This is a genomic window from Pseudomonas segetis (assembly GCF_900188155.1).
GTDB classification, from domain to species: domain Bacteria; phylum Pseudomonadota; class Gammaproteobacteria; order Pseudomonadales; family Pseudomonadaceae; genus Aquipseudomonas; species Aquipseudomonas segetis.
The window spans coordinates 115,004-172,674 of sequence record NZ_FZOG01000004.1; the positions used below are offsets into that span (position 1 = coordinate 115,004).

Here is a 57,671-nt window from a genome sequence, read left to right on the forward strand (position 1 = left end):
GTGCGCGCGCCTTCGGCGTTTTCAATAACTTTAGCTTTGCCGTTTTCAAGAACGGAGACGCAGGAGTTGGTTGTCCCCAGGTCAATACCGATAATTTTACCCATGTTTACTCTCCCGAAACTTTGATAATTGCGCACTGGCTCTAAGACAGTTGCGCTAGCACTAAAACGCTTGGTTGTTTAATGGGGGCTTAAAAATTAATTTCAAGCCTTTTCATCGATTGATGGTGTCGGAGCGGCGGGCGCCTTGCTCACTACAACCATCGCTGGACGCAACAAACGACCGTGCAACTGGTAACCCTTCTGGAACACCTGGATCACACTGTTTGGCTCCAGGGTCTCGCTTTCCTGCATCGCCATTGCCTGGTGCAACTCCGGGTTGAACGGCTGGCCATGCGGATCAATCGCTTCCAACTGGTAGCGCGACAGCGTGTCACGGAACAACTTGAGGGTTAACTCCATGCCTTCACGCACTGCCTTGATCGCCTCATCGTCCGGGCTCGACAGCTCAAGGCCGCGTTCCAGACTGTCGACAACCGGTAGCAGGTCGTTGGCAAACTTCTCCAAGGCAAACTTGTGTGCCTTCTCAACATCCTGATCTGCACGACGGCGTACGTTTTGCAAATCAGCAGCCATGCGCAGCGATTGATCCTGCGCAGTAGCCAACTGCTCTTCCAGCGTTTGCACGCGAGCAGCCAACTCATCACCCGGCGTGGCATCCACTGCTGCTTCTGCCTCGGGAATCTGCGTATCCAGGGTCTGTTCGTCAGCCATGCCTCATTTCTCCTCTAAATAACCGGCGTAAGTCTTAATTCACGCTTCTGCCCCTTATATGGGGGCGGTTTTTACTGCTTCAAGGGCAAAACGCCCGCAAATACCAAGATTAAACACAGGCCGCACAAGGATATTGCCAGCAACGAAAAAACTACTGTATAAATAACCATATCAAACACCTCGGAGACCTCACCATGCTGGTGCACCTGTCCGTACACAATTACGCAATCGTTGAGCATCTCGATCTAGAGCTGGAGCGCGGCATGAGCGTAATCAGCGGCGAGACAGGTGCAGGCAAGTCGATCATGCTCGACGCACTCGGCCTGACCCTGGGCGACCGTGCAGACAGCGGCGTCGTGCGTCCCGGCGCAGACAAGGCCGACATCCTCGCCAGCTTCGACCTTGATGACATCCCCGAGGCCCGCGCCTGGCTGGCAGAGCGCGACCTGGACAATGACGGCCCCTGCATTTTACGCCGGGTGATCACCGCAGAAGGCCGCTCACGTGGCTACATCAATGGATCACCCTGCCCCCAGGCCGACCTGAAGGCCCTTGGCGAGCTACTGATTGATATTCACAGCCAACACGAGCATCAATCACTGCTCAAGGCTGAAACCCATCGCCGCCTGCTCGATGAGTTTGCCGGCAGCCAGGAACTGGCTCGCCAGGTATCACTGGCAGCACAACGCTGGAAACAAACCCGGAACGAGCTGGAACGCATTTCCAGCATCGGCGATGAACAACGCGCGCGCCACCAGTTGCTCAGCTACCAACTCGAAGAACTGGACAACCTGGGCCTGGTCGACAACGAACTGGAGCAACTTGAGCAGGAGCACAAGAACCTGACCAACGCCGAAAGCCTGCTCAGCGCCTGCCGCCAGGTATTGGAGCTTTGCAGCGAGAGCGACGCAGGCAACGTACTGTCAGCCCTCACAGGCAGCCTCAACCGTCTGAGCAGTTTCCAGGGCCAGCCCGGGGCGCTGACAGAAGCCAGTAATATGCTCGCCAATGCCCAGATTCAAGTCGAAGAAGCCGTTGGCGAACTCAATCGCTTTATTGATCATTTCGATGCCGACCCGGAGCGCCTGCAAACCCTCGAAGAACGCCTCGATGCTATCTATACACTGGCGCGCAAACACCGGATCCAGCCCGACCAGCTGCCGCACATGCAGCAACAGCTGTTCGATGAAATCGAAACCCTCAACGCCGACGACCAGGCAGCAGAGCGCCTGAGCGAGGAACTCAGCGCATTCGAGCGCCATTATCAGGAAAAAGCCGCAGAGCTCAGCCGCCTGCGCAACAAAGGTGCCGACAAGCTCGGCAAGGCGGTCCAAAAGGAAATGCAAACCCTCGGCATGCCCGGTGGACGCTTTAGCATCCAGCTGCATGCCAGCAGCAGCCCCGAACCGCAGGTCAACGGTTTGGAGCAGGTTGAGTTTCTGGTCAGCGCCAACCCGGGCCAGCCACTCAAGGCCCTGGCCAAAGTAGCTTCGGGCGGCGAGCTCTCCCGTATCAGCCTGGCCATCCAAGTCATCACCGCGCAAACGTCACGGGTACCAACCCTGGTATTCGACGAAGTTGACGTGGGCATTGGCGGCCCGACTGCCGAGGTCGTCGGCCAGCTACTGCGCCGCCTGGGCGATCGCGGGCAAGTTCTGACCGTCACCCATCTGCCACAGGTTGCGGCGCAGGGGCACCAGCATCTGTTCGTGCACAAGGCGCGTGGCAATGACGCCACTCGCACCGCAGTGAGCAAATTGAGCAACGATCAACGTATTGAAGAGATCGCCCGGATGCTCGGCGGCGTCGACCTGACCGATGAATCCATCGCACACGCCCGACAAATGGTCAGCAGCGCCCAAGCCTGAGTGCACTCAGTCCATAAAAAAGGCGACCAACGGGTCGCCTTTTTTGCATCACGACGCGAACAAATCGCACCAGGCAAGGAGCTTCAGGGTTGCCCCGGAAGATCTATCAACGTTTTTTACGTACGTAGAGCACTAGATTGTGGTCTACGAGCTCAAAGCCATGCTCGCTTACAATTTCTTTTTGACGCTTTTCAATCTCGGAGTCGACAAACTCGATCACCTCGCCAGAATCCACACAAACCATATGGTCATGGTGGCCGCCATCGGCTAGTTCAAACACTGCATGGCCGCCATCGAAGTTATGACGAACAACCAGGCCTGCGGCCTCAAATTGCGTCAACACCCGGTAAACAGTGGCCAAACCAACGTCCTCACCCGCCTCCATCAGCGATTTGTAGACATCCTCTGCACTCATGTGGCGCTGACCTGCAGAATCCAGCATTTGCAGGATTTTCACCCGTGGTAGGGTTACTTTCAGGCCAACCTTGCGTAGTTCGTTATTTTCAACCATGGTCTGCTTTCTCGAGGAAGCGGTTTCGCAGCTTCCCTTATTACGGGTATGATCGGGGTTTACGTTGCCCAGCCAAGATAGTGGAAGTCACGCACCGATGCAAAAAACCAAGCTCCTGCTGACCAGCCTCACCTTTACGGGGCTCATCGCACTCGCCGGTTGTTCATTCCCCGGGGTTTATAAAATCGACATTCAACAGGGCAATGTCGTCACACAAGACATGATAGACCAGTTGCGCCCAGGAATGACCCGCAAACAAGTGCGGTTTATCATGGGCAACCCGCTGATCACAGATACCTTCCATGCAAATCGCTGGGATTACCTGTACAGCATGCAACCGGGTGGTCGTCAGCGCTTGCAAGAACGCGTGAGTCTGATGTTTGACGACAACGACCAGCTTATAGGCTTAGCCGGCGACTTTATGCCAGGCGTCAGCCGTGACCAGGAAATCATGGGCGACGAGCCTGCGACGACAGTCACGCCTGCTGACGGCAGCGAAGAGCAGCCGCAAAAGGACACGCCGCAAGTTGACGAAGCGCCACCGGCACCTGGCTCGCTCCTGGAGCAGATCCAGAATGACGTCGACAGTGCGGAGCCTGCTGCCGTGCCGACACCTGAGCCACTGGATACCGAATAAGGGTCTCCAGCTGCCAGCAATAAAAAAACCGGTGAAAACCGGTTTTTTTATTGCTGGGCACACAGGCAAGACTTTTATCATCTCCCCAGGGGCCTGCGTGTCGAGCGCTGACAGGTGATGCCGTACCTAGTCCCTGGTCTTGGCCTTGGCTGCTTTGGCGGCACGCTGCTTGCGCACCTCCTTGGGGTCGGCAATAAGCGGGCGGTAGATTTCAACTCGCTCCCCCTCCTCCATCACACGCTCTTCAGGCTTGGCCACGGCCTTGCCAAAGATGCCCAATGGGCTATTGGCTAGATCGAGGCCCGGAAAATGCGCCTGCATACCCGACATCTCCGCTGCCTGGCGCATGGTGGTGCCGTACGGCAGGCTCAATCTCAGCAGCTTTTGCTTATCAGCCAGGGCATACACCACTTCGACCGCAATGGTTTTGCTATCCATGGGACGGATTATCCATATAAGTTCTTGGCCCGCTGGCAGAACGCATCGACCAGGGTGTTGGCGGCCTGGTTGAACAGCGGTCCAAGGGTTGCGCGGACAATGGAGCCGGCGTAGTCAAAGGTCAGATCAAGACTGATTTTACAGGCCTTGTCGCCCAGAGCCTTGAACTCCCAACGTCCATGAAAATGGTTGAACGGGCCATCTTCAAGGTTCAACTCGATCGACTGCCCCGGGATCAGGGTATTGCGCGTGACAAAGCGCTGGCTGAAGCCGGCCTTGGCCACTTCAAGACTGGCGACCATCAGCTCGTCGGTGACTTCAAGCACCTCACTGGCGGAGCACCAGGGCAGGAACTCTGGGTAGCTCGCCACGTCATTGACCAAGTCGTACAGCGCCCCTGCCGGATAAGGCAACAACGCCGAACGTTGAATATGCGTACTCATAAATCTGCGACTTCATGCAACACGAACATAATTCTCACTTAGTCAGTTCAGCAACAAACACAATCAAAACACCAATAGGTGCCACGACGCGAATCAACCACAAGGCCATGTTGAACAGCAGCGGGCTTTTGATCGATAACTCATCGCGCACCGAGTCGCGAGTCATGACCCAGCCTGCAAACATGGCGAACGCCAGGCCACCGATGGGCAGCAAGATACGGCTGGTCAGGTAATCGATGCCCTCGAAGAAGTTCTTGCCACCTTCTGCGCCCCACTGGAACAGGTGGAAGCCGTCATTGGCAAATACAAAGAACTTGGCATCGGCGCCGATATTGAACGATAGCACTGTCCCCATGCCCACAACCCAGCAGAACACAGCCAGCATGCTGGTCACCGCCGTGCGACTGCGCCCGGTACGCTCGACAAAGTAGGCAACTGCCGGCTCGAGCATGGAAATAGACGAACTCCAGGCAGCCAGGGTGACCAATACAAAAAACACCAGACCCATGACCTGTCCGAACGCCACATTGCCAAAGGCAATCGGCAAGGTGACGAACATCAGCCCCGGCCCACCACCCGGCTCAAGCCCGGCGGCAAACACTATAGGGAAAAGCGCCAGGCCAGCGGTGAGCGCGACCAGGGTATCAAGCAACCCGACCGTGAGCACCGTTGCTCCAATCGAAGACTTTTTCGGCATGTACGAGCCGTACACCATGATCGAACCCACACCCACGCTGAGCGTGAAGAAGGCATGCCCCATCGCGGCAAGAATCCCGCCCTGGACCTTGCTGGGATCAAAGTGAAACAGGAAGTGGAAGCCTTGCATGAAATGCCCGGTGGTAAAGCTGTAGACGAGCAGGATCAGCAGCAATACAAACAGCATAGGCATCATGATCCGCAAGCTGCGCTCAAGCCCGGCCACAACGCCCTTGGCGATGACAAAGCCAGTGCCAAGCATAAACAGCGTATGCCACAGCGTCAGGCGCCACGGGTTATCCGTCAGGCCGCCAAATGCAGCGCCAGCCCCCTCAGCGCTGATGCCGGAGAAATTACCCTGCCCCATGCCAATGATGTAATCCAGCGACCAGCCTGCAACCACGCTGTAGAACGACAGGATCAGTAACGCCGCAACCATGCCGATCACCGCTGCGACTGACCAATAACGCGAACCGCCAGACTCTTTGGCCAGGCTGCGCATGGAATTGACCGGGCTTTGCCGGCCACGACGACCGATCAGGGTTTCAGCCAGCATGATTGGCAGTCCAACCAGGGCGATGCACACCAGATACATGGCCACAAAGGCACCGCCACCGTAAAGGCCGGTCATGTAGGGGAATTTCCAGATATTGCCCAATCCAACCGCCGACCCGGTGGCGGCCAGAATAAACACCCAGCGGCTGGCCCAGGCGCCGTGAATCGAGACTTTATCGTTTGCCATGTGCGGCTAGCCTGTTGTGCGGATTAAAAAAGATCGCGCATTGTCCGAGATAACGCGGGGCGGCTCAAGCTCACATGGCACGCGCGCCGAGGAATGGATGCAATGCGAGGCAATCAATTAATCAATTGTCATGCATCAGCAGATAGCGCGAGCGCGTGTGACTCCCTATAATGCGCCGCCTATGGCTAAACAAAAGAAACAGAGCGAAAACACCATCGCGCTTAACAAAAAAGCGCTGCATGACTATTTCATCGAAACCAAGTTCGAAGCCGGGCTCGCGCTCGCTGGCTGGGAAGTGAAAAGCATGCGTGCCGGCAAAGCCCAGTTGACCGACAGCTATGTGCTGTTGAAAAACGATGAAGCTTGGCTGATGGGTTGCCACATCACCCCGCTGACCACTGCAAGCACCCATGTGATTGCAGACCCGACACGCACCCGCAAGCTATTGCTCAACAAGCGCGAGCTGGAGAAGCTGTTCGGCGCGGTCAACCAGAAGGGCTATACCTGCGTTGCCTTGTCGATCCAGTGGAAGGCCCATCTGGTCAAGTGCACCATTGCGCTGGTGAAGGGCAAGAAAGACTTCGACAAGCGGCACACCGAGAAAGCACGTGATGCCGACCGTGAAGTTCAGCGCGCCATGCGCACCAAGGGCAAAGAGTAAAACGCGGCTCTCAATGACCGCGACTTGCCCGGCTCGGCGCCGGTCTAGGGATGGCGCGTCGAACGGCGCTGCGCCCTGGCCTCGCGCTGAACTTGCTGCTGCACCTCGGCAAGGACTTCCTGCACGTAATCAATGTGCTGATTGGACAACGCCCGCGCATCATCCGCACGCCCGCCAATAATCGCCTCATACAACGCCCGGTGCTGGTTGATCAGCATGTCCCGGGTTTCGCTGCGCTGCTCATACATTCCGCCGATATTGGTCACAACGTTGCGCTTGAGCAAATCAAACAGGCCGCGAATGGTATGCAGCAGCACCGCATTGTGACTGGCTTCGGCGATAGCCAGGTGAAACTGCGCATCGGCAGCCCCCTCTTCGGCTCGGGTCACCTTGCCACTGCGGTTATAGCAATCCTGTAGAGCATCGAAGGCACTCTTCAAGCGTTCAAGGTCGAGCTCGGTCGCGCGTAGCGCGGCGTAATAGGCACAGGAACCTTCCAGGGTATGGCGAAACTCAAGCAGGTCGCGCTGCGCCTCGGGATTGCTCTCCATCAGCAGCAGCAATGGATCACTGAAGGTCGAGCCCAGTGTTTGCGCCACATAGTTACCGCCGCCTTGACGACTGACCAGCAACCCCTTGGCAACCAGCTTCTGGATAGCCTCACGCAGGGACGGCCGCGAGACACCGAACCGCTCGGCCAGCACGCGCTCAGCCGGAAGACGCTCGCCAACCTTCAGCGATCCTTCAAGAATCATGGTTTCCAGTTGCGCCACGATGTCGTCGCTGAGGCGACGCTGGCGCAAAGGCCCAACTTCCATAACTAACCCTCAATGGTTTGACCATTCGTCACTTGGAACAGTGCGAAGAAACAAGCCTATATCCTGGCCCACAGCCGCACAACAGCAGGCCATCCGACCAAAGTCTTAATCTCGCGGTTTGACAGCCAAGCCTACTACTTTTAACCTGAGCGCTACATTTTGTAAATTGGTATTACCAATTTATCGAATTTTTAATAACAATAACTTTTGAGGTTCGTCATGTTTTGCTGCTCTGAACAGCCAGCTTCGCTCGCACCTCCATGTCACACCTACGCGCTACTGAGCGGAGATTACAGATGACTTCCGGTGTACTCGCTTTACTCGCTTTCTCGCCTATTTTGCTCGCTGCCATTTTGCTGATCGGCCTGCGCTGGCCAGCTAAACGGGCCATGCCTTTGGTTTACCTGCTGACTGCCGCGGTCGGTTTGCTGGCCTGGGACATGAGCTTCACCCGCATCCTGGCCTCAACCCTGCAAGGCCTGCTGATCACTCTTGGCCTGCTGTGGATCATCTTCGGCGCGATCTTGCTGCTCAACACACTCAAGCATTCTGGCGGCATCACCGCGATCCGCGCCGGGTTTGCCACCATCAGCCCCGACCGCCGCATTCAGGCGATCATCATCGCCTGGCTGTTTGGCTGCTTTATCGAAGGCGCATCAGGCTTTGGCACGCCGGCGGCGATTGCCGCGCCACTGCTGGTTGCCATTGGGTTCCCAGCCATGGCCGCTGTGCTGATGGGCATGCTGGTGCAAAGCACACCCGTGTCATTCGGTGCCGTCGGCACGCCGATTATTGTCGGTGTCAGCACCGGGTTGGACAGCCATGCGATTGGCGCACAACTGCTGGAGCAAGGCTCATCCTGGGCGCAGTTCCTGCAGTTGATCACCAGCGAAGTGGCAATCATCCATGCCATTGTCGGCACTGTGATGCCGCTCTTTATGGCGATGATGCTGACCCGCTTCTTCGGTCGGGAAAAAAGCTGGAAAGCCGGCTTGGAAGTACTGCCGTTTGCGATTTTCGCCGGCCTGGCCTTCACCATCCCCTACGCCTTGACCGGTGTATTCCTCGGCCCTGAATTCCCATCGCTGATTGGTGGCCTTACCGGCTTGGCGATTGTTACCAGCGCTGCGCGCATGGGTTTTCTGGTGCCGAAAACAAGCTGGGATTTTGCCCCGGCCAAAGACTGGCCTGCCGAGTGGATCGGCACGGTCGAAATGAAACTTGATGAACTGGCCAGCAAGCCAATGAGCTCGCTGCGCGCCTGGTTGCCTTATGTGCTGGTTGGCGTATTGCTGGTGATCAGCCGCATATTCCCCGAGGTTGGCAACGCGCTTAAGGCCGTGGTGATCAACTTCCCGGACTTGCTGGGCGAAGCCGGCGTCAGCGCTAACTTCCAGCCACTGTACCTGCCGGGCGGAATCCTGGTTACCGTGGTATTGGCAACCTTCTTCCTGCACGGCATGAAAGTACGCGAACTGACGGCTGCGGTAAAAGAGTCCAGCTCGGTATTGCTCAGCGCGGGTTTTGTCCTGCTGTTCACAGTGCCGATGGTGCGTATCCTCATCAACTCAGGGGTTAACGGCGCGGAACTGGGCAGCATGCCAATCGTCATGGCGCGCTGGGTGGCAGATAGCGTTGGCGGGATTTACCCATTGCTCGCACCAAGCATCGGCGCCCTGGGCGCATTTATTGCTGGCTCCAACACCGTCAGCAATATGATGTTCAGCCAGTTCCAGTTCGGCGTGGCCAGCAGCCTTGGTTTTTCCAGCGCATTGATTGTTGCCGTGCAAGCCATAGGCGCCGCCGCCGGTAACATGGTGGCTATCCATAACGTCGTGGCAGCATCGGCTACCGTTGGCCTGCTCGGCCGCGAAGGCAATACGCTGCGCAAAACCATCTGGCCTACGCTGTACTACGTGCTATTGACCGGCATCATTGCCATGATTGCCATCTATGGCCTGGGTATCAGTGATCCATTGTTGGCCACGCATTAACAGTTGCCATGCGACATGCCCGGTATTTCCGGGCATGTCGCTGCCAGCAACCCCTATATTCCAGAGCGCGCGCAAGGCTGTGCACGCATCGTTGAGGACAGCGCCCGCCTGGCAAGCTCCTCATAATCAACATCACAGGGTGCTTTATTGATGATTATCTCTGCCTCTACTGATTACCGCGCTGCTGCCCAACGCAAGCTTCCACCATTTTTGTTCCACTACGCCGACGGCGGCGCTTACGCCGAGCACACGCTGCGCCGCAACGTTTCCGACCTGGCCGACATCGCCCTGCGCCAACGGGTGCTGCGCAACATGTCCGAACTCAGCCTGGAAACCACGCTGTTCAATGAAACCCTGTCGATGCCCGTGGCGATAGCACCTGTCGGCCTGTGCGGTATGTTCGCCCGTCGCGGCGAGGTTCAAGCCGCGCGCGCGGCCGATGCCAAGGGCATTCCGTTTACCCTGTCGACCGTTTCGGTGTGCCCGATCGAGGAAGTCGCCCCGGCGATCAACCGCCCCATGTGGTTCCAGCTGTATGTATTGAAAGACCGCGGTTTCATGAAAAACGCCCTTGAGCGCGCCAAGGCCGCCGGGGTTACCACCCTGGTGTTTACCGTTGACATGCCAACTCCAGGCGCGCGCTACCGTGATGCCCACTCTGGCATGAGCGGCCCGAACGCAGCGGCACGGCGCATGTTGCAAGCTGTGACTCACCCCTCCTGGGCGCTCGATGTTGGCTTGCTGGGTCGCCCCCATGACCTGGGCAATATCTCGACCTACCGTGGCAACCCAACCGGGCTGGCCGACTATATCGGCTGGCTGGCGAACAACTTCGACCCATCGATCTCCTGGAAAGACCTGGAGTGGATTCGTGATTTCTGGGACGGCCCGATGATCATCAAGGGCATCCTTGACCCGGAAGACGCCAAGGATGCGGTCAAGTTCGGCGCCGACGGCATCGTCGTCTCCAACCACGGCGGTCGCCAGCTCGATGGCGTGCTCTCCAGCGCCCGTGCGCTTCCAGCCATTGCCGACGCGGTCAAGGGCGACCTGAAAATCCTTGCCGACTCGGGCATCCGCAATGGCCTCGATGTAGTACGCATGGTCGCCCTGGGCGCAGATTGCGTAATGCTCGGTCGCGCCTTCCTTTATGCACTGTCGGTAGCAGGTGAAGCTGGCGTACGCAATCTGCTCGACCTGATCGAAAAGGAGATGCGCGTGGCAATGGTGCTCACTGGCGCTAAATCCATCAGCGAGATCAGTGCGGAATCACTGGTGCGTGAACTAGGCCGCTGAAACCTTATAAAAACCCGGCACTGGGGCTCATGCCAGCCCCAATGCCAGCGTTCAACTACCGATGACCCACGGAGCTCGCATGAGCCTGCCTGCTGCATTCCTGACTGAAGTTAAACGCCTGATTCCGACCGAGCGCCTGTTTGATGACCCGCTCTCGACACTGGCATTTGGCACGGACGCCAGTTTCTACCGCCTGGTTCCCAAGCTGGTGGTACGGGTCGAGTCAGAGGCAGAAGTCGTCGAGCTGTTGAAGTCTGCCGCCACGCATCAAGTGGCGGTGACGTTCCGTGCGGCAGGCACCAGCCTTTCCGGCCAGGCCCTTAGCGACTCGGTACTGATCGTATTGGGTGACAACTGGAACGCACGGGAAGTGCGTCAGCAAGGGGCGCAGATTCGCCTGCAGCCCGGCGTCATCGGCGCCCAGGCGAATATGGTCCTGGCGCCATTCCAACGCAAGATCGGCCCAGACCCGGCCTCAATCAATGCCTGCAAGATCGGTGGCATAGTCGCCAACAACGCCAGCGGCATGTGCTGCGGTACGGCGCAAAATAGTTATCACACACTCGCCGGTATTCGCCTGGTATTGGCTGACGGCAGCGTGTTCGACAGCGAAGACCAGGCCAGTGTTGAGCGCTTTCAACAAAGCCATACCGAGCTGCTTGCTCAACTTAAAGCGCTAGGCCAACAAACCCGGGCCAATACCGAGCTGGCGGCAAAGATCCGCCACAAGTATCGGCTGAAGAACACCACCGGCCTGTCACTCAACGCACTGGTCGACTTCGATCAGCCGCTCGATATCCTCAGCCACCTGATGGTCGGCTCCGAAGGCACCCTGGGCTTTATCAGTTCAGTCACTTACGACACGGTGCCGGATCATCCGCACAAAGCCAGCGCCTTGATCGTATTCCCGGATGTCGAGACCTGCTGCCGCGCGGTCACTGTCCTGAAAAACCAGCCGGTGTCCGCCGTCGAGCTGCTCGACCGCCGCAGCCTGCGCTCGGTCGAGAACCAAAAAGGCATGCCAGAGTGGGTCAAGGCGCTGTCCGCCAACGCCTGCGCATTATTGATTGAGGCGCGCGCCGCGGGCGAGAGCTTGCTGGCCGAGCAACTGAGCCAGATCAGCGCCTCCATCAGCCATTTCCCGGTGGAAAAACAGGTCGAGTTCAGCAGCGACCCACTGGTCTACAACCAGCTGTGGAAAATCCGCAAAGACACCTTCCCGGCCGTGGGCGCCGTGCGCGAGACAGGCACCACTGTCATCATCGAGGACGTCACCTTTCCGGTCGAACAGCTTGCAGAAGGGGTTAATCGCCTGCTTGGGCTGTTCGACAAACATGCCTACAGCGAAGCCATCATCTTTGGCCACGCACTCGAGGGCAACCTGCACTTCGTCTTCACCCAGGCATTTGATTCACCCGAGCAAGTGGCCCGCTACGAAGTCTTCATGCAAGACGTGGCCCAATTGGTGGCGGTGGAATTCGGTGGCTCGCTCAAGGCAGAACACGGCACCGGCCGCAACATGGCGCCGTTCGTTGAATTGGAATGGGGCCGCGATGCGCATCAATTGATGTGGCAAATCAAGCGCCTGCTCGACCCACAAGGCATCCTCAACCCGGATGTTGTGCTCAGCACCGACCCGCAGATTCACTTGAAGCACCTCAAGCCATTACCGGCGGCCGATGAGATAGTCGACAAGTGCATCGAGTGCGGTTTCTGTGAACCGGTTTGCCCCTCAAAAGGCCTGACCCTGAGCCCGCGCCAGCGCATTGTTATCTGGCGTGATATCCAGGCCAAAAAACGTGCAGGCCTCGATACCACGGCGCTTGAGCGGGACTATCACTATCAGGGCATCGACACCTGCGCAGCCACTGGCTTGTGCGCGCAGCGCTGCCCCGTAGGCATCAACACGGGCGACCTTGTGCGTAAGTTGCGCGCCGGAGAGGCCACACATGCCCGCACCGCCAATTGGCTTGCCGATCACTTCGAGACTGCACTCAATGGCACGCGGGCCACGTTGACACTGGCCAACGGTGTTCGCAAGCTTCTCGGAGCGCCACGCCTGCAAAGCCTCTCCACTCGCTTGAGCCATGTATCCAGACAGCGGATTCCACAATGGACGCCAGCCATGCCCCAAGCGGTACGCCCCATACGCGTCCATCCCCCAGCCAATGATGCCCGCCCTCGCGTGGTCTACCTGGCTGCTTGCGTTTCACGCGCCATGGGTCCGGCATTCAGTGACAGCGAGCAAATGCCACTGATCGACAAGACCCGCAGCCTGCTGGAGAAAGCCGGCTATCAGGTTGTGTTCCCCGACGCCCAGGAAAACCTCTGCTGCGGCCAGCCTTTCGCCTCCAAAGGTTACCCTGAACAAGCCGAACGCAAGCGAACCGAGCTGGTCAATGCATTGCTCGAAGCCAGCCGTGGCGGGCTTGATCCAATCTACTGCGACACCAGCCCCTGCACGCTACGCCTGATCCAGGACGGCATCGATCCACGGCTCAATCTGCATGACCCGGTGAAATTCATTCGCGAGCATTTGCTTGATCGCCTGGAAATAACCCCACAAGCCAAGCCCATTGCCTTGCACGTGACCTGCAGCACTCAACATCTGGGGGAAGCCCAGGGCTTGATCGACATTGCCAGGCGCTGCGCAACCCAGGTTGTCATTCCAGAAGGCATTCACTGCTGTGGCTTTGCCGGTGACAAGGGCTTTACAACACCGGAGCTCAACAGCCACTCGCTGCGTGACTTGAAAGACGCTGTGCAGATCTGCGATGAGGGCATTTCGACCAGCCGCACCTGCGAAATTGGCCTGAGCCATCATGCCGGAATTGACTATCACGGCCTGGTCTACCTGGTTGACCGGGTTTCCCGACCACGCTCGATTTAAGCCTTTGCCGCACACTTGCGACCACAAGTGTGCGGCTTTATGTGCTCAATCGTCGCCCCCGCAACCAAAGCCTGGCAATTGGAAAAATCTGAACTTTCGATCAGTGGACAGGGTCATTTTCAGTGAGCTCTTGAAAATTGGCTTGAGAATCTCCGTAGGCGTGACTGAGTCAGCTCACGGGATCAACCACTGAAAAGGATGACTATCATGAAACGTATTTCAGCTTTTGTTGTTGCAGCCGCCCTGACAGCACCGGTATTTGCAGCAGATGACCTATGTGACGTTAACCTGCAAAAACTGACCGACAACTCAGCCGTTATCAGCACGCTGGGCTCCCCGCTGAAAGAGCAGGTCGAAGAGCATTTGAAAGCAGCCAAGGAAGCCCAGGCTGCTGGCGATTTGAAAGAATGCGGTAGCCATGCGGAACAAGCACTGCAGATGCTCAAAGGCCCCAATGGCGACACCAATACCGACGCAGGCTAAACACTGCGCCACGACAGGTGGCGGGTTACCCCGCCACCAGCGTTAGAAAGCCAGCTTGAATGCTGGCTTTTTTATGCCAGCACCACACACCTTGCACAGCTGCAGCACCCCGCATTACAGGGCTCATAAACGAGCCGCTTGATTTACAAGGTGCAGCGACGACAACAGCAGACGACGCAAGGTCTTGAGCTCCACCGGCTTGGCCATGCACGCCCGGGCACCCAGCACCCGCGCCTGTGCAAAAAGATGCTCATCAGACTGCCCACTAATCACGATGATCGGCAAACCAGTGAACGCCGGATTACCGTGGATACTGCCGAGCAGCTTCAGACCCTCGCCTGGAGTGGGTAAATCGAGGTCCAACAGCAGCAGGTCGGGCAGCTCTTCATCGAGCGCAGTCAAGGCCTGCTGGGCACTGCTGGCGCCACGCACATTGGCCAAGCCCTGCAAGACATCATTGGCGAGCTGCGCCATGGCCAGGTTGTTATCGACACAGAGCACCAGCGGTATTTGCTGTGCCAGCGAGCCGTCATCCTGGCGCTCGCTCGGCTTTCCGGCGCTCTGTAGATCAATCCAGAAACAGCTGCCCTGCCCCAGCTCGCTGGTAACGCCGATCTCCCCCCCCATCAAATGGGCAAGCTCGCGACAGAGCACCAGCCCTATACCTGTGCCAGGAATGTTCGAGCTTTCTCGACCGAGCCGCTGGAAGGGTTCGAACAGCTGCTTGACCTGCTCCTCGCTCAACCCATCACCGCTGTCGCAAACCCACAACCGCACCGAGTCGGAACGCACCTCGTAGCCAAGCCTGATACTGCCCGGCGGAGCGTTGTACTTGATCGCGTTAGACAAGAAATTGAGCAGTACTTGCCGGGCTCTGCGCACATCTGCGAATACGTACAGCGACACATCCTTGTTAATGTCCACATCGATGTTCAACTCACGACGCCGCGCTTCAGGCTGGAGCAATTCAGCGCAACCATGTAGCAGGGCGGAAACGTCGACAGCCTCCATGCGCAATTGCTGGGTACGACTTTCAATGCTCGACAGATCAAGAATGTCATCGACCAGTGAAGTCAGGTGCCGGCTGGCGTTGACGATTTCCTGCGCGTAGTCAGCCTCTTGCTGGCGGCCTGGCTTGCCTTGGGTATCGAGTTCAATCAGTTGGGCAAACCCCTGGATTGCATTGAGCGGCGTTCGCAACTCATGACTCATGCTCGACAGGAACCGGCTTTTGGCCTGACTGGCAGACTGCGCTTCCAATGTGGCGCTGCGCAGCTCTTCCTGGGCGAGCTTGAGCCGCGTCACATCGACATAGGTACCGGCAATACGAGTGGCATGGCCCTGCTCGTCCCGCTCCAGCACCTTGCCGCGGCTGAGCAACCAGACGTAGTTACCCTGTGCATCGGCATAACGGTATTCCGCCTCAAAATGTTCTTGATCACTTTGGGAAAACCGCTCGCGCAAATGACGCAGGCGCTCAACATCATTAGGGTGCAAGCGCTGGTTGAAATCAGTAAAGGTGACCATCTGAGCCGGCAGCCCAAAACGCTTGCGAAACCGCTCGCTGACCCTGATCGTCAGCATCTGCCTGTCTACTTCCCACAAGCTCTCGGTCGTGCTCTCAAGCACTAGCTGCAGTATGCCTTGAGCTTCCTGGCGCTTGATCTCGCTCGCCTGCAGTTGCTCGGCAGTCTGTAGCACCGCGGTTGAGATTGACTCCAGTTCGTTGATTTCGCTGTGCACCGCTTGCAGCTTGTATTGCCCGCCACCGAGTTGACGCAGCATTCCTACGATTGCATCAATCGGATCAATCAACAAAGCGCTCAACCGCTTGGAGCGCAGCCACATCCAGCCAAAAAACAACAAGTAGAACAGCAGCAAACCGACAATCATCAGGTAGCCGATACTCTGGTAGTGACTGGCGATACGGTTGGTCTCGCGAAAGATATTGACCTCATCTACCACCAATAGCAGCTTCCAACCCGTTTGCTTGACCTCACTCCATGCAACCAACTGCTTGCGGCCATTTAAATAGGTCTCGGTCACCGAGCTATCACCCTGCTCCATGGCTGCCAGCAGAGATTGCATATCTTTGCGGCCAGTCAAGCTGAAGCGCTTGGGCTTCAATACTTCAGCACTAACCGCACCACTGTAGGACGCCTCGGTAAGCTCCTCCAGGCCAAAATCCTGCTCACCCGCCTTGGGCAGCACCATGATGGTGTTTTGCGGCCCGATAAGCACGGAATAGCCATTCCAGGGCACAATCAAATCGCTGACTTCCTCGATCAACTCACTGACAGTGACATCCAGGCCAGCCACGCCCTCAAGAAAGTCGCCGCGATACACCGGCGCAATCGCCGACATCACCCAACCCTGACCCGCAGGATCGAGATAAATATCGGTCCACACCGTCTTGCGCTGCGGGTTGTGTTCGGCGTCAGCCTTGTAATAGAAGTTGAACTTGGTCATATCGAAGTCACGCGGGTATTGCGCAAGCGTATCGATAGAGGGGTAAATCCGGTTGTAGCTGTCCCAGGTATTGAAATAGGCCGCCGCCACGGTCGGGTTCGCCGCATGAATGGAGCGCAGGAGCGGGTCAATCTGGGCGAGTCGCAGGACCTTCTCGTGATCTTGTTGCGCCAAGGGGGTCAGGTTTGAGTAAAACGATGCCGCACGGTTTTTCAGTGCTTGGGAGTAGTAAATACCTTCAGGGGTGGTTCGATAGCGATTAAGCTCAAGGGCATCCGGCTTGAAATCCTTGTCCTGCAGCGCCTGCAAGGTTGCATCGCGTAGCAGTTCAACCTGAACCTGCACGCCCCTCAAGCGACTCTCGATCACCTGCCGCTCGCGGTCGACGGAGGTCGACAACTGGCTAAGCGCATTTTCACGCAGATAGCCCATCTGCGCTTCACGTATTGCCGAATTGCTCAGCATGTAGACAGCAATCAAAACACACTCGACCAGCACCAGCGGAATCAGCGAGCTCTGTACAAATGCCCGCCATATCCATTGGCGCAGCGGATAGGGCGATACCCGTGATGACATACCCTTGCCTCTTCCTGAAGACCCAATGGCTAGCAGCCGCCATCATACATGCATCAGAGCGGGCGACTCAGCAATCAAGTATTGGCGGTCGACGCACACAGGGGCTTTGTCGTACACTAGAGCGGTCTTAGAGACGCACCACCGTTTGGGGCCGATTAGGATTCGACGCCGGTAGCGAAACTCGAGGGGCATGCCGAGTGGGTAACAGAACTCGTAAATCCACTGTTGCAAACTTTATAATTGCCAATGATGACAATTACGGTGCCCAACTAGCTGCGTAAGCAGCCTAGTCGCACTTCTGGTAGCTTCGGCTCCAGCAATCATTAGGGGATGTCTGTAAACCCGAAATGATTGTCATATAGAACAGAATCGCCGCGTAGTACGTTGTGGACGAAGTGGCTAAAACTTACACAACTCGCCCAAAGCACCCTGCCCGTCGGGCGGCCAAGGGTTAACTTAATAGACACGGCTAAGCATGTAGAACCGACAGCGGAGAACTGGCGGACGGGGGTTCAAATCCCCCCGGCTCCACCAATTTAGCTTTATAAATCAGGCACTTAGCGAATAGCCACAGTGCCTTTTTTGTGTCTCTTAGGGCCGTTTTGGTTGGGTAATGCCAGCTTTATGACAGCCTCCCTTCCCGCGAAGCCCATCCGCGACTGTCATCTTTACCTCACATCAGGCAAAGCGCTTTCCGACGCTTTTCCGGTTTGAAATCGCGCCACAGCGGTCTGTCAGGGGTATTAAATCTGTGTCGGCTTACACACAGAGACCCACAAATGCCGACACATGCCCCCAAGAAGTACCTGATCAGCCACATCTCTCTGCAGCACTGCTTTGATAAGAGCCGCTCGGGCCTTGAAAAGCTGCGCGAAACCGATCCCAGCTTCCCGCGCCCCATCAAATTTGGACCGAGCAAACAGGCTGGCGTTTACTTCGTCGTCGCAGAGGTAGAGGCCTGGTTGGAGAGAAAGATCAGCGAGCGTGATGGAACCCCTCTGGATCTCGCTGAGAGAGAGGACCAATGAGCACGCACGAGCAGATACCGTCGTTCTTGGCAGAGATGCCCGAGCGGGCACTTGCCTCATACCTGACCCCTGGCATGACGAACTGCTGCCTACTGCTCTTCAGGAATACGTGCGGGATATCGCTGAGCGCACCCAGTGCCCGCCTGATTTTGTTGGAGTCGCGCTTGTAGTGGCTGTCAGCACTGTAGTCGGGCGCAAATTCACCATCCACCCGAAACAACACGATGACTGGATGGTCGTTCCCAACCAGTGGGGAGTCATCATCGGGCGGCCGTCTGCGATGAAAACTCCAGCCCTCAAACAGGCAATGCTTCCATTGCGCAACTTAGAGTCCAGAGAGCGTGAGCGCTATGGCCAGGCTCAAGCCGAGCACAAGGCCAGCAGCGAGCTGCTCGACATGAAGCGCAACGCAGCCAAGGCCAAAGCCAAAAAACTTCTCGGTGGTGGTGACGAGGACGCCGCTTTAGCAGAACTGAATAGACTCTCGAGCGAGAACCAGGCTCCAATCCAGCGTCGCTACATCGTCAACGACTCAACGGTCGAAAAACTCGGCGAGTTGCTCAACGAGAATCCAAACAGCCTAGTACTTGAGCGTGACGAGCTGGGGGGCTGGCTGGCAACGATGCAGAGCGAAGACGGCTCAGTTGCGAGAGCCTTCTATTGGAGTGTTTCGATGGCAACGGCTCATTCACCTACGACCGTATCGGCCGGGGCAACATTTTCATCGAGTCATGTTGCTTGTCGTTAATCGGCGGTATTCAACCCTCACGAATCGCATCTCTTGTAAACGCTGCCGTCAGCGGCGAACTGGATGACGGCCTGACTCAGCGCCTGCAACTGGCCGTATACCCCGACGATGTGCGCGAATGGCGTCTGGTCGACCGCTGGCCGGATACAGACGCCGCTCAGCGCGTGGAACAGCTTATTGACCACCTCGATCGGCTGCCCTCCGAGCCTCGTACTGCACTCAGGTTCAGCCCAGAAGCACAGGAAAAATTTAACGTTTGGTATACCGGTCACATGCAACAAAGCCGGAACGAACATCTTCACCCGGCATTGCAATCCCATTATCTGAAAATGCCGAAAACTATTGCGGGCTTGGCTCTGCTATTTGAGCTGATTGAAGGTTGGCGGGAAGCTGTGGGTCCAGAGTCCACTGACCGCGCCATTGAATGGGCAAACTACCTGATGAGCCATGCCCAGCGGCTGTAGGGCGCGGCAATCAACGCCCCACTTCTCGGGGCACGGTTGCTCCTAGAACGTCAGCAGAAATTGCCCGAGCCGTTTACCGCACGGGAAGTGCGCCAGAAGGATTGGACGGGATTGGGTTCGCAGGATGCCGTAAATAATGCGCTCGCAGTTCTGGCTGAACACGACTTCATCGTTGGCTACGAGGTGGCCGGAGAAAAAGGTGGCCGCCCATCGACACGCTATGTCTGGCGAAAAACGTAGCTCCGACCCAGCTTGTTTATTAAAAAGGCCGGCGGGGCGACCTACAAAACCTACGAAACCTAGTTCTGCAGGTTTTGTAGGTAGCCTTACCCTGGCAGGGAGGAGTTTTCTTCGCTCAAGTGGAGATAACTCTTTTTAGATGCTCGGGAGCTCGGCACAAGGCCTGTCTGTACCCGCTGCATACCTGGCAGTTTTATTCTGACGTGCGGTAGAGTGCGCTTCTGCTAAGGAGCCGCGCTATTTCGGCCACCACCGCTGCACCATGTGAAAGGAGAGATATGTTGAAATGGATCAGCGCGCTTGAATTAGGGCAGTGGGCCGACACCCTCCAAGCCAAGGATAAAATGCCCGAACTGGTGGCTGACCTGATCTGGGCCACAACCTTGAGGGTCAAGCGGCTTCGATTTCTGCAGGGTGACATGGGGCAAATCCGAGGGTTTGATGGCTACCTTGATGTCGATTCAACCTCTCCATTCGTGCCAGACGGAAAGTCGATTTGGGAATTCGGGACTAATGGCGCAGGCAAAACTAAGGCACAAGGTGACTATAACAAGCGCACCGCCGAGGTGGATGCAGAAACCCGTGCTCAGCACACCCTAGTCATCGTATCGCCAAGGACGTGGGACACGCCCAAGGTAAAGGTTGAGGACTGGCTTGATGAAAAGAACAACCAAGGGGATTGGAAGCGTGTCGTCTACCTTGATGGCCCATTGCTGGAGGATTGGCTTGGGCAAAGTCCGGCTGTAGCATCCCGATGGGCCCGTTACCAGTTCAGGAGCGCACCACAACAAGGTGTGCTCAGCACGGAAGAGTTCTGGCAGTCCTTTTCCAACCGTTTTGATCCTGCACTGTCGGAAGACGTTCTGCTCGCAGGGCGTGAATCCCAGGCTGAAGATTTGCTGCGAAACCTGGCCCAGGGAAGTGGACGCTTGGCGTTTGCTGCGGACACTACCGATGAAGTCATCGCCTTTGCAGTCGCCGCTATTCGCAAGGCGCCCGAAACTGTGCGCAAACCGCTCGAAGCTCGCACCTTGGTTGTTGAGACAGAGGATGCAGCTAGGCACTTAGTCAACACGTGCAACCTTATCTATCTTCCAAGAAACGGTGCGCGCAGCTGCGTTGGACTCCTCAAGACTTCTGGCCCTACAGTGATAAGTGCCGGGGCGGATGACAAAAAGAGCGATCATGTTGAGCTGACGCGACCGACTAGCGCCCAACTTGGTAAAGCGTTCACCGGCATGGGGATGTCTGAAAGCGAAGGGTACGAAACTGCTCGCAAATGTGGTCGGAGCCTGGCGGTCCTGGCTCGACAGAAGCCTAGCGGTACCGCTGAGTTGCCAACATGGATCGGCGAGGCTGATGCATTAATACCAGCAATGCTGGCAGGAGCATGGGTCTGTGATATCGAACATGATCAACAAGTTCTCAGCTCGCTCAGCCAGAAACCCTATGACGAAACCGAGGATGATCTGCTCAGATTCTTGGTCATGCAGGATTCGCCCATCGAACGCATTGAGAATTTGTGGGCGACAAAAGCCCCAGTAGACGCGTTCCTGCACCTTGCTCCTCGGGTCGGACGCAAGCACCTTGACCTATTCAAAGCGGCTTTGACCACTGTTTTCGAGTCGGCTGTGGCCTCGCATAAGCCTCCGACTGCAGACGAACCATTCGTATTGCGCAACAAGCGCGACCTGGAAACCTCGCACAGCGAACAACTCAGAAACGGATTGATGACCACGCTGCTACATATGGCAGTACTGCATAAGCATGCTGGCTTCACGGTAGCGGGGGGTGATCCGCAAGCTTTTGTAGATGTCTTGGTTAGGTCGATTCACGGCTTGTCGACCAACCATACGTTGATGGCAAGCCTGAACCAAAATCTTGCGCTGCTTGCTGAGGCATCTCCTGGCCCTTTTCTTGAAGCCCTCGAGCGCCAGCTTGAGGGCGACTCGCCGTCAATCCGGCACATTTTCGACGAGCACCCCGGAATGCTCACACCAGTGACATACCACTGCGGTTTGTTGTGGGCACTGGAAGTAATCGCGTGGAATGCCTTTTATTTTCAGAGGGCCGTGCTGTGCCTTGCCAAGCTTGCCGCAATCGACCCGGGCGGCCAATTGAGCAACCGTCCTATCAACAGTCTGCGCGCAATCTTCCTCTCTTGGGTACCAAGTACATCTGTGGGAACAAAGCGTCGGTTGGCCGTTCTGCAGTCAACGGTCAAGGCTGTCCCGAGCATTGCTTGGCCGCTGCTCACTAGCTTGCTCCCCCGTTCAGGGGATACCAGCTCTCCAACCGAAAAACCGAAGTTTCGGGAATACGAGCAGGATCACGCTGAGACCCTGACTTATGGTCTGGTCTGGGAGAGTGAAGCCAAGATCATAGCACTGGCGATAGATGAAGCAGGTTCGATTGCGGAGCGCTGGGTTTCCTTGATTAACTCAATGCAGACCTTCCATGACGCTCCTTTCGAGTCTGCTGTCGAACGGCTCGGTGAAGTGCTAAGCGCCGTCGACACTGACGACAGAACCCAAATCTGGAAAGCCCTGAATCTGGAGGTCAAGCATCACCAGAAATATTCGACCACAGACTGGGCGATGCCGAATGAGCGTATTGAGCTTTTGGCTGCCCTGGTCGACCGATATGCCCCTAAAGCATTAGTAGAGAACCACACTTGGTTGTTCGACGATTGGATGCCGCCTGTGGACGGCCTTGATGACGATGATGCTGACCCAACCAAGGTTGTGGAGGATGCCCGTCTGCAGGCTCTGAAGGCGGTGTATGAGGCGCTGGGCGTTCAGGGCATCTTGCAGATGACGAGCCGCGTCAAGATTCCGCACTCCGTGGTTTACTCCGCATTGCGTCTTGACATGTCTTACGACGAGCGCCTCGCGTTGTTCACTGGCCTGCTAAGTAGCGCAGTGCAGGAGCTAGAGTTTGCTGCTGGAGCAGTGATGTCGGATGGAATCACTCGCTTTTCAGATAAGTGGAAGCAGGCGGCGCGTTCGGCAGTACTGAGAGTCGGCCTAGGTTCTGATCGTGTAGTTAGAATGATCGAACGTATCCCGGAAAATATGCAGACATGGCTGTACATCGAGTCCTTCGGAGACGAGATAACGAAAGCCTATTGGTCTCTGAAAACACCCTACCCGCTTGAAGTAAGCACCGATGAGCTGCTCCATGCAGTCCGCAAGTATCGAGAGGTTGGGCGTCCTGTCGCCGGCTTGAGCGCCGTATCCCGCAGACTCGGTGAGATTCCGACAGAGGATGTTGTAGCGCTGCTAATCGAGGGCGTTGAGGAGCAAAACGCCCAGCCTGGCGATCGTATGGCCACCAACTTCTTTGACATTGAGAAAGTCATTAGTGAGTTGGCCGACCGACCGGACACCACGCTGGAACAAATTGCGAGTCTTGAGTTTACCTACCTCCCGATGCTACGCAACGATCCAAAAGCCTTGCATAAATTGCTGCTTGAACAGCCCTGCTTCTTCATGGAAATGGTGTGTCAAGTGTTTAGAGTCAAGGACGAAAAACCAGTGGAGACTTCTGCATTGCAGAAAAGCCGAGCCACTAATGCTTATCGCTTATTGAAAAGCTTAAAGTCCTTGCCAGGTCAGTCTGATCAAGATGTCGACCAGGATGCGCTACTAGCCTGGTGTCTTGAGATCCAGCGCTTGGCAGCGGAGCAGAATCGTCAGGACATCACTGATCAATTGATCGGCCAAGTTTTGGCACATGCACCATTGAGCTCAAAGGATGGAGCATGGCCACATGAAGCAGTTAGACATGTCATCGAGACGCTTGCTTCTTCTCAGGTAGAACTCGGGATTCGCATCGAAAGATTCAATATGCGAGGTGTGTTTTGCAAAGCGATAGGGGAAGGCGGTGATCAGGAGAGGAGTTTGGCCCGTCAAGCACAAGAATGGGCTGATGCCTCGTTGGATTTCGCACGTACCAACACACTGCTTGAGGCCATCGCTCAGGCATGGCTGAAAGACGCTGAACGCGCAGATACGATGGCCAAGCAGGACGCTCTGCGTCATTGATTCGCGGTATGCGCGCCGCCAGGCCAGCCCCAGTCGAGGCGGATTGCTTCATCGCCTATGACTTGCGGGAGGACATAGCACGACACCACGTGCTCGACCTCGGTTCTCCTCGGGCAACCAAGACTGCAGGCTGGTCAAGTGAGCACTCTTGGCCCGCCTCTACCTATTGACCCATACGGCGTTCAGGGATGCAGTCCTAGGTCGTCATCTGCTGCACATTCATTGCACACGCCCTTTCGCTCAGCCCAGAGCGTCGTCATTTATCGACCATTTGTTGTCACAGTGCGCGCCTGACGAATGCCTTCAGACTCTCTGTCGTCATCCGTCGTCGATCCGCCGCTGTCATACGGCACATTGTAACTGTGAAAGCCCCGTAGTCCCGGGACTGTAGCGACGACACTTCCTCACGACACCCCTTAACCTGTACAAGACGCCCTGAATAGCCTGAAACCCAGTAACCACACCGGTTACAGCGGCAACACCCCTTCACGACACCTCTTACCTGGGCAACAACACCCCTTTACGACACCCCTTAACCTGTATAAGACGCCCTGAATAGCCTGAAATCCAGTAACCATGCGGGCTACAGCGGCGACACCCCTTCGGCAAAAATTGGCAGATTCCCTCTATGTGAGGTGAACCGTCAGACTCCCATAAGCAAGAGAGGTGGTGTGAGCATGTTTTTGAACACGTGTCGCGCAGCGGATATGAGCGGTGCGCCGATTGCTCTGGAATTTAATCAGCCAAGTGCCGGCGGAAAGGGATTTCAGGAGGAAGAAATCCTTGGGATTGGCACTGCAGGTGAGAAGCTGGATTCTGTGGAAATTTTCAGCCCAGAAGGAGCAAGACATGGACGCGATTGAGCTACTGGTTTACGCGCTCATTGGCGTAATCGGCACGTTGGGATTGGCGGCGGTGATTGGCTACAAGGTCGCGGATCATCTCGATAAAAAACATCACACTGACTGACCTTGCAGGCACCTGCAGGCCCGCATGGCGGTGGCTTGGGATTCACCAGCGCTCGGGTAATGTTCAGGCATGTGCCAAGTCCAGCAGGTTCACGCCATGAGCAAAGTTGAGTGCCAGTGCTGCAAGAAGATGATGGTTCCAAAGGTGATCACCAGCGCGCCGTTCTACATCAGCGGAGTACCCGTGGGCGGCCATGACCCGCAGTCGTCCGTATGCCCCTTCTGCCTGTCGCCGAAGTGGATGCTCACCGAACATCAGGCCCAGGCTGCCGGCAAGGCCAATGCCGAGTTCTACGGCCTTATGGTTCTCGCCCTGGTGAACATCGTTGCGTTCGTCCGTTTCGGCGAACTGGCGGGCGGTATAGCGCTTGCGGTGTCAGTCGCAACCGCTTTCATGCGCACCAGGATGATTCGAGCCCTGCGCCGTCACCTGGGCCGTTAAACGAGCCGGTTCACACTTGGCTACCCAGGCGGCGAATACAGCCTGGACCGCGACCGTTCTACCCAAGGGTGCCGCCGGTGACCACCTGCTGCGATGGAAAACTGGCGCATCAATGCGCAGTTTTTGTATCATAAAACCCTTTTAAACACTGGTAAAAAAGGCCTTTAGAGCCTACAGTCACCTTGTGATGTATATCTTCACAGTGGAGGTAAGGTATGAAACTTGAAGATCGCATGAACCGCTCGATTAAGCAGCGTACAAGCGTGGTCGTCTTGCGCTCGGACTTTGCCAAGATGGGGAGTGACTCTCAGGTCGGACGAGTGCTTGCTCGCTTTGTGGCGGAGGGAACGCTTGTTCGCGTAAGCAAGGGAGCCTTCGCCAAAACTCGAATCAACAAGTTCACCGGCAAACCAACCCCAGCGGGAACGCTGGAAATGATCGCAGCGGAGCTTTTCCGCAAGCTCAAGATCTCAGTGGAACCAAGCTCGCTCGTATCGGAGTACAACAGCGGCAGATCGACCCAGATTCCCATGGGGGCGACTGTCAGCACTGGACGGCGACGCATTTCGCGGAAAGTGACGGTAGGGAATAGCACTTTAACTTATGAGAAAAATTCCAGACGAGCTTAGGTCTGATATCGAAGATGCCGCCGCCGCCGGGATGCTGGGAAACCTACCCGCTGCCGTAGCTGAAAAAGATCAGCACATCACTGACGCACTATGTGTTTTAGCTCAAATCCGGGTAGTACACACTGCGAACCAAAGGGATCGTCGCAAGGGCGATCCCGCGCCGGCGTCGATCGACGTCGCCACACGTTTGATTTTTGCTGGTGGCACTTGTCTTTCGAAAGCTCACGGTCTGATCCACCGGATGTCCGAAGACATTGACATCAAGGTCATGCTGGAAGAACCGCCGGACGGCTACACGCTGAAACAAGGAGTTCGCGGGCGTTTAAAGGATTTGCACCAAGAGGTTGAGCGCCGCTTGACCGACATGGGCTTTAAATACGTGGTCCATGACAACGGAGAAAACCCTGTCATGCGCGACAGCCGGCGCTACTACTGCCTGTTGGTTTCGTATGGTGCACATTTTCAGGATGTGTCTGGCGTGCTTCGTCCCCAACTCAAGCTTGAGCTGATACACCGTCCACCGATGCTGGCCGCTGAGATTCGCGAAATGGGCTACATGCTGGACCAGTTCGTCCAACGCGAATCCCCCCGCCGCTTTCCCATGACGTGTATCACAGTGGCAGAGACGTTGGCTGAAAAGGTGCTGTCGCTGCTGCGCCGTTGTGCCTGGAACTGGGATGGACATCAACGCGGCGAATTTGATACTGCCTTGGTTCGCCACGTCTATGATGTCTGGCGTATCGCAGAGAGCCAGCCTGATGCAATAGAGCCCGCCTGCCAGATCTTTGCCGCTCTGGTCCAAAAGGATGTGGAGGAATTCAACAGGCAGCATCCGGAGTTTGACCAGGCCCCATACGCGGTGCTTCGGCGAAGCTTGGCCTCTGCTGCTAACCACGAAGGGCTGAAGGCGAACTTCGAGCAGCGCCTGAAGCCGCTGCTCTATACCGCGGATAAGCCGGATTTCCAAAGCTGCTATAGCGCTTTCGCTACCGTCGCAGAGCGGCTGCTGAATCACACCGCCTGACGTTTGATTTCCCGCTGATGGCTTTGCCATCGCGGGCAATCGTTATTCCGGGCTGCTCGATCCGGGAGATACTTTCGCAGTTTGTACGAGATGCGCCCAGCTCGCGGTAACTTCGAGGCTCGCAGTATCGATGTTCCCCTGTCCAACGCTGCGCTCGAACTATTTCTACTGCCGCTGCCCAGCTCGATGGCTGGGCTTGGGCATACCTAGGTGGGATTATCCGCGAAGTCAGTAGGGTCATCAGTGCCCGATCAGCATTGCGCGGAGTGAGCACAGCAACATGGACCATGCTCCGATCAGCAGTTTCAGCCTAGCGCGGATGAGCGCGGATTTGTTAAACATGGAAAGCGAGAAGCGCTCGAGATTGTGTTTGGCGTGACAATATTTACACACCTAGAATTCGAGCACTGCAAAGCCATCTGCACGATGCAGTGAAGCGCTTAAGTCTGAGTTTGGTCCCTGACTCTTAGAACTGTTGTTGTCGAGCAGCTCGCGTGTCGGGCTGTTGCTCGGATGCCCAACCCTGCCTTGAGCAGCTCAGTGACGCGCTTGTGCAGATCGGCGTCGACTGGCCGGCCTTGGTATTTTCCAGCAGCTTTGGCTTTCTCGATACCCTGTGCCTGGCGCTCGCGGCGCTGCTCGTAATCCTTGCGCGCAATGGCGGCCATCATTTCCACCAGCATTGAGTTGATTGCCACCAGCATCCGCCCGGTGAACTCATCTCCCTTGGTGTCCTGCATGCCCTGGTGGCTGGTCGGCAGGTCTAGCGCGACGATGCGCAGGCCCTTGGAGTCAATAGCAGCCTTGAGCTTTTGCCAGTCTTCCACTGGGAGGCGGGATAGACGGTCTATCGACTCAACCAGCAACACGTCCCCCTTACGGGCATCCTTAAGCAGACGCATCAGCTCAGGCCGGTCTGCAGTAGCACCGCTGGCGTTCTCCAGGTACACGCTTGCAATGACCTTGCTGTGATCGCTGGCGAACTGCTCGAGCGAGGCGCGAGCGCGGCCAGCGTTTTGTTCTTCGGTGGAAGCCCTGAGGTATGCGCGGATGAACATGAAGGGGGCCTGTATCAGTTAGGGTGCTCTACTAAATATGTTGCATATTGAGTGTTACATATCAAGCGATAAGCCTGAAAAAAGCAAAATAAGCCTGTATCTGGATAGGCATACCCAAAAAATCGTCGCAGACTTGCGAAAGACAGCGACGAAAAACCAGCAGGATTATTTTCCTACGAAGTAGAGTGCTCGGCCTTGGTTGAAGATGGCCGCTGGGATCGAATCCTTCCTCAGTCACTGACCAGTGATGGTAGATGTAGATCCATTCGGGTAGGTACTTCGATGCCTGCAGCATGGCTTCCGAGGTCGTCATGTCGTTCTTGTAAGCATCAAGCGTGAACTGGTTGTGCCGGATAAATATCGGCCCGTAGCTGCGAGGCGACGCCAAGAAGCTTGGTGACGCAGCGGGTGTATCCGCGAATGGGATAGGACGTTCCGCAAAGATATCTGCTGGCGTTGCGTACGAGCGCGAATGACCATCAGGGTATCGGCCGGTCTGCATACCCAGCTTTGACAAACCACCTGAGAAACTCTTTCTGCGGGCCTCCTCCACCTTCTGCTGGGCCAGAGCCGATGCCTCCTCTGGTGAGCCGGCCTGATCGGAAGGCACCCAGGCAACAACCTGAGTTGCCCGAGCCGGATCACTTGATCCACCCAGTAGCATCAAACCCAAGCCAACACCTGCGGCTGCGCCACCGCTCATGCCTGAAGGTGGTAAGACATATCCAATCGCACTTAATCCAGCGTCCCTAGCCCTGCCACTGAGCTTTTGGTGAGGCTCACTCTATCAACTCCCCCTACCATCTCGATTGGAACGTCACGCTGCCCGGAAATCCCCATAGCAGTCAGAACGTGCATCGCATCCGACCATTTTTCCCTCGGTACATCCTTCGACTCAGGAAGCTGCACAGTCCTAGCCCCCTGGGTGCCAGAGCACCCAACCAGAAGAGCTACTGTAGCGGCCAACACGCCGATTCGGATCGTTGTTGATTTGTTACCCATGGAGTCACTCCCTGTGTTGATTGCCACAGCTTACGAAGGCTTCCAGGAAACCCAATGGCATAAGCCTATGAGCTCCGCAGGCTTGGGATTTCCAGACCTTGGCATAGCGTGTCATGCAACCTCATGCATGCGGAGCATCACCATGGAATTTCGCCACTTAGGCAATGGACAGACTTTCCCTCCAGTAGCACCGAACGGTCGGATTTACACCGTACCTGTGACACAGGAAAACCAAGTAGAAATTTTCTGTCTGACAGCTGCAGGCATTGTTGGAAGCGGCGTTACGGCGAACGGGGCTGAGATATCGGGCTTCTATTACGACGACGAGTCCTGGGAAATCATCCTGCGGAATTACATCGGGAGGGGAATGCGTTTCCGTCGGGGTGTGCCCTGCGGAATCGTCGAAGACGGTTGCGAAACCCTCAAAACAAATATCCAAGGGTTCGCAATTCCAGTTTGCGTAATGAACCGCATTGCATACGAGCAGAAAAGGCTGCAGCAGACCTGAGGGTTTTACAGGACAACCTGCAACCTGACTCGCGTCACGTCACTCCGCGCAGGCTCACCCACTTTCCCTGTCTGGGAAATCCTGATTTCAAATTCCGTCGCTTTTGTTGCCTGAAAGCGAAACACACGCCGGACAGCCGCCCGTAGCCTATCCGGGTAGCTCAAAGGAACTCGGAAAATGAACCAATACAAGGTTAACCGCTGCGTTTACATGCACGAAGTCAACGACAAGTCGGAAGACAACGCTTTTCCAGCAAGCCGGAGTCAACTAACAGATACGTCATCCTGCGCGCAGTCGCAAACCCTGACGAGTCAGAACTAACGACATATGCGCTACGTGACCGTCAGGAAATTCGCCAGCGAGTCTAGCTACTCCGAAGACGCTATCCGCTCGAAGCTTCGCGACGGGATTTGGCGACTTGGAGAGATATGGATCAAAGCTCCGGATGGCCGGACACTTCTTGATATTGAGGGATATGAGTCATGGGTAGAGACGGGAGGGGAGTTCGGGCGGTCTCCGATACGAGCATCGAAATCACGTTCATGTATCGGGGTGTCCGGTGCCGCGAGCGGATCACACTCAAGCCCACCGCCACTAACATGAAAAAAGCCGAGCAGCATAAGGCAGCGATTGAACACGCGATATCGATCGGCACCTTTGACTACTCGGTGACCTTTCCGAGGTCTGCCCGGGCGGCAAAATTTGCGCCTGAGGCCAGCCGGGAAACATTGAACGGGTTCTTGACCAGGTGGCTTGAAGCGAAACGTAAGCACATCGCGAGCAGCACGTATGACAGCTATCGCAAGCTGGTAGTGCTGCGCCTGATCTCAGCCCTGGGCGACCATATGCTGGTCGATCTGAAGCGCAAGACGGTGCGCGACTGGCTGAACACTCTGCAGGTCGGCAACAAGACGCTGAGCAATATCCAGAGCTGTCTGCGATCCGCGCTCAACGACGCGGCGGAAGAGGAGTTGATCGATATCAATCCGCTTGCTGGCTGGACATACTCCCGGAAAGAAGCGCCACCGAAGGAAGATGATGTTGATCCGTTCAGTCCGGAGGAGCAGCAGGCAGTACTGGGTGTCCTCTCGGGGAAAGCCCGCAACATGATGCATGTTCGCCCTATGGACAGGCTTGCGCACCAGCGAGTTGGTTGCCTTAGACTGGGGCGACATCGACTGGCTGCGCGAGGAGGTAACGGTGAATCACGCTATGACCCAGGCCGCAAAAGGTAAGGCCGAAGCGACAAAGACCGCAGCGGGCCGCCGTAGCGTGAAGCTGCTGCGCCCGGCGATGGCAGCATTGAAGGCGCAGAAAGCCCACACCTTTCTCGCCGATGCCGAGGTGTTCCAGAATCCCAGAACGTTGCAGCGCTGGGCAGGGGATGGCCCGATCAGGAAGACGATGTGGGTCCCTGCCATGAAAAAGGCCGGCGTTCGTTACCGCCGCCCTTATCAAACACGCCACACATATACGTCGATGATGCTATCTGCAGGTGAGCATCCTATGAGGGTCGCCAAACAGATGGGCCACACCGACTGGACGATGATTGCAAGAGTGTACGGCAGGTGGATGCCTGCCGCAGATACGAACACAGGTCAAAAAGCTGAGCGTCTATGGGCCCCTGCCGCTGATCATGAAGCCATTAGCCGTGGAAGCGAACACTCCTAAGGATTCGCCCGATCAAATCACTATTACGACTAACGGTCACGGACGCGCGCGGATTCAACATGACAACGTTGGAAATCGGCTTCTCAGGCATCAACTTAAAACGGTGGTGAAGCGCGCCCGGCAGAGGCTGCACGAATTCTGGAAAATCACTCATACGCTCTGCAACGCCATGAAAATCCAGGGTAAGTTGGACGTGGTGTTCCATGCTGGCTTCCATAAGATTGAGGTCAGTTTCAGACATTTTCAGTCACCGTTTGTTCAAGCCGGCGGATTCTAATGCTCTTAAGGTAAAAGCTTCAAGCGTATGTATAGCCTCAAGGGTGATAGATGTCACGGGAGAAGCCTCATGAACATGCATGATCCCCTTCTGATCCTTCCTACCCCCGGGGTGTGCTGAAAAGAATCGTAGGAATCTAGAGGGCGCGACCCCGTCAAAGGGCATCAAGCGTACCTTCGAATCGTCGCTTTCCCGCTCAGTAATGGAGTCAGAATGCAATCTAGTCGCCAAGCTTTTCCTGTAGGGCTCAAGAAAGTAGACCTCTTTGACGCCCGCAGCCACCAAATGCCTGGCACAAGAGTGACATGGGTAGGTGGTAACAAACAGTTTGCCATTCCTGATCTGTCCACCCTTGGTTTCTCCAGCAGTTAAAAGGGCGTGCATTTCAGCGTGCACTGCGCGCGAAAACTCAATCAAACTTTTCAGCTGAGAATCTTTTCTAAGCATTTCAAACGCGCGCGCCCTGTTGGACTCCTCCACCAGCCCGGTTGCTATCAAGCGATCGGCCATCGCATTTGCAATTGTAGTTTTCTCGTCATCGTTGAAGCACCTACCACCTTCAATATTCCAACACCTACGATCATCGTCAGTTGATGAATTCTGATCGACGGTATGGTAAAGCCCGCCAAATGCTTTAGGAACGTCGTTCCAACCCGAAGCAAGAATTTCACCCTCAGCATTTGTGATCGCAGCGCCTACTTGTCGAGATAGGCATGCAGAATTGCGTGCAGCTGAATAGGCCGCGTACATCGCTCGCTCATTTATAGTGGGCGTGATAATCCTCGTCCCGAGCATCAGTTCAAGAAATCGCCTTACCCTTGTATTGCGTTGCGAGTCTGTAGCAGAGTCAACCCGAAGAAAAAAGTCGCAGCGCGGAAACGTATCTTCGACACTCTGACCGTATTTCACTTCCTCACCTGAGTCTCTGTCTATGAGCTTATGTACTTCATCATCAGGGCCTTTGATACGTGCAATTCGCTCAACTCGCATTTCGATAGGCGAGTAAACGCCTATGACATGTAGCATGTCACCGTAGACCGATCTTAAAAGTGCGAGCTCATCGATATTTTTTATTGAATCTATGATGTGGCAACACTTTCTTGGGGCTCGAGGCATTGAAACATCAGGATCTAATGCTGCATCAGGATCATTGCCTCGCAACTCAGCGTTTTGCGCCTCCTGATGCTCCGCCCTCGATATCAGGATCTCTTGAATCGCTAGCTTAGCAAGCACCGCATTTCCGTATTCACGTCGGAGTTCGTTGCCAGCTTCGATGAGCCGATCTATTGATTTTTCATGCTCTAACTTCTTCAATCGTCGAATCTGGTCGCTAAGGCGTAGAATTTTTACATCTACGTATCCAAAGTCAGTTCCTCGGAGTAAATCTTGAAATGTCTTTCCGACTTCGTGCAACGGCGTTCCCATGGGCCCACAAAGCGCAATCACAATCTCAGGGGTCAGGGACTTAAGGTACGCCCCCCGGTCATCAAACGCTGAGGTAGCGCCACCATCAGGATTGTTAGCAGCTGCGGCAAGGGGTACGGCCATTTGGATTCCTTCCGTGTCAGATTTCCTTTTATCGGCGTAAAAGGCTCAAGCATGAGAATGACATATTTCCCCGACCCGGGCGAGAAATGACAGCTTTATGCCAGCATCTAGGCTGTAAGCCCCATTTTATAAGGCCTGGATGCGGGTTCAAATCCCCCCGCCCCCACCATTTGCAACACGATAAGCCCTTGAAATTCCTGGCGATTTTCAGGGGCTTTTTGCTTTCTGGGGGTTAAGTGTCGAAAAAGTGTCGAACCTGAAAAATCGACCAGCGATAAAGCAACGATTGCACGCCTGCTAAATACCAACTATTTTGCGCTTGCTACTACTTGCATGAGTGTAGTGCTTGGCCATGCAGTGCATCGCTGCTGGTACCGCCCCTGTACCGAATGGACACGCGGACTTCCTTAAATAATAAGGAGGCCGCCATGGCTCAATCCCCTCTAAAAAAACACCGAAAATCCGCTTTCAATCGCCAAAATGGCAAATGCTGCTATTGCGGCTTTCAGATGTGGCAAAACTCCGCTGAGGAGTTCGCGACCCAACATAAAATTTCAGTTAAACAAGCCATGCACTTCCAATGTACGGCCGAACACTTGCGTGCGCGACAGGATGGCGGGAAAGACAGCTCTTTGAATATTGCGGCTGCATGCAAGCGCTGTAACAGGTTACGCCACAGTAGAAAGACCGCACCTAGCCCAAGTGATTATCAACGCTTTGTGCAAAAGCGCCTAAATACAGGTGGATGGATAGCAATTCCGCCGACAGCAAACCTCCCCCGAAGCAGAGCACCTGTCATTGAGTGATTAGCTTAGAGGTCCTAACCTCACGGCATCCTGAAGGTGATCGGGTGCAAGGTGTGCATAGCGCATGGTCATGGCAAGGCTGGAGTGACCAAGGATTTTCTGCAGGGTCAGGATGTTGCCGCCGTTCTGGATGAAGTGGCTGGCAAAGGTATGCCTCAGAAAGTGCGCAGCCTGGCTCCGAATGTTTGAAAATGCCCAGAAGCAGACCAGAGCGGTCATGCATTCGTTGACTTACACCACCACACTGCAGCTGCGTTCGGGTAACCTTGAGCGCTATTCATTTCACAGCGGTCCGACTCTCTGAGTTGACTCTGGAGGGGTCATGTCGAGAATTGTCAAAAAAGCCAATACTCAAGCCCGCGGTCGACTACGACGGCAACAATTAATCGCAGCTACCCGTCGCTTGCTTGCCAGCTTTGAACTTGACCAGATCACCCTGGCGGATGTGGCTGCAGAAGCGGGTGCCTCCAAAGGCTCTGCCTACCATAGCTATGCGAACATCGCAGAACTGTATATGGATGTAGTCGGCGTAATTGGCCAGGAGCTGTTCGCGGCAGTTGCAGCCCCCATTGAAGAAGACCTGGATGATTGGCGTGACATCTTTGTGCTCTGCCTGCGCCGGGGCACGGCACTTCTTGTCAGCGACCCGGCTGCGCGCCAGCTGATCCATGGCCCCAAGTCCCCACCCGCAATAAAACGCAGCGACCGAGCCAACGATTTACAAGCGGCTCAAGTCATACTCGGGCATTTGCACAAGCTGGCCCATATCGAAACCTCAAGCCTGACTGCAGAGACACTCTACTTTGCAATCGAAATTGCAGATGTCCTGTATTGCCTTTCGGTCCAGCAGCATGGGGAAATCATCGAGCAAATGGCCCGCGAAGGCGAGCGAGCCGCCATCGCCTACCTAGAGCTTTACCTCCCTTCATAACACCCGCCCAACACTGAGCGATAACCGCACAGGTTTAGCTCAGGCAGGATTGACTCGCCCATAACCGGACTACAGACTGGTTTTGAGTCTGCTATCTCACTAATAACAATCTGGTCATCGCGACTGATAAGGGGAAAGACTGTGCTGAATAAAAGTGCTTTGGGCTGGCCAAAAATTGCGGGACTGGGAGTTGCACTGGTTATTGCCGGTCAGTTCTCCGGGTGGAACTTCGGGCTGGCCGCAGGTGGATGGATCAACATGCTGGCGGCAACATTGTTGATGGCCGCCCTCTGTAGCGGGTTGGCATTGTGCGTAGCGGAACTGTCAACCGCGTTGCCAAATGCGGGCGGTGTATTCTCCTATGCACAAAGTGCATTTGGTCCATTCGTTGGCTACTTGATCGGCATCGCCACAGCCCTGGCCCTGATCATAGGTACAGGCGCTGCAGCCACCTTCGTTTCAGCCTATACAGAGTCAGTGCTGGGCGTCGGGGGATGGCCAGTCAAGCTATGCCTGTTCTCCATCATCATCGCCATACACATTCGCGGCGTGGGGGAAGCCTTGGGCCTCACACTGCTGGCTGGAGCCATTGCGGTTGTGGCGTTACTGGTCTTTGGCGCGGCAATGTTGCCATTTGTCCACTTCGACCAACTTTCCAGCCAGATATCCGGCACAGAGTTGAGCCTGCACGGCATATTCGCCTGCATTCCCTTTGCGATCTGGCTGTTTATCACCGTCGAGCAAACAGGTTCTGCTGCCGAAGAGGCGCAAAACCCCGGGCGTAACATGCCACGCGGAATACTCGCGGCAGTTGGTGTTCTGCTGCTGACGGCATTGACTGTACTGATCTGTGCCCCGGGCGCCGGTGGGGTTGAGCTGGTCGGCTCGGCTAACGACCCACTGTATGCGGCAATGACCAGCCCCAATGCCTACGGCCAAGACAATTGGCTGGCAACAGTGGTTGGCCTTGGCGCCTTGTTCGGGTTGATCGCCACCTTTTTCTCCCTGACCTACGCTGGCTCAAGACAGCTGTTTGCCATGGCTCGGGACGGACATTTACCAGCATTGCTTGCCCAGACCAACGCGCGTGGCACCCCACGCAACGCCTTGATCCTCACGGCGGTTATCGGCCTGCCCATGACCACAGTCGCGCCTGAGACGATTCTGGTCGCGGTGGTCCTGCTGCTTAACCTTTGCTACCTGTTCCTGTTTGCCGCGTACCTGAAGATTCGGCGCAGCAATCCAGACTTGCCGCGCCCTTTCCGATTTATTGGCGGCAGTTGGGTAGCTTGCCTGGGCCTGGTGCTGACCCTGGTGGTTATTGCGGCCTGCTTTCAGCTGGAATGGACAATATTGCTGGCCATCGCTTTCACCCTCGCGCTTTTCACTGTCAGCTTCGCTGTTCAGAAGCTACGTCTGCAGCAGCCCTCGACCCTCGGAGATGCCTAATCATGCAAACCTCAACCCTGCTGCAACGCCGCTTTCAGGTGATGGGCAACCAGTCTCCGCTGTTTTATGAAACCCCATTGCACCTGGTTCGGGGTGAAGGGGTCTGGCTTTACGATGCCGATGGCCGCCGTTATTTAGACGTCTACAACAACGTGCCGTCAGTCGGACACTGCCACCCCCATGTCGTTGCAGCACTGAGCAAGCAAGCTGCAACCCTGAATATCCACACGCGCTACCTGGATGAAGGCATTGTCGAATATGCCGAGCGCCTGTCCGCGACCTTTGCAGAACCACTGAATACCTTGATGTTCACCTGCACCGGTAGCGAAGCCAATGAACTGGCACTGCGTATTGCCCGCTTCACCACGGGGGGCAGCGGAGTGATCGTCAGTGACTATAACTACCATGGCAACACCGCCTCGCTGGCCGAGGTAACCACCGCATTGCCGTCCCCTGAGCCATTCGCCAGGCATGCCCGAGCCGTCCCCATTCCCAACCTCTACCACGCACCAGAAGGCATGAGCCCCGAGCAAATGGCCGAGCAGTACGCGGCCAGGGTGGCAGACGCAATTGCCTCGCTCAAAGCCGACGGCATACAGCCAGCAGCACTGCTGATTGACACCCTGTTCGCCAACGAAGGCCTGCCACGCTTGCCAGTTGGTTTTGTCGACAAGGCGGTCGCTCTGATTCGTGAGGCTGGCGGGGTATTTATTGCAGACGAAGTACAAGCCGGGTTTGCCCGTACCGGTGAACACCTGTGGGGACACCAGGCACACAATGCAGTGCCGGATATCGTCACCCTGGGCAAGCCAATGGGCAACGGCCACCCACTCGCCGGCCTGGCCTGCTCACGCGAAAGGGTCGAGGCATTCGGGCGCAACGCCATGTACTTCAACACCTTCGGCGGCTCTCCCGTATCAGCGGCTGTGGGCATGGCGGTGCTTGATGTCATCGAAAATGAAAACCTGCTGGCTAATGCCAGGACCGTTGGAGCTCACCTGCAGCAGCGCCTGGCGCAGCTCAAAGACAAACACGAGATTATTGGCGACGTGCGTGGCAAAGGGCTTTTCTATGCACTGGAACTGGTACGCGAGCGCACCCGTAAAGAGCCTGCCGGCATCGAGGCCAGACGCATCGTTAACAGCATGCGTGATCGTGGCGTATTGATCAGCAAGATCGGGGCTGGAGACAACATCCTCAAACTGCGTCCACCCTTGGTGTTCACACAAGCCAACGCCGACCTGTTTGTCGACACCCTCGATGACGTATTGAACGGACTGTGAGGCGCCCATGAGCCATTTCTACGCCCTTGATAATGACCAGCAAGTATCCTGCCTACACGAACTGGCCAATACGGCCCTTCATCAATGGGAGGGCAGCTTCAGCGAACTCACCTTGGTGAAATATCGCGAAAACGCCGTCTTCTCCGCCCGCCGGGATGACGGTCAACGTGTCGCCTTGCGGGTACACCGGCACAACTACCACACAGAGGCCGCATTGCGTTCGGAACTGCAGTGGATGGAAGCCCTGGCAGCAGGTGGGCTGCAAGTACCTGAAGTGATCCCCACCCGAGACCGGCAACAACTGGTCAGCGTGTACAGCGAATCCATCGGCGAACCACGTCATATCGACATGCTGGCCTGGCTTGCCGGCAAGACGCTCGGCACCAGTGAACACGGGGTCAACGCCGATGACTCCACCCCGGATGTCTTCCATGCGGCAGGCGCACTGGCGGCCCGGATCCATACCCATGGGGAACGCTGGGAACAACCCGATGAATTCGTCCGCCACGCTTGGGATGAGGAAGGCCTGATCGGTCACCAACCTTTCTGGGGCCGATTCTGGGAGCTGGATGCACTAACGACCGACCAACGCCAGTTGCTTCTGGCGGCTCGTCGCAGGGCTCGCATAGACCTGCGACGCTACGGCAGAAACCTGTCCAATTTCGGCATGATCCATGCTGATCTGGTCCCTGAAAACCTGCTGCTCGATAAAGCCAAGTTGCGATTGATTGACTTTGACGACGCAGGCTTTGGCTGGCATATGTTCGAGTTGGCGACCGCCCTGTTTTTTTGCCTGGATGACCCACGCTATGACCAGATGCAGGCGTCCCTGCTGGCGGGATATCAATCAGTCCGCGCACTCACCAAGCAGGACCTCGCCATGCTGACGCCGTTTCTCACGCTACGCGGCATGACCTACCTGGGTTGGGTGCATACCCGCGCAGGTTCGCCAACGGCGCTGGAACTGACGGACTTTCTGATTGAACGGACCTGCAAACTGGCAGGGCGCTACCTGGACAGCGCCCTGCCCGAAACATGATTGCAACTCGCACCACAGTAAGCGCAGCGCCCGGCCCACAAGCCGGGCGTTGCTGTCATAAACGACGCTACACACCACACTCCGGGCAATGCGAGCGTTGTTTAAGATGGTACTGTGCATACCATGTCCGCCTATTACTCCTCAGCAAAATAATCGCTGTCGATCTGCTTCACTTGGTAGACCTGCTTAACACTCACGCCAAGATTGTTTTCAACCATCAACCGCGCCAGCTCCACGCCATCGATCAAGACTACTTTAATATCCAACCCCAGAGCCGCATCACGAGCGCCTTGGGAAAAATCCGAGGTCGTGATAAACACGCCCTTGCGTGCGCGTTGGCGGGTTAGCGCGCCAATAAATTTGTCGATTTCCGGGCGATGTACAGTGTTAGTCCAGCGCTTGGCCTGCAGGTAAATCACATCAAGGCCGAGCTTGTCTTCCTTGATGATCCCGTCAATCCCATCATCGTTGGTTGCCTGCGTTGCTTTACCAGCTTCCTTGCGCGAGCCGCCGTAGCCCATAGCCAACATCAGATCAACCACCAGTTGCTCGAAGAAGCTCGGCGTCGCTGCCCGCACCTGAGCCAACAGCTCATCAGCCAGCGACTGCACAAGAGCCTGATGAGCCTCGGCCAATTGCTCGTCTGGTGTGGTCTCAGCGCTATCAAGTTCAACCATCGCCGGCACATCGACTGTTTGGGGCCTAGCCGTATGAAAGTCTGCGAACTCCGGGAATTGCTTCAACCAACTCACAGTAATGCGCTCGGGGCCATTGGCCAAAGCCTCTTGCCCACGCGCAGTGATCTGCACCATGCCCTTGCTTGGAATAGTCAACAGCCCTGCTTTATTCAGGTAAGTACGCGCCCAACCGACGCGGTTACTCATCACCGTCTGATGCCCGGAAGGCAGACGCTCCTTGCGCTCCTCGTCCGTCAGCTGGAACTGATCAGCCACACGCTCGCGCAGCTCGTTTAGCGGCAAAGGCGCGCCACTCTGCACAGTTGCAAGCACGGGACGCATCACAGTTTGAAAATCCGGAATTGCCATCGTCACTCCCTAACCTTGTAGGCCGCCGCGCAAGCCATTCTCATCGAGCCCCGCAGCCGTCTTCAGCATCTTCAAAATCACCAGCGCAAACGCCCGGCTCTTGGTCTCGTTATCCAGCACTTCCAGCGACAGCTTCTCGTGGTCGGTCATGGCGTCCAACACGGTATCCAGCACGCGCTTGGGGAACAGGCCGTGCATTACTTGCTCCACCGAGTGGTTGTTCACCTGAGCCATCACATCTTCCTGACGGCTGATGCGCTGGGCGATACCGGTGAGGAACTGCAGTTGGTCGTCATCGCTCACCTCGGCACCGAAGATATCGTTCAGCGCGTCGATGATTTCCGAGAGGCGCTTCTTCTCTGGGTCATGCGGCTTACCGCTGCCCACATCGCTACCCGGCTTTAGCTTGTATTCGCCTTCCCCCTCACTCAGCCGCAGCTGGTGTTCGGCTCGCTTGCTCAGGCGGTAGTGGCTCAATTGCAGCTCGCCCACGTCCACGTCGTCTTGTTGTAGGCGATCGACTCGCAGCAGCGGGTACAGGTGCTTGGCGTAGACACAGAGCTGCTCCAACTCCGGGTCTTCATACGGCACAATTTGCGAGAGAAACTCGTACAAGCGCACAAAGCTCTGCAAATTTTTGCGGAACAGATCGAGCTGATCAACCTGCTCGCCTGCCTCCTTCAGTGCGTGCTCGGCCTTTTTCAGGCCGGCGCTGTCGCCATTGGCCTCGGCGGTGCGCTTGAAGTCCAGCGCTTGTTCGCGAGCCTCCTGGCTAAAGGCATGACGCTTGGCAAAGCGCTCTTTGGCAGGCTGACAGTAATAGCTGAGTTTGCTGGCGGCTGCCTTGGGGTCGAAGAAAGCCAAGGCGAACGCCTCAACCTCAGCCCAGTAATAAATGCCCTCGGCGTCCAGGGTTTTCTGCAAGTCATAGATGATCTGCGGATCGGTCACATCAGTCAGTTCGGCCTTGGTGTAATACGGCAAGAAGGCGTCGAGAATGTCCTGCGGCTCGTTAAAGAAGTCGAGGATGAAGGTTTCCTTGGCAGGGAAGGTACGGTTCAGCCGTGATAGGGTTTGTACACAATCCACGCCTTGTAGTTTCTTATCCACGTACATGGCGCAAAGCTTCGGCTGATCAAACCCCGTCTGGTACTTATTAGCTGCAATCATCACGTTGAAGTCTTGAGTATCGAACGCAGCGGCCAAGTCGCGACCATTCAAGCCCGCATTAAGCAGGCTGCTGCTTTCTGTAACTTCCTCGGGGATCACTTCATCCGGCAACACGCTGCCGGAGAACGCCACTAAAGGATGCACGTCGCCGTAGCCCATCTGCTGCACATAGGCTTTCACTGCCAATTGGTAACGCACGGCCTCTTGACGGCTGCTGGTCACGACCATGGCTTTGGCTTGACCATTCAACAGGCCACGGATATTGGCGCGGAAGTGCTCGACGATCACCTCAACTTTCTGGCTGATGTTGTAAGGGTGCAGGCGCACCCAGCGGGCCAGCTTGATGCGCGCCTTCTTGCTGTCCACCTCATCGTCTTCACCGTCCGGATGGGCGATCTTCCAGGCGGTGCTGTATGTGGTGTAGTTGCGCAGCACGTCGAGGATAAAACCCTCCTCGATAGCCTGGCGCATGGAATACAGGTGAAACGCCTCCGGCTTGTTGCTGGCACTTCGCGGTAACGTCGGGTCAGGCTCGCGACCGAACAGCTCCAGCGTCTTGGCCTTGGGCGTTGCAGTAAAGGCGTAATAGCTGATGCGTTCATTCGGTTGGCGCGCCTGCACGGTGGCGTCCAGCAACTCTTCGGCGCTAATTTCCTCGCCTTCCAACACATCACTGCCGAGAATCTGTTTCAGCTTGCTGGCGGATGAGCCGGTTTGCGAAGAGTGCGCCTCGTCGGCGATCACCGCATAGCGCCCGCTGGCCAGCTTGGGGTATTTATCCAGTGCATCGAACAGCGCCGGAAAGGTCTGGATGGTGACGATGATAATGCGCGTCTGCTCGGCCAACGCCTCGGCAAGCTGCTCGGATTTGCTCTGATTGCCGACATCACGGGTGATCGGCTTAACCACGCCTTGGGCATGTTCGAACTGGTAAATGGTTTTCTGCAGTTGGCTGTCGAGCACCGTGCGATCGGTGACGACGATCACCGAGTTAAACAGCCGCTGACCGGTATCGTCGTACAGCGAAGAAAGCTGATGGGCCGACCAAGCGATAGAATTGGACTTGCCCGAACCAGCGCTGTGCTGGATCAAATAACGCTTGCCTGGCCCTTCACTGCGAGTAGTGTCGATCAGTTTATTAACCACTTCCCACTGGTGATAGCGCGGGAAGATCATAGTTTCTTTGGTCACCTGCGTGCCGTCGAAAGTCTCGCTGGTTTTCTTCTCAAGGTGCAAAAAGCGTCCTAATACCTTGAGCCACGCATCGGGCTTAAACAGTCGCTGCCACAGATAACTGGTGGCGTATTGGCTGTCGTCCTCGGGCAACGGATTACCCGCGCCGCCCTCTTCACTACCCAGGTTAAATGGCAAAAAGAAAGTGTCTTTACCCGCCAGCTTGGTGGTCATCGCCACTTCGTTCTGGCCCACTGCAAAGTGCACCAGCGCGCCGCGTTTGAAGGTAAGCAGTGGCTCGGGCTTGCGTGTGAGCGGGTCTTTTACCGGGCGGTCGTAACGGTACTGGCGCTTGGCGTTTTCCACCGACTGCTTGAACTCGCTTTTAAGCTCCAGCGTGGCGGTGGGGATGCCGTTGACGAACAGCACCAGATCCAGCCGTGGGTTGTAGCTCTGCCCACTGCTACCAGCCTCACGCGCATGGGGCGAGTAAGACACCTCCGGCACCACACGCAGACGGTTGCACTGGTAGCGCCTCAAGGTATCCGGGTTCATGCCGTGGTCGGGCTGAAAGCTGCACAGTTCCAGCCGCTGCCCCAAGTGCTTAAAACCGTGGCGCAGCACATCCAGGGTGCCGCTCTGCTCCAGCTCGCGCACCAGCTTTTGCACCAGCACGCCGTCCGGATTAGTCGGGTTGGCTTTGGCGAACTTGTCCCAACGCTCAGGCCATGCTTCTTTGAAGTAACCGAGAAAATCTTCGGTATACAACGCTGTGTGCCGGTCGTAGGCGCTGGCAGTGCCGACTAACCAGCCTTGAGCCGACAGGGCATCAATGATGTCTCGCTGGAACTGTATTTCTCGGCTATCCGCCATAACGCTCGGCTCCTTGTTCGGCAGCTTGTTAGTTGTTTTTACAGCGGCTTTAGCAGCACAAAATGTTCAATCAAACGCACCATCAATTCCTTCTGCTCAGGCAAGCTCTCGGCCACCAACAAGGCCAGAGCCACCAGCGTGTTGTCGTTGATCAGTTGGCCCACTGGCCGCGCCAGTAGGTGCTGGTTTAGTTGCAAATACCAGAGAAAAAGAAACGAACCACTGCGCTTGTTGCCATCAGCCAGTGGGTGATTCTTGATCACAAAATACAATAGGTGCGCGGCCCGGCTGGCGACGTTGGGATAAAACAATTCATTGGCAAACCCTTGCTCGATGGTAGCAATGGCCGAAGCCAAACCCTCTCCACGCAATTGGCCGAACAGCTCGGTCGCTTCGCCCTTGGCCATCAGCGTGGCCTTCAGCTGCGCGATTGCTGCCAGCACATCCTCCAGCGCCAGAGCGCGCATGTTGGTCTGGGCCGAACTCTGTTGCTCCAAGCTTTGCTCATCATAGCCCTGCAGCAAGCTCCAGCTGCGAGCATAGTCACTGATCACCTGCACCACGGCTTGGCCCTGGGTATTGACCAGTTGTTGGTTTGCCAGTGTGCGCGACAACAGGCTCACTGCCTGCTCGAATTCAATACCGCGCTCCGCCAGACGGCGCTGATTGAGGGTGTAGCCTTCGACCAGATGCGCCTGCAACACCCGTGTCGCCCACTGGCGAAACTGGGTGGCCCGCCTGGAGCTCACGCGATAACCCACTGAAATAATGGCATCGAGATTGAAGTACTCGACTTGATAAGTTTTGCCGTCGGCGGCAGTTGTTGCATTTTTTGCAACAACTGCATCACGTTGCAACTCGTTGGTATCAAAGATGTTTTTCAGGTGGCGCGAAATAACCGACTTGTCTCGACCAAACAACTCAGTCAATTGCTGAAGGCTAAGCCAAACGGTTTCGTGCTCTAGCGCAACATGCAACTGTGCCTGGCCATCGGCTGAGGTAAAAAGCTGAATCTGCTGCTGGCTCATGGGCTGCTTCATACCAACGCCCCCCAGCGCTCCAGCCAAGGTTCTTTGAAAAAGCCGAGAAAATCTTCGGTATACAACGCGGTACGGCAGTCGTAGCGGTTGGCGGTGCCAATTAGCCAGCCTTGGGCCGATAGCGCATCGATGATGTCTTGTTGGAACTGCGCTTCCTTACTGTCCGCCATGCTCACCCCTAATCGTCATTCCCTGAGTTGAAAATCGAGCCGCTGTCCTTACACAAGGTTTTCCCTATGTAAAAATAACCGCATCATATTTACATATGGTTTTCTATACATAAATTTTTGTGCTGCTGGCTTCCACAAAGCGTAAAGCCGTAAGGCGTCGATTATGCCTTATTGGAATTGCGCGCCCTTGCTGTCCGCCATTACACGGCCTCTTGTGCTAATTCGGGAGTTGGCGCGCTGGTCGGTGGTTGCCAGCCACGTACATCGATTTTGCCGGTAACGGCGGCGGAGATTAGGGCGGAGCGGCGTTCTTTAAGCAGCTCAATCCCCTTGATGCCCTCAAGCGCTAGTTGATCAAACTCTGAAAGAGCTCCTTCTAAAAACTTGGAAATTGCCAGCTGTTCATAACGGCCAGGGCATGGAATATATTGGCTTGTAACCTTGCTACCTGTGATCAACGGTTGCGCTGACTTGTCCGAAATTTCGTTCAAATTCCTAGCATCCAAGACATGGACAAGATAATTGATATCAAATGATCTGCGGTCAAAGTCGAGGATCAGTGCGTTATCACTCACCCAGGCCGGCTCATGAACTTTGTGCACATTTCCACATAGGGCTCCCACTCGTCCAATGACAATTAGCGGGGGCGATACATTCGCCTGGGAAGTAAACCCCATGACACCATTGCCGCCAATAACGGGGTGCGGTTTATCCTCTTGGGCTTGGCTCTCAATTAAATCCGGAGATATACCATCGCCGCTTTTAATTCTCGCTCTCCACTTTATCGCTAGTACTACCCAATGCGCCGGCACCTCACCTAGCCACTCCACGCCGGAGTCTTTCATCGGCACCGTCGGGTCGAGGCCTTTGGTGACGGCGTGGGAAATCACGGCCTGGCGCTTTTCCTTGAGCAGTTCGATCAAGCGCTGCTGCTCTTCGATCAGCGCGTCGATGCGGGCGGTTTCGTGGTCGAGGAAATGAGCGATTTGGGTTTGTTCTGAAATACTTGGGAATGGCAGATAGATTTCAGAAGCATCACTCCACCTAAAGTCTGTCGAGCGCTCTCTGATGCCCTTAGCAAGTGAAGATACAAACCCCGCCAATGCCATGTGCCTTAACAAGCGCGCGTAGTAATACGCAGAAACTCCCTCATTGGGTGTGCAAGCCGAGTACACCGGCGAGGATTTGCCATCAGAGTCCGAAACACCAATTGCTCCGGCAAAAGCATCCATGGCATGAATGACTAAGTCACCTTTGCGAATACCTTGATAGCCGATCTCTTTTTCTGCATTAGTGAATCCATCCGTTCGTCTATTGGAACGGAGTGTCACTGCGCCATCTCTGAAGCAAGTGACAATTCCGTCACCATCTACAACTGGACGTTTTTGCAGGCTGAATAGAAATTTGAGTCTGCGACTCTCCCAGTGCTCCGGAACCTCGCCCAACCACTCAACTCCAGACTCCTTGTACGCAGGATACTTCGAAAACCTACTCGGGCTATCCCTGCCCTCGCCCTGCGGGCCAACGGCTGCTCGATTGTTCAAATTTGCTCCCGACAAATTTGTCATGCCGACAGCCCCTCAATCATCTGCTTGATGCGGTCGGTGCAGGCTTTTAGGTCGCAATCGATCTCGACCAGCGGGCGCGGTGGCTGGAACACATAGAAGTGGCGGTTAAAGGGAATCTCGAAACCGACAATGCCGACCTCGCCATCCTGCGCATCGGTCTTGCTTTCGTCGATCCAGGCATCCGGCACATGTGGGATGACTTCGCGTTGGAAGTAGTCGTACACCGACTCGCCCAGCGGCACGTTCTCGTTATCGCGCAGGCCGGTGTCGGCTTCCGGCTGGCCTTTGACCATGCAGATATCCGCCTCGGGGTCGCGCTCGCTCAGGGCGCTGAGGATGGCCTTCAGCTCGGGCGTGCTGGGCGATACATCGTGAGCGCTGAGCGTCTTCTTCAGCAGCTTGCTGAACTGCTCACGGTTGCGATGCAGCACACTGGCATCCATGGCCTGCAGCGCTTCGATCAGACGCTGGCGGGTCGGGGCTTCCATCTTCTCGATGGCTTTTTCTGCCAGCACTTTCTCGATGCGCTCGGCGCTTGTCTGGAAGTTCAGCCGCAGCGGACGCTCGACGGTGATGCGCCGGTAGCCGAAGGCTTCGACGGGGAAGATCTTGCTCTGCGCGGTTTCCTCGAAGCGCCCATACAGGCGCACCAGTTCGTCGATCTGCTCCTCGGTGATGTACTGGCGCTTGCTGCCGAGGGATTTGCGCATCTTGGCAAAGTGCTGGCTGCCGTCGATCAACTGCACCTTGCCCTGGCGCACCGAGGCCTTGTGGTTGCTCAACACCCACACATAGGTGGCGATGCCGGTGTTGTAGAACATATCGGTAGGCAACGCGACTATTGCCTCGACCAGATCGTTTTGCAGCAGGTAACGGCGAATCTCCGACTCACCCGAACCGGCACCGCCGGTAAACAGCGGCGAGCCGTTGAGGATGATGCCGATGCGCGAGCCGCCTTTGCTTTTACCGTCCTGGCGCGGGTCACGCATTTTGCTGACCAGGTGCAGTAGGAACAGCAAGGAGCCGTCGGACACACGCGGCAGGCCGGGGCCGAAGCGGCCGTCGAAGCCTTTGTGGCTGTGCTCGTCGGTGATCTGCTTCTGCACCTTCTTCCATTCCACGCCAAACGGCGGGTTGCTGAGCATAAAGTCGAAGTGATGTTCGGGACCGGCCAGTTGGTCGTTGGACAGGGTGTTGCCGAGTTTAATGTTCTCGACCTTCTGCCCTTTAATCAGCATGTCCGCCTTGCAGATGGCATAGGACTCGGGGTTTAGCTCCTGGCCATGCAGCGACACGCTGACCTTCTCGCTGATGGATTGGATGTACTCATCACCCTCAGACAGAAAGCCGCCGGTGCCGGCAGTTGGGTCGTAGATGGTGACGATGTTGTTGGGCGCGAGCTTGTGGTCTTGATCGGTGATCACTAGCGAAGTGGTCAGGTGCACAATATCGCGTGGGGTGAAGTGTTCCCCGGCGGTCTCATTAGAGCTTTCCGCGAACTTGCGGATCAGCTCTTCAAAGATGATGCCCATGCCGAAATTGCTGATGCGCTCGGGGCTGAGGTCGGCGGCTGCGAAACGCTGAGTTACCTGGTACAGCAGGTTGGCGCTGGCCAGTTGCTGGACGAAGTCCTCGAAATGGAAGTGCTCGAATATCTCGCGGGCGTCCTTGCTAAAGGACTGCACGTAGCTCAGCAGGTCGTCGACTGTCTGTTTGTCCGAAAGCGTGTCGAGGGTCAGTTTCGAGGCGTTGAAGAAGGGCTGACCGGCGGCGCGCAGTAGAAGCATCTCACGCACATGATCGGGGCGACCTTCCTGCGCATAGGACTCACGGACCACCGCTTCCTTGGTCGGCTCCAGCACGCACTCCATACGCCGCAGCAAGGTGAACGGCAGAATAATGCGGCCGTACTGCGATTGCTTGAAGTCACCGCGCAGCAGATCGGCAATGGACCAAAGAAACGCGGCCGTCTGGGAATGGTTTTCCGTGTTCACGCAGTAACTCCAAGATAAGACTACAAAAGCCCGAGTCTAACCTGCTGCGTGATCCGGTTCAGCACAAATATGGCCAATACGCTTCGATGCTATTGCTCGACAACAGAACAGGCGATGACAAGACTTGCACCTTTATTCAACCCACTGCCCAGCAGCAATGGCATAGGCTCAATCGGCTGAGCCTGCCTCAAGCTGCGCCAGCATATATTCAATTTGCGCATTGAACGGGTAGATCAGGGGCTTTCCGTTGCGGTGGGCGATTTGCAGGTATTTCCAGCGCATTGGTACTTGTTGGTAGGCCTTGGGGTTCTTGTTTGATAACGCGTCAATCTGTGCGCTGATGCGCTTGGCAAGCTGGTCAATGGTTTGCTGATCGCCGGTTTCTGCAAGCGGCGTGTCCTGGCGAATGCTGAGTACGGCGAAGCTGCGCAGGTTATCCGCAAGGCTTGGTGCCTGGCTGCTTGTATCGGCGGGCAGGAATGAGTCCAGCAACTTGAAGACGTTGAACGCCTGAGCCAGCGAGGTGCTCAAGTCCTGATTGTTTTGCCAATACGCGGCTCGAACGTCATCGGCATAACCTTGATAGGTCGAGAGAATACCCTCCAGTGTGGCGGCGCCCTTCTCTGTCTTGATCTGCTCGCCGAGCTGATTCTGGGCTTCGTTCATCTGCGTCCAGAATCGCTCATCGCCACCGTTGCTGTAGAGCAACAGGTAACGCTCCACATCGAGTGCGGTTGAGCGGATGTCTGCGCTGGTGTCTGCCTTTGCGTAAGACAGCGGCAAAATCAGGGCGAGACTCAGTGCTCTAGCGGCAATGCGAAGATCGCGCATGCGGGCCTCATCGGTATGGAAAACCGCGCATATTGCAGGATCACACCCCAGGCCGGGAGCCGCCTTTTCTTACAGGGCCGTAGGACCAATCTGAAACCATCAACTCGAAGGCATTTGCATTATCCAGGCAAAGACTGGAACAGGGACGCAGTGAATAAAGGTATCGACCGCCCACCACTTATAACGATGCAAGATTTACCGCACCAGGGAAGTGCCTGATAATCCAAAGCCACTAGGGGCACTGTTGGCTTCGAGTGTCCAGATAGGCGATGGGGAGAGGAAAATGGAGTGGGTGTCGTTGGTGCTGTCGGCAAGTGCGCTGATAGTGGTGTTGCTGTATATCGGCGTTGCGAGCCCAAACGCCAAGCGAAAACGGCTCAAGCGCGTGCTTGAGCGTGTGCCCGAGTTCGAGCGGGGCCAGGCGCATTTCAAGCGCCGCTATCCACGCTACGAGTACGGCACCGGCAGCTACGGCATGCCTGAGGTCAAGGATTTCCGCGAAGGCACGACCCTCCGAATTGGTGCTTACTGCTCGATCGCCAACGGGGTTTTGATCGTGCTTGGAGGTGATCATCGCACCAACTGGATTTCCACCTACCCGTTCCCGGCCAAGTTGAAAGAGGCCAGTCACATCAAGGGTTACGGCGGATCACGAGGCGACGTGATCATCGGTAACGATGTCTGGCTGTGCACCAACAGCACGATCCTGTCGGGCGTCACGGTCGGGCACGGCGCTGTGGTGGCGGCTGAATCACTGGTCAACCGGGATGTTGCGCCCTACTCGATCGTGGCGGGTAATCCTGCGCGGGTAATCGGCTGGCGCTTTGATGAGCCGACCCGCGAGGCACTGCTTGCGACCGGCTGGTGGGACTGGCCCAAAGAGGAAGTCGCCAGCGTGGTCGAGCGCCTATGCTCCGAGGATGTCGATGGCTTCCTGGATTACGCCCGCAATCGCGGCGTGGCATAACCAACCCCGGCCAATCCAATGGATGGCCCCCGGGGAAGCACCGCCAACTGACAAGGCGCCCAAGGGCGCCTTTGTCGTGATCGATCAGTGCGGACTTAGCCAGCCAGACTCATGTTGGTCAGGCTGTGCGCTGTATCCATTCACTGGGGCTGACGCCGACCTTGCGACGGAAGGTGCGTGCAAGAGCCGATGGGCTTTCATAGCCAACCTCATCGGCAATTAGCGCGATGGGCCGCCCTTCGCGTAAGCGTTTTTGCGCCAGGCTGACTCGCCAGTTGGCCAGGTAATCCGCCGGGGTAACGCCCACCGTCTGGCGAAAGTGCGCGGCAAAGCTGGCCCGCGACATGGATGCAATACCCGCCAGGTCAGCCACGGTCCAATTGCGCTGGGGCTCGTTATGGATACTCGTGAGCGCCCGCGACAGGCGCGGATTAGCCAACCCGGCCATCATCCCGGAGGCAATGCTGCGGCTGGCAATAAGATGACGGAGCAGTTGGATCATCATCAGCTCAAACAGCCGATTGAGCACCACGTCGCGACCACATTCATCGCCGAATGCCTCTTCAAACAGCCACTCAAGGATGCCGTGCAAGTCCGGCAGTTCTCGAAGTGGTTTGATGATGTAAGGCGGCAACGCCATGGTCAGCGGATTATTGGCCCCGCCATCGAAGCTCAAGGTCGCGCACACCAACTCGGCCTCATCGGCCTCTGTTGCCACTAACTGATGCTGCAGTGGGCGAATCAACAACACCAGGCTCGGCTCAGTCAATTCGATAGCTTGATTATGCTCATCCCTGAAACTCAGGCGGCCAGAGCGCAGCAGATGCACATGGCCATAGTCACCCTCGGCGACATCCGCCACACCGCAAAAACCACCTTGATGATAGGTGGCCGCATGCAGGTTGAAGTGTTTTAGCAGGGTTGATAAGCGGTCCATTGAACAACACCTATTTAGACGATCTGTTGCATAACATCGACGATCTGAACCCAAAAGAAAAGTCCCGAGACCTAATATTCACTCAACGCTTGTTCAACAAGCAGGACTCAACTTATTGGAGAATCACCATGCCTCGCATCGCTGCTTTAACACCTGACCAAGCCCCTGCTGGTTCACATGCCGCTCTTGAAGCCGTGCAAAAAACCTTTGGCTTTATACCCAACTCGATCAAGACACTGGCCCATGCCCCTGCGGCATTGAATGCTTACCTGGCCCTGAACCAGGCCTTGGGCAAAAGCTCATTGAGCACTGCCGAACGGGAAGTCGTAGCCCTCGCGACTTCTGAAGTTAACGAGTGCAATTATTGCGTCACCGCCCACAGCTTCTTCGGTAAAAAAGCCGGTTTGAGCGAAAGTGATGTCGGCAGGGCACGATCGGGTGAGTTGAATGCGCTAGCTGCACTGGTGCGACAAATTGCGCAAAGTCGCGGCCAACTGACCGACGCTCAAATAGCGGCGGCCCATGAGGCAGGCCTGACCGACAGAAAGATCGTCGAAGTAGTTGCACACGTGACACTGCTCACCCTAAGCAATTACCTGAACAACATTGCCGACCCTGACGTGGACTTCCCACCATCGGCACGCTAAGGAGCCAGAACATGAGCCAGGTAACCATTTATACGACCCAGCATTGCCCTTACTGCGTACGCGCCAAAAGCTTGTTGGCACGCAAGGGTGCCAGCACCACGGAAATCGACGTTGCGGCCTCGCCCCAGAGACTCGCGGAGATGCTGCATAAATCCAAGCGCCGAAGCGTACCGCAGATATTTATTGGCGACCTGCATGTCGGCGGCTTTGATGATCTGGCAAGTCTTGACCGCAAGGGCGAACTGGATGCATTGCTGCAGGCGTGACATCCGTGCAGATGCTCCGGACAACCTGCGCTATCGAGCAAAAGAGCCCGATGGCGCAGGCTTCACTGGGCCTGTACGCACAGGCCTCGCCATCAGTGACAAGGCCCGTGCAGCTCAGGGATTGGACAGCGCCTGGCCGCCCTTGGGCTTGAAGTAGAGTGTTTCACCGCGCACCAGATCATCAAGGCTCATGTGGTCCTTGGCGACTTCGGCTTCAATCAGGTCGGCCTGACCTTCTACCTTCAGGGTCACGCGGGTAATTGCCCCCAATGGCCGGATATCGCGTACTTCACCGGCCTGGTGCCCTTCTTCGGCATGGCGCGACAAGTGAACCTCATGCGGGCGGAACAATACGTGGTGATCCTGGCCGATATAAAGGCGGTTGGCATCACCCAGGAAGTGATAGACAAAGTCACTGGCCGGGTTTTCATAAACCTCTGCTGGTGAACCAATCTGCTCGATCACACCTTTATTCATCACCACGATCCGGTCGGCCACTTCCATGGCTTCTTCCTGGTCATGGGTAACAAACACTGATGTCAGGTGTACATCTTCATGCAGGCGCGCCAACCAGCGGCGCAGCTCCTTGCGAACCTTGGCATCCAGCGCCCCGAACGGCTCGTCAAGCAGCAAGACCCTGGGCTCAACAGCGAGTGCGCGAGCCAGCGCAATACGTTGACGCTGGCCACCGGAAAGCTGTTCCGGATAACGGTCGGCAAGCCAGTCGAGTTGCACCAGGCCAAGCAGTTCGTGCACCTTTTGCGCAATGACAGTCTCACTGGGACGCTCGCGCTTGGGCTTCATGCGTAAACCAAAGGCGACGTTATCGAATACCGTCATATGGCGAAACAATGCGTAGTGCTGGAACACAAAGCCGACATTGCGATCACGCACATCGTGCTCGGAAACATCTTCGCCGTGGAACTGAATGCTGCCGGTATCAGGAGTTTCGAGGCCGGCAATAATGCGCAGCAAGGTGGTCTTGCCGCACCCGGATGGCCCGAGCAGAGCGACCAGTTCGCCGCTCTGGATATTGAGATTGATCTGGTTCAGCGCCTTGAACGCATTGAAGTTCTTGCTGACGTTAGTGATTTCAATCGACATGCGTTGCGTCCTCAGCCTTCTGGCGCGGGCGGTTAATTCTGGTGACCCCACAGCCAAGGTTGTAGGAAAACGGCTGATAAAGGCGATGCGTGGGTGCGCGGATGATAGCGCCGCCCGCTATATTCTTAAAAATACTCTTTAGTCACATTTATATTCGTATGCGGAATATAAAAAAGGCCCTGCCGCCCTGAAATGTGCGCATACACTAGCCACTGGGTGATTCGCTGTAAATCCACGAGGAGCGGAGATCAAGGTAGCAAATTCAATTTCGATCTATATATAGCGCTAAAAATTACTTTTTAAGAATAAAAAACTTAGGCAGTATCAGCCCCAATAATTTGGCCTAGATTCGAATAATCGAACTATATGCCTGCCGCAAACATGGGGAATGTTTTGATCATGCTAAAGAAACTGCTTGTCGCCAGTATTATCTCCACGGGTCTGTTCAGTAGCCTGCCTGCTTTGGCTGAAGACAAGCCGATCCTCAATGCTTCGTACGATATCGCTCGTGAAGTCTTTGCCGCGATCAACCCCAAGTTTGTTGCCAAGTGGAAGGCTGAAACCGGCAAGGACCTGAAGATCGACCAATCGTTCGCCGGCACTTCGCGCCAGGCGCAAGACATTATCCAAGGTAAAAAGGTTGATATCGTCACCTTCAACCAAGTCACCGATATCGACATTCTCGCCAAGCGTGGCCTGGTGCGCAAAGACTGGGCCAAGCAGTTCCCCAACAACAGCTCGCCGTATTACAGCACCACAGCCTTCCTGGTGCGCAAAGGCAATCCGAAAAACATCAAGAACTGGGATGACCTGGCCCGTGATGATGTGAAGCTGGTTTTTCCTAACCCGAAAACCTCGGGCAATGCCCGCTACAGCTATCTGGGCGCCTGGCTGTTTGCCAATGAGAAGTTTGACGGCGATGAAACCAAGATCAAGAGCTTCGTCGCAAAGATCCTGCATAACGTGCAGAACTTCCCCACCGGCGGCCGTGCGGCGACTGTAGCCTTTGCCCAGAATGGCCAGGGTGACGTGCTGCTGACCTTTGAATCTGAAGTGATCAACATCGCCAAGAGTGATGAGTTCAAATCCGGCGAGTATGAAATCGTGGTCCCGCCAGTGAGCGTTCTGGCTGAGTTTCCGGTCGCGCTGGTTGATAAGGTCGTCGACTCCAAAGGCACCCGCGAAGTTTCCAAAGCCTTTCTTGAGTTCCAGTACACCAAAGAAATCCAGCAACTGCTGACCACCTTCAACTACCGCGTGCATAACCCGGAAGTGGTCGCTGCAACGGCCAGCCAGTTCCCGCAAGTGCGACTGATCAATCCGAATGAAGTGCTGGGCACTTGGGATGAGATCACCGCGAAGCACTTTGCTTCCAACGGCGTACTGGATCAGTTGCTGGCTGAAGGCCGCTGATAGTTCTTTGCTTTGAGTCATACAATAGGCCACAGCCTTGAGCTGTGGCCTGTTCGTTCAGGAATTTGAGTGTGCAAACCACCTCTGCTCGTTTTTTTCTGCAAAAACCATTGCTGCCAGGTTTTGGCCTGAGCTTTGGCTTCAGCACCTTTTATATTTCCCTGGTCATCCTGTTCCCGCTGTCGGCGTTGCTGGTGTATGTCGGCGACATGGGCTGGGCTCAGTATTGGCACGCGATCAGCGACCCACGTGTGGTGCAGAGTTACAAGGTGACCTTGAGCGGGGCCTTTTACGCCACCATTGCCACGGTGCTGATCGGCATGTTGCTGGCGTGGATCATCACCCGTTATGAATTCCCGGGCCGGCGCCTGATCGATGCATTTATCGACCTGCCTTTTGCCTTGCCGACCTCAGTCGCCGGCTTGACCCTGGCAACGCTACTGGCTCCCAGTGGCTGGCTGGGCGCATGGCTTGAGCCCATGGGCATCAAGCTGGCCTATGCCTACCCCGGCATCATGATCGCCATGGTATTTACCAGCCTGCCCTTTGTTGTGCGCACCGTACAGCCGGTAATGCAAGACATGGGGCACGAATACGAAGAAGCCGCCAGGACCTTGGGCGCCAATCGCGTACAAACCTTCTTCCACGTCATACTCCCGACTTTACTGCCTGCCTTGTTGACCGGCGCTTCGCAGTCGTTTATCCGCAGCCTCGGTGAGTTTGGTGCGGTGATCATGCTGGCGGGCAATATCCCGTTCAAGACCGAGGTGTCCTCGCTGATGATTTTTATCCGCTTGCAGGAGTTCAACTACCCGGCTGCCGCGGCAATTGCCTCGGTGATCCTGCTGGCATCTCTGACACTGCTGTTTAGCTTGCAAGTACTACAGGGCCATCTTTTCAAATGGCAACGGCAAGGCAAATGAAAAAACCTCAACACTGGCATCAATGGCTGCTGATCGCGCTTGGCTTGAGCCTTGTCATCCTGATCCTGCTGGTGCCGTTGCTGCTGATCTTCAGCAAGGCACTCTCGGGTGGACTGACGCTGTTATGGGGCAACCTGAACGAAGACTACATGCTGCATGCCATCGGCTTGACGCTAATGGTTGCCGCCATGACCGTGCCGATCAACCTGGTGTTCGGTGTACTGCTGGCCTGGTGCATTACCCACTATGACTTCCGTGGCCGCAAGGTGCTGACCACCTTTGTCGATATTCCTTATGCGGTATCCCCCGTTGTGGCAGGCCTGTGCTACCTGGTGGTCTACGGCATCGAAAGCACGCTGGGCCAGTGGTTCTACGATAACGATATCCAGATCATGTTCGCCTGGCCCGGCATTGTCATGGTCACCGTATTCGTCACCGCACCCTATGTGGCCCGTATCCTGATTCCCGTCATGCAGACCCAGGGGCAGGATGAAGAAACCGCGGCGCTTTGCCTGGGTGCGAATGGTTGGCAGATATTCCGCAACATCACCCTGCCCAAAATCAAATGGGCATTGCTCTACGGCGTAGTGGTAACCAACGCCCGTGCAGTCGGGGAGTTTGGGGCGGTGTCGGTGGTATCAGGCACCATTATCAACCACACGCTGACCTTGCCCTTGCTGGTCGATCAGCTCAACAACGACTACAAGACCGCTGCTGCATTCACCGCAGCCGCCCTGCTTGCACTGATGGCGCTGCTCACATTGTTGCTCAAAACCTTTATGGAATGGCGCCAACGTACATTGATGCAAAAGGCAGAAGCCCAGTAGGCCACACTGTTACCAAAGCGGCTGGGCCAGCTCCTCGCACGGCTGCTGACAAAATGCTGGGATATTCGATCAGGCCTGTGCTAAAAACGGCACTACCGCATCATGCGTACAGCCGCCTACTCCAACATTGGGCGCGGCAGTTTGAACAGTTCTACCCCGGAGCCCATGAGCGAAACCTTTGCAACTCGCCAACCCTGTCCGCCCGGCGCCTGCGACTGCGGGCGCGAGCAACTGGAGACGACTCCAGGGGCGGACGTGCGCATCCTTCGATTGACCCGCCATGAAGAAAGACGCCTGATCGAGCGGCTTGAAAACATCCAGAGCCTTGAAGACCTCGAACGCCTGCAAGCGCGTATCTACGAACAGCTGGGTGTACGCGTGAAGGTTGCCCCCGGCTTTAACGAGGTACGCAGCATGCGCGGCATTGCCATAGAGATCGCAGAGCTGACCGGGCTGTGCCGCAAGACTCGCCAATCGATTCCGGCAGCCATTCGCCGAGGCCTGGAAAAACGTCCAGAGATTGCCTTCCGCCTGCTTGATAGCCACGACTTGCTGCGCGACACCTAAAGCCCGTCAATTCTCGTTGGCGACATGCTTGAGGTGATTTAGGCGCTGCTCACTCAGCTGCTTTAACAACAAAATGATCAGCGCCAGCAGCAATAACAAGCTGGCGACACTGAATGCCGCAACGTGGTTGTATTCGTTGTAGAGAATCTCGACATGCAGCGGCAATGTGTTGGTGTAGCCACGGATATGCCCGGAAACCACCGAGACAGCACCAAACTCACCCATCGCCCGTGCAGTACAGAGCACCACACCGTAGATCAACCCCCACTTGATGTTGGGCAAGGTGACATGCCAGAACATTTGCAAGCCATTGGCGCCGAGCAAGCGTGCGGCTTCCTCTTCCTGGGTGCCCTGCTGCTGCATCAGTGGAATCAGCTCGCGAGCCACAAATGGCACTGTGACGAACACTGTTGCCAGAATGATCCCCGGCAAGGCAAAAACAATTTGAATATTGCGCGCCTGCAACCACTCGCCGAAAAAACCCTGGGCACCGAACAACAAGACATAAATCAAACCTGCAATGACCGGCGATACCGAAAACGGCAAATCGATCAGCGTGACCAGCAGGCTTTTACCGCGAAACTCATACTTGCTTACAGCCCATGCGGCGCAGACGCCAAACACCAAGTTAAGCGGCACAGAAATGCCCACCGCAAGCAAAGTCAACTGCAGCGCAGACAAGGCATCAGGCTCGAATATGGCGCTGATAAACACCGCCCAGCCTTGCTTTAATGCGGCGCTGACAACCACGCCCAGTGGCAGCAACAGAAATAATCCAAACACCATCCAGGCCGCCATTATCAACAGCGGTTTGCCTGAATTATTGCGGCGCCTTAGCCGGTGATTTGAAGACGGCAAGGCACTCGATTGTGATGACATGATCCACCCTCAAGTTTTGATAATTCTGCGCTGCAACAGATTGATCAGCAGCAGCAAAGTAAATGAAACCACCAGCATCAGTACGCCAATCGCGGTAGCGCCGTGATAGTCGTATTGATCGAGCTTGACCATGATCAGCAGTGGCAGGATTTCAGTTTTCATCGGCATGTTGCCGGCAATGAAAATAACCGATCCGTACTCGCCCACGCCTCGCGCAAAAGCCAATGAGAAACCGGTCAACCAGGCTGGCAACATCGCAGGCAAAATCAGATGACGCACAATCTGCAATGGCTTGGCCCCCAGACAGGCGGCGGCCTCTTCGATCTCGCGCGGGATATCAGCCAACACCGGTTGCAGGGTGCGCACCACAAACGGCAAGGTGACAAACGCAAGTGCCAAGGTGATCCCCAGCGGGGTGTAGGCAATTTTCAAACCGATGTCGCTGGCCAACTTGCCGATCAAGCCATTGGGCGCATACAAGGCAGTCAACGCGATACCGGCAACAGCGGTGGGCAGTGCAAATGGTAGGTCGATCATGGCTTCGATGACCTTGCGCCCGGCAAACTCGTAGCGCACCAATACCCAGGCCAGCAGGGCACCGATAAACGCATTGATCATGGCGGCGGCAAAGGCCGTGCTAAAGCTCAACTTAAGTGCGGCACGTACACGCGGTGCAGAGATGATCGCCCAGAAATCAGCCCACGAAAGCTGCGCCGCATGGACGAACATCGCCGCCAATGGGATCAGCACCAGCAAGCTCAGGTACAGCAGGGTAAAGCCCAGCGTCATGCCGAAGCCGGGTATGACGGGAGAAGTTCGA

Annotated in this window: 50 protein-coding genes, 1 other RNA gene and 3 pseudogenes (2 of these 54 running past the window's edge); 30 read left to right on the plus strand and 24 right to left on the minus strand. The window is 56.0% G+C overall.

Annotated features, from left to right (window positions below):
• On the minus strand, nt 1–104 hold the 5' end (the start) of the coding sequence (gene dnaK, locus CHB79_RS14415) for a molecular chaperone DnaK (RefSeq protein ID WP_010487536.1). It extends 1,813 nt beyond the left edge of the window; 104 of the gene's 1,917 nt are visible here — the first part of the coding sequence; its start codon is at nt 102–104; its stop codon lies off the left edge, out of view.
• A 99-nt stretch (nt 105–203) separates the two neighbouring features.
• Entirely contained in the window at nt 204–773 is a 570-nt protein-coding gene (gene grpE / locus CHB79_RS14420) for a nucleotide exchange factor GrpE (RefSeq protein WP_010487535.1), read from the minus strand.
• Nucleotides 774–967: 194 nt separating this feature from the next.
• Between grpE and recN the strand changes: the two genes are divergently transcribed.
• Nucleotides 968–2,641, plus strand: coding sequence for a DNA repair protein RecN (recN, locus tag CHB79_RS14425; RefSeq protein ID WP_089360434.1), 1,674 nt, complete (start codon nt 968–970; stop codon nt 2,639–2,641).
• Nucleotides 2,642–2,747: 106 nt separating this feature from the next.
• Here recN and fur read toward each other — a convergent pair whose 3' ends face one another.
• Entirely contained in the window at nt 2,748–3,152 is a 405-nt protein-coding gene (gene fur, locus CHB79_RS14430) for a ferric iron uptake transcriptional regulator (protein WP_089360435.1), read from the minus strand.
• Between the two features lie 97 nt (nt 3,153–3,249).
• Between fur and CHB79_RS14435 the strand changes: the two genes are divergently transcribed.
• Nucleotides 3,250–3,789: an outer membrane protein assembly factor BamE gene (locus CHB79_RS14435; RefSeq protein WP_089360436.1), complete on the plus strand. Its 540-nt coding sequence runs from the start codon at nt 3,250–3,252 to the stop codon at nt 3,787–3,789.
• Between the two features lie 126 nt (nt 3,790–3,915).
• On the opposite strand, the gene CHB79_RS14440 is transcribed toward CHB79_RS14435, so the two are convergent.
• Genes CHB79_RS14440 through CHB79_RS14450 form a run of 3 tightly spaced genes read right to left on the minus strand, consistent with a single transcriptional unit; the run spans nt 3,916 to nt 6,108 of the window.
• Complete coding sequence (locus tag CHB79_RS14440) at nt 3,916–4,227, minus strand: RnfH family protein (RefSeq protein WP_089360437.1); 312 nt, start codon at nt 4,225–4,227, stop codon at nt 3,916–3,918.
• 8 nt (nt 4,228–4,235) lie between these two features.
• Complete coding sequence (locus CHB79_RS14445; protein WP_089360438.1) at nt 4,236–4,670, minus strand: type II toxin-antitoxin system RatA family toxin; 435 nt, start codon at nt 4,668–4,670, stop codon at nt 4,236–4,238.
• 34 nt (nt 4,671–4,704) lie between these two features.
• The gene (locus tag CHB79_RS14450) at nt 4,705–6,108 is read right to left on the minus strand and encodes a sodium-dependent transporter (RefSeq protein ID WP_089360439.1); all 1,404 of its coding nucleotides are present in this window, start codon (nt 6,106–6,108) and stop codon (nt 4,705–4,707) included.
• A gap of 181 nt (nt 6,109–6,289) precedes the next feature.
• Between CHB79_RS14450 and smpB the strand changes: the two genes are divergently transcribed.
• A complete protein-coding gene (smpB, locus tag CHB79_RS14455; protein ID WP_010487528.1) occupies nt 6,290–6,769 on the plus strand; it encodes an SsrA-binding protein SmpB in 480 nt (159 codons plus the stop codon).
• A gap of 44 nt (nt 6,770–6,813) precedes the next feature.
• Here the strand turns inward: smpB and CHB79_RS14460 are convergent, their stop codons facing one another.
• On the minus strand, nt 6,814–7,587 hold the full coding sequence (locus tag CHB79_RS14460; RefSeq protein WP_089360440.1) for an FCD domain-containing protein: 774 nt from the start codon (nt 7,585–7,587) through the stop codon (nt 6,814–6,816).
• Between the two features lie 296 nt (nt 7,588–7,883).
• Here CHB79_RS14460 and CHB79_RS14465 point away from each other — a divergent pair, with 296 nt between their 5' ends.
• From CHB79_RS14465 to CHB79_RS14480, 4 genes are all read left to right on the plus strand, one after another.
• A complete protein-coding gene (locus tag CHB79_RS14465) occupies nt 7,884–9,581 on the plus strand; it encodes an L-lactate permease (protein WP_089360441.1) in 1,698 nt (565 codons plus the stop codon).
• 150 nt (nt 9,582–9,731) lie between these two features.
• Nucleotides 9,732–10,877 carry an FMN-dependent L-lactate dehydrogenase LldD gene (gene lldD, locus CHB79_RS14470; RefSeq protein WP_010487521.1) on the plus strand — a complete coding sequence of 382 codons (1,146 nt, stop codon included), beginning with the start codon at nt 9,732–9,734 and terminating at the stop codon, nt 10,875–10,877.
• Between the two features lie 79 nt (nt 10,878–10,956).
• Nucleotides 10,957–13,767: an FAD-binding and (Fe-S)-binding domain-containing protein gene (locus tag CHB79_RS14475; RefSeq protein WP_089360442.1), complete on the plus strand. Its 2,811-nt coding sequence runs from the start codon at nt 10,957–10,959 to the stop codon at nt 13,765–13,767.
• A 207-nt stretch (nt 13,768–13,974) separates the two neighbouring features.
• Nucleotides 13,975–14,250, plus strand: a complete 276-nt coding sequence (locus CHB79_RS14480) for a hypothetical protein (protein ID WP_089360443.1) — start codon at nt 13,975–13,977, stop codon at nt 14,248–14,250.
• A gap of 123 nt (nt 14,251–14,373) precedes the next feature.
• On the opposite strand, the gene CHB79_RS14485 is transcribed toward CHB79_RS14480, so the two are convergent.
• Entirely contained in the window at nt 14,374–17,295 is a 2,922-nt protein-coding gene (locus tag CHB79_RS14485; protein WP_089360444.1) for an ATP-binding protein, read from the minus strand.
• Between the two features lie 147 nt (nt 17,296–17,442).
• Here CHB79_RS14485 and ssrA point away from each other — a divergent pair.
• From ssrA to CHB79_RS14525, 9 genes and pseudogenes are all read left to right on the plus strand, one after another.
• Nucleotides 17,443–17,829: a transfer-messenger RNA gene (gene ssrA, locus CHB79_RS14490) on the plus strand.
• A gap of 245 nt (nt 17,830–18,074) precedes the next feature.
• Nucleotides 18,075–18,323: a helix-turn-helix transcriptional regulator gene (locus tag CHB79_RS14495; RefSeq protein WP_089360445.1), complete on the plus strand. Its 249-nt coding sequence runs from the start codon at nt 18,075–18,077 to the stop codon at nt 18,321–18,323.
• Nucleotides 18,283–19,535 (plus strand): annotated as a pseudogene (locus tag CHB79_RS22220) (YfjI family protein). The gene CHB79_RS14495 and the pseudogene CHB79_RS22220 overlap by 41 nt, the downstream one beginning before the upstream one ends.
• 36 nt (nt 19,536–19,571) lie before the next feature.
• Entirely contained in the window at nt 19,572–19,775 is a 204-nt protein-coding gene (locus CHB79_RS22055) for a hypothetical protein (RefSeq protein WP_176443195.1), read from the plus strand.
• Nucleotides 19,776–20,053: 278 nt separating this feature from the next.
• Complete coding sequence (locus tag CHB79_RS22060) at nt 20,054–23,821, plus strand: hypothetical protein (protein WP_176443196.1); 3,768 nt, start codon at nt 20,054–20,056, stop codon at nt 23,819–23,821.
• A 677-nt stretch (nt 23,822–24,498) separates the two neighbouring features.
• Nucleotides 24,499–24,684 carry a hypothetical protein gene (locus tag CHB79_RS21925; RefSeq protein ID WP_141133428.1) on the plus strand — a complete coding sequence of 62 codons (186 nt, stop codon included), beginning with the start codon at nt 24,499–24,501 and terminating at the stop codon, nt 24,682–24,684.
• 202 nt (nt 24,685–24,886) lie between these two features.
• Nucleotides 24,887–25,231, plus strand: coding sequence for a hypothetical protein (locus CHB79_RS14515; protein ID WP_089360447.1), 345 nt, complete (start codon nt 24,887–24,889; stop codon nt 25,229–25,231).
• Between the two features lie 215 nt (nt 25,232–25,446).
• A complete protein-coding gene (locus CHB79_RS14520) occupies nt 25,447–25,860 on the plus strand; it encodes a DUF6088 family protein (protein ID WP_089360448.1) in 414 nt (137 codons plus the stop codon).
• Nucleotides 25,835–26,884, plus strand: a complete 1,050-nt coding sequence (locus CHB79_RS14525; RefSeq protein ID WP_089360449.1) for a nucleotidyl transferase AbiEii/AbiGii toxin family protein — start codon at nt 25,835–25,837, stop codon at nt 26,882–26,884. Before CHB79_RS14520 ends, CHB79_RS14525 begins: the two co-directional genes overlap by 26 nt.
• A gap of 440 nt (nt 26,885–27,324) precedes the next feature.
• On the opposite strand, the gene CHB79_RS14530 is transcribed toward CHB79_RS14525, so the two are convergent.
• Both CHB79_RS14530 and CHB79_RS22065 read right to left on the minus strand, forming a co-directional pair.
• Complete coding sequence (locus CHB79_RS14530; RefSeq protein ID WP_089360450.1) at nt 27,325–27,942, minus strand: recombinase family protein; 618 nt, start codon at nt 27,940–27,942, stop codon at nt 27,325–27,327.
• Nucleotides 27,943–28,003: 61 nt separating this feature from the next.
• A complete protein-coding gene (locus tag CHB79_RS22065; RefSeq protein ID WP_176443197.1) occupies nt 28,004–28,615 on the minus strand; it encodes a hypothetical protein in 612 nt (203 codons plus the stop codon).
• Nucleotides 28,616–29,086: 471 nt separating this feature from the next.
• Here CHB79_RS22065 and CHB79_RS14540 point away from each other — a divergent pair, with 471 nt between their 5' ends.
• Nucleotides 29,087–29,452, plus strand: a complete 366-nt coding sequence (locus tag CHB79_RS14540) for a hypothetical protein (RefSeq protein ID WP_089360599.1) — start codon at nt 29,087–29,089, stop codon at nt 29,450–29,452.
• Between the two features lie 482 nt (nt 29,453–29,934).
• Nucleotides 29,935–31,123, plus strand: a pseudogene (locus CHB79_RS22330) (Arm DNA-binding domain-containing protein).
• Here the strand turns inward: CHB79_RS22330 and CHB79_RS21935 are convergent.
• Entirely contained in the window at nt 31,098–31,364 is a 267-nt protein-coding gene (locus CHB79_RS21935; RefSeq protein ID WP_141133430.1) for a hypothetical protein, read from the minus strand. The pseudogene CHB79_RS22330 and the gene CHB79_RS21935 sit on opposite strands and share 26 nt — an antisense overlap.
• 6 nt (nt 31,365–31,370) lie before the next feature.
• A complete protein-coding gene (locus tag CHB79_RS14555) occupies nt 31,371–32,948 on the minus strand; it encodes an anti-phage dCTP deaminase (RefSeq protein WP_089360452.1) in 1,578 nt (525 codons plus the stop codon).
• A 569-nt stretch (nt 32,949–33,517) separates the two neighbouring features.
• On the opposite strand from CHB79_RS14555, the gene CHB79_RS22235 reads away from it, so the two are divergent.
• The gene (locus CHB79_RS22235) at nt 33,518–33,754 is read left to right on the plus strand and encodes an HNH endonuclease (RefSeq protein WP_245851516.1); all 237 of its coding nucleotides are present in this window, start codon (nt 33,518–33,520) and stop codon (nt 33,752–33,754) included.
• On the opposite strand, the pseudogene CHB79_RS14565 reads toward CHB79_RS22235, so the two are convergent.
• A pseudogene (locus tag CHB79_RS14565) lies at nt 33,755–33,928 on the minus strand (tyrosine-type recombinase/integrase); the annotation flags it as partial.
• Nucleotides 33,929–34,076: 148 nt separating this feature from the next.
• Here CHB79_RS14565 and CHB79_RS14570 point away from each other — a divergent pair.
• The 4 genes from CHB79_RS14570 (at nt 34,077) to CHB79_RS14585 (ending at nt 38,456) form a co-directional block, all read left to right on the plus strand.
• Nucleotides 34,077–34,685 carry a TetR/AcrR family transcriptional regulator gene (locus CHB79_RS14570; RefSeq protein WP_089360454.1) on the plus strand — a complete coding sequence of 203 codons (609 nt, stop codon included), beginning with the start codon at nt 34,077–34,079 and terminating at the stop codon, nt 34,683–34,685.
• A gap of 141 nt (nt 34,686–34,826) precedes the next feature.
• Complete coding sequence (locus CHB79_RS14575; protein ID WP_089360455.1) at nt 34,827–36,134, plus strand: amino acid permease; 1,308 nt, start codon at nt 34,827–34,829, stop codon at nt 36,132–36,134.
• A 2-nt stretch (nt 36,135–36,136) separates the two neighbouring features.
• Nucleotides 36,137–37,417 (plus strand): aspartate aminotransferase family protein, encoded by a 1,281-nt coding sequence (locus CHB79_RS14580; RefSeq protein WP_089360456.1) that lies wholly within the window; start codon nt 36,137–36,139, stop codon nt 37,415–37,417.
• 7 nt (nt 37,418–37,424) lie between these two features.
• Nucleotides 37,425–38,456 (plus strand): phosphotransferase enzyme family protein, encoded by a 1,032-nt coding sequence (locus tag CHB79_RS14585; RefSeq protein WP_089360457.1) that lies wholly within the window; start codon nt 37,425–37,427, stop codon nt 38,454–38,456.
• Nucleotides 38,457–38,590: 134 nt separating this feature from the next.
• Here the strand turns inward: CHB79_RS14585 and CHB79_RS14590 are convergent, their stop codons facing one another.
• From CHB79_RS14590 to CHB79_RS14615, 7 genes are all read right to left on the minus strand, one after another.
• Entirely contained in the window at nt 38,591–39,502 is a 912-nt protein-coding gene (locus CHB79_RS14590; protein ID WP_089360458.1) for a restriction endonuclease, read from the minus strand.
• A gap of 9 nt (nt 39,503–39,511) precedes the next feature.
• The gene (locus CHB79_RS14595) at nt 39,512–42,718 is read right to left on the minus strand and encodes a type I restriction endonuclease subunit R (protein ID WP_089360459.1); all 3,207 of its coding nucleotides are present in this window, start codon (nt 42,716–42,718) and stop codon (nt 39,512–39,514) included.
• Between the two features lie 38 nt (nt 42,719–42,756).
• Complete coding sequence (locus CHB79_RS14600) at nt 42,757–43,758, minus strand: virulence RhuM family protein/type II toxin-antitoxin system death-on-curing family toxin (RefSeq protein ID WP_245851495.1); 1,002 nt, start codon at nt 43,756–43,758, stop codon at nt 42,757–42,759.
• Entirely contained in the window at nt 43,755–43,928 is a 174-nt protein-coding gene (locus CHB79_RS22070; protein WP_176443198.1) for a hypothetical protein, read from the minus strand. Before CHB79_RS22070 ends, CHB79_RS14600 begins: the two co-directional genes overlap by 4 nt.
• Before the next feature lie 200 nt (nt 43,929–44,128).
• Complete coding sequence (locus CHB79_RS22240; protein ID WP_245851497.1) at nt 44,129–45,496, minus strand: restriction endonuclease subunit S; 1,368 nt, start codon at nt 45,494–45,496, stop codon at nt 44,129–44,131.
• The gene (locus CHB79_RS14610; protein WP_089360460.1) at nt 45,493–47,490 is read right to left on the minus strand and encodes a type I restriction-modification system subunit M; all 1,998 of its coding nucleotides are present in this window, start codon (nt 47,488–47,490) and stop codon (nt 45,493–45,495) included. The genes CHB79_RS22240 and CHB79_RS14610 overlap by 4 nt, the downstream gene beginning before the upstream one ends.
• A 168-nt stretch (nt 47,491–47,658) precedes the next feature.
• Nucleotides 47,659–48,321: a hypothetical protein gene (locus CHB79_RS14615; RefSeq protein ID WP_089360461.1), complete on the minus strand. Its 663-nt coding sequence runs from the start codon at nt 48,319–48,321 to the stop codon at nt 47,659–47,661.
• A gap of 283 nt (nt 48,322–48,604) precedes the next feature.
• Between CHB79_RS14615 and CHB79_RS14620 the strand changes: the two genes are divergently transcribed.
• On the plus strand, nt 48,605–49,288 hold the full coding sequence (locus CHB79_RS14620; protein WP_089360462.1) for a CatB-related O-acetyltransferase: 684 nt from the start codon (nt 48,605–48,607) through the stop codon (nt 49,286–49,288).
• A gap of 118 nt (nt 49,289–49,406) precedes the next feature.
• On the opposite strand, the gene CHB79_RS14625 is transcribed toward CHB79_RS14620, so the two are convergent.
• Complete coding sequence (locus tag CHB79_RS14625) at nt 49,407–50,225, minus strand: AraC family transcriptional regulator (RefSeq protein WP_089360463.1); 819 nt, start codon at nt 50,223–50,225, stop codon at nt 49,407–49,409.
• Between the two features lie 128 nt (nt 50,226–50,353).
• Between CHB79_RS14625 and CHB79_RS14630 the strand changes: the two genes are divergently transcribed.
• Nucleotides 50,354–50,872: a carboxymuconolactone decarboxylase family protein gene (locus tag CHB79_RS14630; RefSeq protein ID WP_089360602.1), complete on the plus strand. Its 519-nt coding sequence runs from the start codon at nt 50,354–50,356 to the stop codon at nt 50,870–50,872.
• 11 nt (nt 50,873–50,883) lie between these two features.
• On the plus strand, nt 50,884–51,138 hold the full coding sequence (gene grxC, locus CHB79_RS14635) for a glutaredoxin 3 (RefSeq protein ID WP_010487425.1): 255 nt from the start codon (nt 50,884–50,886) through the stop codon (nt 51,136–51,138).
• Between the two features lie 114 nt (nt 51,139–51,252).
• Here grxC and CHB79_RS14640 read toward each other — a convergent pair whose 3' ends face one another.
• Nucleotides 51,253–52,242, minus strand: coding sequence for a sulfate/molybdate ABC transporter ATP-binding protein (locus CHB79_RS14640; protein WP_010487424.1), 990 nt, complete (start codon nt 52,240–52,242; stop codon nt 51,253–51,255).
• A gap of 399 nt (nt 52,243–52,641) precedes the next feature.
• Here CHB79_RS14640 and cysP point away from each other — a divergent pair, with 399 nt between their 5' ends.
• The 4 genes from cysP (at nt 52,642) to CHB79_RS14660 (ending at nt 55,972) form a co-directional block, all read left to right on the plus strand.
• A complete protein-coding gene (gene cysP, locus CHB79_RS14645) occupies nt 52,642–53,655 on the plus strand; it encodes a thiosulfate ABC transporter substrate-binding protein CysP (RefSeq protein WP_089360603.1) in 1,014 nt (337 codons plus the stop codon).
• Between the two features lie 71 nt (nt 53,656–53,726).
• Nucleotides 53,727–54,578 carry a sulfate ABC transporter permease subunit CysT gene (gene cysT / locus CHB79_RS14650; RefSeq protein ID WP_010487419.1) on the plus strand — a complete coding sequence of 284 codons (852 nt, stop codon included), beginning with the start codon at nt 53,727–53,729 and terminating at the stop codon, nt 54,576–54,578.
• On the plus strand, nt 54,575–55,405 hold the full coding sequence (gene cysW / locus CHB79_RS14655; protein ID WP_089360464.1) for a sulfate ABC transporter permease subunit CysW: 831 nt from the start codon (nt 54,575–54,577) through the stop codon (nt 55,403–55,405). The genes cysT (CHB79_RS14650) and cysW (CHB79_RS14655) overlap by 4 nt, the downstream gene beginning before the upstream one ends.
• A gap of 165 nt (nt 55,406–55,570) precedes the next feature.
• Entirely contained in the window at nt 55,571–55,972 is a 402-nt protein-coding gene (locus CHB79_RS14660) for a hypothetical protein (protein WP_089360465.1), read from the plus strand.
• Nucleotides 55,973–55,978: 6 nt separating this feature from the next.
• Here CHB79_RS14660 and cysW (CHB79_RS14665) read toward each other — a convergent pair whose 3' ends face one another.
• Nucleotides 55,979–56,851 carry a sulfate ABC transporter permease subunit CysW gene (gene cysW / locus CHB79_RS14665; protein WP_089360466.1) on the minus strand — a complete coding sequence of 291 codons (873 nt, stop codon included), beginning with the start codon at nt 56,849–56,851 and terminating at the stop codon, nt 55,979–55,981.
• Between the two features lie 9 nt (nt 56,852–56,860).
• On the minus strand, nt 56,861–57,671 hold the 3' portion of the coding sequence (cysT, locus tag CHB79_RS14670) for a sulfate ABC transporter permease subunit CysT (RefSeq protein ID WP_089360467.1). Its footprint extends 8 nt past the window's final position; 811 of the gene's 819 nt are visible here — the last part of the coding sequence; the start codon falls outside the window, past its right edge — the gene reads right to left on this strand; it ends in the stop codon at nt 56,861–56,863.

What these genes read in the sequence shown, in the direction of transcription:
- grpE (WP_010487535.1), bottom strand. Translation starts at nt 773, where the DNA reads ATGGCTGACGAACAGACCCTGGATACGCAGATTCCCGAGGCAGAAGCA.
- recN (WP_089360434.1), top strand. Translation starts at nt 968, where the DNA reads ATGCTGGTGCACCTGTCCGTACACAATTACGCAATCGTTGAGCATCTC.
- fur (WP_089360435.1), bottom strand. Translation starts at nt 3,152, where the DNA reads ATGGTTGAAAATAACGAACTACGCAAGGTTGGCCTGAAAGTAACCCTA.
- CHB79_RS14435 (WP_089360436.1), top strand. Translation starts at nt 3,250, where the DNA reads ATGCAAAAAACCAAGCTCCTGCTGACCAGCCTCACCTTTACGGGGCTC.
- CHB79_RS14440 (WP_089360437.1), bottom strand. Translation starts at nt 4,227, where the DNA reads ATGGATAGCAAAACCATTGCGGTCGAAGTGGTGTATGCCCTGGCTGAT.
- CHB79_RS14445 (WP_089360438.1), bottom strand. Translation starts at nt 4,670, where the DNA reads ATGAGTACGCATATTCAACGTTCGGCGTTGTTGCCTTATCCGGCAGGG.
- CHB79_RS14450 (WP_089360439.1), bottom strand. Translation starts at nt 6,108, where the DNA reads ATGGCAAACGATAAAGTCTCGATTCACGGCGCCTGGGCCAGCCGCTGG.
- smpB (WP_010487528.1), top strand. Translation starts at nt 6,290, where the DNA reads ATGGCTAAACAAAAGAAACAGAGCGAAAACACCATCGCGCTTAACAAA.
- CHB79_RS14460 (WP_089360440.1), bottom strand. Translation starts at nt 7,587, where the DNA reads ATGGAAGTTGGGCCTTTGCGCCAGCGTCGCCTCAGCGACGACATCGTG.
- CHB79_RS14465 (WP_089360441.1), top strand. Translation starts at nt 7,884, where the DNA reads ATGACTTCCGGTGTACTCGCTTTACTCGCTTTCTCGCCTATTTTGCTC.
- lldD (WP_010487521.1), top strand. Translation starts at nt 9,732, where the DNA reads ATGATTATCTCTGCCTCTACTGATTACCGCGCTGCTGCCCAACGCAAG.
- CHB79_RS14475 (WP_089360442.1), top strand. Translation starts at nt 10,957, where the DNA reads ATGAGCCTGCCTGCTGCATTCCTGACTGAAGTTAAACGCCTGATTCCG.
- CHB79_RS14480 (WP_089360443.1), top strand. Translation starts at nt 13,975, where the DNA reads ATGAAACGTATTTCAGCTTTTGTTGTTGCAGCCGCCCTGACAGCACCG.
- CHB79_RS14485 (WP_089360444.1), bottom strand. Translation starts at nt 17,295, where the DNA reads ATGTCATCACGGGTATCGCCCTATCCGCTGCGCCAATGGATATGGCGG.
- CHB79_RS14495 (WP_089360445.1), top strand. Translation starts at nt 18,075, where the DNA reads ATGCCGACACATGCCCCCAAGAAGTACCTGATCAGCCACATCTCTCTG.
- CHB79_RS22060 (WP_176443196.1), top strand. Translation starts at nt 20,054, where the DNA reads ATGTTGAAATGGATCAGCGCGCTTGAATTAGGGCAGTGGGCCGACACC.
- CHB79_RS21925 (WP_141133428.1), top strand. Translation starts at nt 24,499, where the DNA reads ATGTTTTTGAACACGTGTCGCGCAGCGGATATGAGCGGTGCGCCGATT.
- CHB79_RS14515 (WP_089360447.1), top strand. Translation starts at nt 24,887, where the DNA reads ATGAGCAAAGTTGAGTGCCAGTGCTGCAAGAAGATGATGGTTCCAAAG.
- CHB79_RS14520 (WP_089360448.1), top strand. Translation starts at nt 25,447, where the DNA reads ATGAAACTTGAAGATCGCATGAACCGCTCGATTAAGCAGCGTACAAGC.
- CHB79_RS14525 (WP_089360449.1), top strand. Translation starts at nt 25,835, where the DNA reads ATGAGAAAAATTCCAGACGAGCTTAGGTCTGATATCGAAGATGCCGCC.
- CHB79_RS14530 (WP_089360450.1), bottom strand. Translation starts at nt 27,942, where the DNA reads ATGTTCATCCGCGCATACCTCAGGGCTTCCACCGAAGAACAAAACGCT.
- CHB79_RS14540 (WP_089360599.1), top strand. Translation starts at nt 29,087, where the DNA reads ATGGAATTTCGCCACTTAGGCAATGGACAGACTTTCCCTCCAGTAGCA.
- CHB79_RS21935 (WP_141133430.1), bottom strand. Translation starts at nt 31,364, where the DNA reads ATGTCTGAAACTGACCTCAATCTTATGGAAGCCAGCATGGAACACCAC.
- CHB79_RS14555 (WP_089360452.1), bottom strand. Translation starts at nt 32,948, where the DNA reads ATGGCCGTACCCCTTGCCGCAGCTGCTAACAATCCTGATGGTGGCGCT.
- CHB79_RS22235 (WP_245851516.1), top strand. Translation starts at nt 33,518, where the DNA reads ATGCACTTCCAATGTACGGCCGAACACTTGCGTGCGCGACAGGATGGC.
- CHB79_RS14570 (WP_089360454.1), top strand. Translation starts at nt 34,077, where the DNA reads ATGTCGAGAATTGTCAAAAAAGCCAATACTCAAGCCCGCGGTCGACTA.
- CHB79_RS14580 (WP_089360456.1), top strand. Translation starts at nt 36,137, where the DNA reads ATGCAAACCTCAACCCTGCTGCAACGCCGCTTTCAGGTGATGGGCAAC.
- CHB79_RS14585 (WP_089360457.1), top strand. Translation starts at nt 37,425, where the DNA reads ATGAGCCATTTCTACGCCCTTGATAATGACCAGCAAGTATCCTGCCTA.
- CHB79_RS14590 (WP_089360458.1), bottom strand. Translation starts at nt 39,502, where the DNA reads ATGGCAATTCCGGATTTTCAAACTGTGATGCGTCCCGTGCTTGCAACT.
- CHB79_RS14595 (WP_089360459.1), bottom strand. Translation starts at nt 42,718, where the DNA reads ATGGCGGATAGCCGAGAAATACAGTTCCAGCGAGACATCATTGATGCC.
- CHB79_RS14600 (WP_245851495.1), bottom strand. Translation starts at nt 43,758, where the DNA reads ATGAAGCAGCCCATGAGCCAGCAGCAGATTCAGCTTTTTACCTCAGCC.
- CHB79_RS22070 (WP_176443198.1), bottom strand. Translation starts at nt 43,928, where the DNA reads ATGGCGGACAGTAAGGAAGCGCAGTTCCAACAAGACATCATCGATGCG.
- CHB79_RS22240 (WP_245851497.1), bottom strand. Translation starts at nt 45,496, where the DNA reads ATGACAAATTTGTCGGGAGCAAATTTGAACAATCGAGCAGCCGTTGGC.
- CHB79_RS14615 (WP_089360461.1), bottom strand. Translation starts at nt 48,321, where the DNA reads ATGCGCGATCTTCGCATTGCCGCTAGAGCACTGAGTCTCGCCCTGATT.
- CHB79_RS14620 (WP_089360462.1), top strand. Translation starts at nt 48,605, where the DNA reads ATGGAGTGGGTGTCGTTGGTGCTGTCGGCAAGTGCGCTGATAGTGGTG.
- CHB79_RS14625 (WP_089360463.1), bottom strand. Translation starts at nt 50,225, where the DNA reads ATGGACCGCTTATCAACCCTGCTAAAACACTTCAACCTGCATGCGGCC.
- CHB79_RS14630 (WP_089360602.1), top strand. Translation starts at nt 50,354, where the DNA reads ATGCCTCGCATCGCTGCTTTAACACCTGACCAAGCCCCTGCTGGTTCA.
- grxC (WP_010487425.1), top strand. Translation starts at nt 50,884, where the DNA reads ATGAGCCAGGTAACCATTTATACGACCCAGCATTGCCCTTACTGCGTA.
- CHB79_RS14640 (WP_010487424.1), bottom strand. Translation starts at nt 52,242, where the DNA reads ATGTCGATTGAAATCACTAACGTCAGCAAGAACTTCAATGCGTTCAAG.
- cysP (WP_089360603.1), top strand. Translation starts at nt 52,642, where the DNA reads ATGCTAAAGAAACTGCTTGTCGCCAGTATTATCTCCACGGGTCTGTTC.
- cysW (WP_089360464.1), top strand. Translation starts at nt 54,575, where the DNA reads ATGAAAAAACCTCAACACTGGCATCAATGGCTGCTGATCGCGCTTGGC.
- CHB79_RS14660 (WP_089360465.1), top strand. Translation starts at nt 55,571, where the DNA reads ATGAGCGAAACCTTTGCAACTCGCCAACCCTGTCCGCCCGGCGCCTGC.
- cysW (WP_089360466.1), bottom strand. Translation starts at nt 56,851, where the DNA reads ATGTCATCACAATCGAGTGCCTTGCCGTCTTCAAATCACCGGCTAAGG.